This is a genomic window from Paenibacillus sp. MDV22-iso6 (assembly GCF_058408365.1).
In genome coordinates, this window is the sequence record NZ_JBZVDZ010000002.1 from 299,280 (window position 1) to 356,950 (window position 57,671).

Here is a 57,671-nt window from a genome sequence, read left to right on the forward strand (position 1 = left end):
CGGGCGATACTGGGGTTACCGGAGGAACAGGAGTCACGGGAGCTACCGGTGTTACCGGAGCAACAGGGGCAACAGGCAGCACTGGGGTTACCGGAGGAACAGGAGTCACGGGAGCTACCGGTGTTACCGGAGGAACAGGAGTCACGGGAGCTACCGGTGTTACAGGTGCAACAGGAGCAACGGGCGATACTGGGGTTACCGGAGGAACAGGAGTCACGGGAGCTACCGGTGTTACAGGTGCAACAGGAGCAACGGGCGATACTGGGGTTACCGGAGGAACAGGAGTCACGGGAGCTACCGGTGTTACAGGTGCAACAGGAGCAACGGGCGATACTGGGGTTACCGGAGGAACAGGAGTCACGGGAGCTACCGGTGTTACCGGAGCAACAGGGGCAACAGGCAGCACTGGGGTTACCGGAGGAACAGGAGTCACGGGAGCTACCGGTGTTACCGGAGGAACAGGAGTCACGGGAGCTACCGGTGTTACAGGTGCAACAGGAGCAACGGGCGATACTGGGGTTACCGGAGGAACAGGAGTCACGGGAGCTACCGGTGTTACAGGTGCAACAGGAGCAACGGGCGATACTGGGGTTACTGGAGCAACAGGAGTAACAGGAGACACTGGGGTTACTGGAGCAACAGGAGTAACAGGAGCTACCGGTGTTACAGGTGCAACAGGGGCAACGGGCAGCACTGGAGTTACCGGAGGAACAGGAGTCACGGGAGCTACCGGTGTTACAGGTGCAACAGGTGCAACAGGAGCAACGGGCGATACTGGGGTTACCGGAGCAACAGGGGTAACGGGCAGCACTGGTGTTACAGGTGCAACAGGAGTCACGGGAGCTACTGGAGTTACCGGAGGAACAGGAATCACGGGAGCTACTGGTGTTACAGGTGCAACAGGGGCAACGGGAGCTACTGGAGTTACTGGAGTCACAGGATCCACTGGTATACCTACTTCCGTGAATTTAATTTATGTAGCTAATTCTGGAAGTAATAATGTTAGTGTAATTAACGGGAATACCAATGCCGTTGTAACCACGATTCTCGTGGGCAGCGAACCCCAGTTTATAGCAGTAAATTCAAACACGAGCCTGATTTATGTAACTAATTTTGGGGATGATACGGTTTCTGTTATTAATGGAAATACCAACACCGTCGTCACAACCATTCCAGTGGGTGTTCAGCCAGAGGGAATAGCTGTGAATCTAAACACGAACCTCATTTATGTGAATAATTTCAGCGACAACACCGTTTCCGTTATTAATGGAAATAACAATACAGTTGTGACTACCATTCCAGTGGGTACTGAACCGTTTGGTGTAGGGGTAAATCCGATCACCAACCTCATCTATGTGGCTAATTTAGGTGACAACACAGTTTCTATCATTAATGGAGATACAAATACCGTCGTAAATACTATTAATGTAGGAGCACAGCCGTTGGGAGTAGCGGTGAATCCAACAAATAACCGGATATATGTGGAAAATAATGGGGACGATACGGTCTCTGTTATTAGCGGATTTTCCGATACCGTTCTAACTGCCGTTCCAGTAGGGACTGGGCCGTTTGAAGCAGGACTGAACGCAAACACGAACTTTGTCTATGTTGCAAATAACGGCAGCAATAATGTATCTGTCATTGATGGAGATACCAATACCGTCGTTGCCACCATTCCAGTGGGATCTGCACCATCCGGTGTAGGAGTGGATGCTTTAACTAATGGAGTTTATGTCGCGAACAATACGAGTGGTACGATCTCGGTTATTGATGGAAATACCAATACCGTTACAGCTACAATTACCGTAAATTCCGGACCATTGGGAATAGGGATAAATCCTTAATGAGAGTGCACCAGTGAATAGTAATTGGGTGTGTCTAAAAAAATAGACATTTTAAATTGGGGATGCTCATTTTTTAGACATTAAGAGATAAGCCGGAGAGAAGAAAAGTTGGATGCTCTGGAATGCTGTGTATACAGAAAAACCATGTGCCCTGAAAGAAAGTGGCAGCATGGTTTTTGTTTTTTTATGCTTGTGTTTTTATGTCTGAGTCCAGTCGAGAAATTATCTGAACATGTTTTTGACCACCATCCAGAGATTTGCTGGTTTCTCGGCCAGACGGCGGGTGTAATACGGGTACCACATGGTTCCATAGGGCACGTAACAACGAATGCGGTAGCCTTCCCTGGCCAGGCGTTCCTGTTCGCCCATGCGCAAGCCGTACAACATTTGAAATTCAAATGCATCTGGGGAAATTCCCCGATCCTTCGCATATTGCTTGGTCCAGGAGATAATGTGGTCATCATGTGATGCAACTGCTGTGTATACCCCCTGATCGAGATGATTGCGAATCATCGTTTTGAATTGATCAATCACTTCTGAAGTGTTCTGATAAGCTACGGATGCAGGCTCCTTGTAAGCACCTTTCACCAGACGCAGCCGGATTCCTTCCCGAATCATATCACGTGTATCTTCTACGGTACGATGCAAGTAGGCTTGCAGTACCGTACCTGTATTATCCAGTCCTTCCGAGTGTAAACGGCGCACAATATCCAAAGTCGCTTGGGTAAATGGGCTGTCCTCCATATCGATCCGGACGAACAGATTATGCAGCTTAGCTTGGGTGGCAACCGCACGTATATTTCGATAACCTTCCTCAGGGTCCAGCGCGAGTCCCATTTGGGTAGGTTTTAGCGAGACATTGGAGTCTGCACCCTGACGGGCAATGCCTTCCACCAGACGTATATACTCATCCCGATACAACGCGGCTTCTCTTAAATGGGTAATGCCCTCGCCCAGATGATCCAGTGTAGCCATAATGCCTTTGTTGTTGAGTACCCGAATCTCTTCGAGAGCTTCTTCCAGTGTGTTGCCTGCGATAAACTTTCCAGCCAGCTTTTTGCCGTATTTGATGGAGAGATTCTCCACAGCTTTATTACCTGCGACGGTCAGCAGTGTTTTACGGTACATTTCGGTTCCGATACTCATCGGGGTTCCTCCTTATGGATCATGTTTCTTTATAACAAAGATATCAAGCAATAATCATGCCAAGGTTGTTCTGCATAGAAGAAAATGGGCCGTAATTTTGAAGGATAATATTTATTTTTAAAAAATATTCCTTCATCAACCGGAGTTGGCACGGATCTTGCTACATATATTGGGTGATGAGTAAAATGCATGGCAACTCAGGCAAACAGCCAGCGAACCCCCACATCTGAAGGAGGAAATCATTCATGAATATCCCTTTTGTTAACGAACCATTCACATCCTTTGCAGTCCCGGCCAACCGGGAAGCTTTTGAGAACGCACTTCGCAAGGTGGAGACTGAACTTGGCCAGGAATACTCCATTATTATTGGTGGACAAAAAATAACAAGCGCCCGCACGGTATCCTCCGTGAATCCTGCGTACAAAAATCAGATCGTCGGAAAGATCTATCAGGCCGATCAAGAGCTTGCCGAGCAGGCCATCCAAACAGCTGCGGAAACATTCCGCACATGGAAACATACGGACCCGAATGAACGTGCCCGTTATTTGTACAAAGCGGCGGCGCTCATGCGGCGGCGTAAGCATGAATTTTCGGCATGGATGGTGTACGAAGCAGGCAAAACATGGCCAGAAGCGGATGCAGATACAGCGGAAGCTATTGATTTTATGGAGTTTTATGCCCGTGAGATGCAGCGTCTGAGTGAACCACAGCCGCTCACACGAATTGCAGGCGAAGATAATGAATTGAGTTATATTCCGCTTGGTGTGGGAGTTGTAATTCCACCATGGAACTTCCCACTGGCGATTATGGCAGGTATGACTTCTGCTGCATTGGTATCTGGCAACACGGTTGTATTGAAGCCAGCCAGTACAACACCGGTTATTGCTGCCAAATTCATGGAGCTGCTTGCAGAAGTGGGTGTGCCGGACGGCGTAGTGAACTATTTGCCAGGACCGGGCAGTGAGGTTGGCGATTATCTGGTGGACCATGCGCTCACCCGTTTTATTAGCTTCACAGGCTCCAGAGATGTCGGTCTGCGGATCAATGAGCGTGCAGCACGCACCGCGCCGGGACAGAAATGGATTAAACGGGTGATTGCTGAAATGGGTGGCAAGGATTCAATTGTTGTAGATAGCGACAGTGATCTGGAATTGGCTGCGGAATCCATCACGGCTTCAGCGTTTGGTTTCTCGGGACAGAAGTGCTCTGCGTGTTCCCGTGCCATTATTCATGAAGATGTATATGACGAGGTACTGCAAAAAGTGATTGAACGTACCAAGCAACTGAGCATGGGCAGTCCGCTTGAAGTCGGAAATCAGGTAGGTCCGGTTATCGATGACAAGGCGTATGCCAAGATCACAGAATATATTGAAATAGGCAAGGGTGAAGGACGCCTTGTACTCGGTGGTAGTACAGGGAACGAGGCAGGTTATTTCATTGAACCGACCATTATTGCCGATGTGGACCCACAAGCACGGATTTCACAGGAAGAGATTTTTGGACCGGTTCTGGCCTTTATCAAGGCAGAATCCTTCGGGGATGCACTGGATATTGCCAATAATACCGATTATGGACTGACAGGTGCGGTGATCTCGCGCAATCGCGAACATCTGGAACAAGCCAGACGGGAATTTTTTGCGGGGAATCTTTACTTTAACCGTAAATGCACAGGTGCACTCGTGGGTACACATCCATTTGGCGGATTTAACATGTCGGGAACAGATTCCAAGGCAGGGGGAAGAGACTACTTGCTGCTGTTCACCCAAGCGAAGTTGGTATCCGAGAAATATTAGTTGAAAATTGGGTCTGGGCCCGCTGTAATCGCTTGGTTTTTATGCTATCATTTCCTGAAATAGTCTTTGTTCGTCAGTATACTGGAGTAGCTTGAGCAGCGCTTAAGGGGGGAGACGGATGTTAGGATTTCAGTTGGTGCAGGAGGGGCGTATTCGATTATCCATTACGCCGGAGATGAAGCAATCCATTCATCTGCTGACCTTGTCGGGTCAGGAGCTGACTCGTTATTTGCAGGAGGCGGCGGATGAAAATCCGGTGCTTGAGCTAGAAGAGCCCTCTACCCTGCGCACCCGTCTTCCCCGACGGTTGAATCAGGAGAGGTTCTCCTCTTATGATCCGCTGTTACAGATGAAAGGCGCCGAACCTACACTTGAACATTTATTGATATCTCAGCTTCGGTTGCAGAATCTTACACCTGCAATGGAGACAACAGCTGTATATTTGGCTGGTTGTGTCAACGATGATGGCTATCTACCGATGGAATTGACTGAGGTTGCATCGGCAAGGGGAATATCGTTGACTGAGGCTGAAGCAGCCCTGGACATTCTCCAGTCGCTGGACCCGGCAGGTGTGGGAGCGCGCAACTTGCGTGAATGCTTGTTGCTTCAGATTAGGCGTGATCCATTAGCTAACCAGCATGCGGAGTACATGGTGGCGAAAGGTCTGGAGGAGTTGGTTCGTTTCCACCCAGGCAGAGCAGGAACAAGACTAGGGATTTCTTCACAGCAGGCTCAGGCAGCCTATGACTATATTGCTTGTCTAGACCCGAAACCTTGCAGATCCATCGGTTGTACGGAACGTCCACATTATATTATTCCGGATGCCGTTGTGCAGATAAGGAATGATGAACTTTCTCTACGTTTAAATTCAGCGGGTGTGCCGCGGGTATCCCTGAACGAAGCTTGTTGTCGCTGGATCAAGGAGATTGATGCAGATGAGGTATGGTCAGGCCGGGCAGCAGAGGCGAGAGCGATCATTCGCAGTGTACGCATGCGTCGCCGAACTCTGATGCGTGTCCTAGCTGCAATCATGAGCGAACAGGAATCTTTTCTGCGTGAAGGACCTGCCGGTTTGAAGCCGCTCAATCTGGCGATTATTGCAGAGGCCATCGGCATGCATGAGTCGACGGTGAGCCGTGCGGTCAATGGCAAATATGTTCAGACACCGCATGGTGTCTTTGAACTCAAGGCTTTTTTTGCATCAGGTCTTGAAACAACGAATGGAGAAATGGCCTCTGCGCCGGCGGTGAAGCTCAGACTGAAAGAGCTGATTCGTTCTGAACGGGCGGAACGCCCATACTCGGATAGCCAACTCACCGCATTACTCGCGAATGAAGGCATCGTTATCTCCCGCAGAACGGTTGCGAAATACAGGGAAGAGCTTCAGATTTTGCCTTCACTTGAACGGAAGCGCTGGGCATGAATGACGTTTGCCTTCATTATATATCCTAAACAAGTAACCCCCGCGAGCCGTGGTAACGGTCTGCGGGGGTTATTCGTTCCGATTTAACAGCAATCGGAAGGTTGTTCTATCATCGGAGTGTCAATGTAAATATTCATTAGTGGAACTTAAACAGCTTACTACCGTTCCATATTGTGCAGGAAGTGCTCACCTGCAATACCAGGAGTAGTCATCTGCTCCGGATGCAAAATTTCTTCCAGTTCTTCCGGTGTCAGTAGACCCCGTTCCAGAATGATCTCCTGCAAGGTGTTTCCGGTCTTCAACGCTTCCTTCACAATGGAGGCTGCCACATCATAGCCCAGATGTGGATTAAGCGCTGTAATTACACTAAAGCTCTGCTTCATAATCAATGCACAACGCTCACGGTTCGCTTCCATCTCTTCAACGGCATAACGAGTAAAGACGTCGATACCATTATTCATGATTTTCAGCGATTGCAGCAAGTTGAACGCAATAACAGGGCCCATGACGTTCAATTCGAATTGACCAGCTTCACAGGCCATGCAGATCGTATGGTCATTCCCCATAACCTGGAAGGATACCTGATTGATCACTTCCGCCATAACCGGATTCACTTTGCCCGGCATAATGGACGAACCTGGCTGACGCGGTGGAAGACGCAGCTCATTGAATCCTGCGCGTGGGCCAGAAGCCATCATACGAATATCGTTACAGATTTTGGACAGACTGACAGCACATACTTTCAGTGCAGCCGACAATTCCAGATAGGCATCCGTATTCTGTGTGGCATCCACAAGATCCTCGGCCGTTTGCAAATTCAATCCTGTCACATCGGACAGATGCTCCGTGACTTTAACGATGTATTCGGGTTTCGCGTTGAGACCTGTACCTACAGCCGTCGCACCCAAGTTAATGGTGAGCAGGCGGCGATTTGCGAACTCCAGACGCTCAATATCACGTCCGATAACACGCGCATAGGCACCGAACTCTTGTCCAAGTCGAATAGGCACAGCATCCTGAAGATGTGTCCGGCCTACTTTGACTACATCGTTAAATTCCTGTTCTTTTTTGCGGAACGCATCCTGCAAACGCTTCATCGTATCAAGCAATGTTTCCGACAACCGATACGCAGCAATGCGCAGTGCAGTTGGGATCACGTCATTGGTGGATTGGGACATGTTTACATGGTTATTCGGGTTACAGTGGAAATAGTCACCCTTGTTCTGCAATAACAGTTCCAGTCCACGATTGGCTAGAATTTCGTTCATATTCATATTCATGGAGGTGCCTGCACCGCCCTGAATGGAGTCAACAATAAAATGATCCAGATGATGGCCTTTCATCATTTCTTCAGCAGCCATGACGATGACATCGCCAATTTTGCGTGGCAGCATCTTCAGCTCCATATTCGTGATTGCCGCAGCCTTTTTCACCGCAGCCAGAGCTGTAATCAGTTCCCGGTGTACAGGAACGCCGGTAATCGGGAAGTTCTCTACAGCCCGAACCGTCTGTATTCCGTAATAAGCATAAGCAGGAATTTCTTTTTCTCCAATAAAATCTTTCTCCGTCCTTGTGGACATTGTAGACATTTCGTTCGCCTCCAGTGGCATCCAAAAATAGGTCAGCTCCGGCAATGCCGAAGCGCACTCAGTATATCATTTAAGCAAAATGGATGCCAAGCTAAATCATTTCACCCTACTTGCCGATAAATAATTTAAATTAAGGATATCACTTTGGCGGATTAAAGGTTCAGTTAGTCAAAACTCGTCTTATCAATTATGCTCCACTTAGAGGAGAAGTCATGCATGAAGAATAAGATGGGTGTTAATTTGTCGTTTTCAGTGATCTAAATCACATGTAATTTGGTTATCTATTGGTAAAATAGGAAAAAAGGACTATGAGGTGTGAATATGAAATGGACTTTAGGCGCAAAAACCGTCGCAGGTTTGGTACTGATTTCACTGATTACGTACGGAACTAGCGGCTTTTTTATATTTTTCCTTCAGGATTGGCTCTCGTTCTCCATGCCAAGCTGGTTGTATATCTCTATCGTACTCATCATGGGCGTATGCTGGAACGCGATTCTGGGCTGGTTTGCCTCTCGTTGGTTGACTCGTCCAATTGTGCATTTGTCCCGTGCGGCACAACAAGTCTCATCGGGGGATTTGACTGCCAAGATTCCAGAGCGGAGAACACAGGATGAAATTACTGTATTATATGATGCTTTTCGCGTAATGGTTTTTAATTTGAGAAGTATTGTAAACGATATTACAGATAGTACACGTACAACCTCACAGAACGCCCAGTCACTTAGTGAAGCAATCGCCCAGGCAGCGGAGCAGATCGAGATGATGTCTGATGCGGTGGATCATATTGCTGTGGGTGTGGAAGAGCAGAAGACGACATCACATCAGTCTTTGATTACAGCGGATGAGATGTTGAACGATTTTCAGCGTATGCACAGTCAGTCGATTGGGATGACAGAGATGTCCGGCCAGATGGAACGTTCTGTAGATCATACGAAGCAGACCTTCTCTTCTTTGATGAAAGGAATGGACGAGCTGACGGAGTCACACAACCGTTCCCGGGACATCATGGTGCTGCTTGAGAAGGAAGCCTCGGATATTGAAGCCATTACTCAGTCTGTCAAAAACATTGCAGAGGAAACAGGGCTGCTTGCCCTGAATGCTTCCATTGAGGCTGCACGTGCGGGGGAAGAGGGATCGGGCTTTGCTGTCGTTGCTCAGCAGATTCGTAAGCTGGCAGATGAGAGCAAACAATCGGTGCATCGGATTAATGAGCTGATCAGCCGTGTTCAGCAGCGTATCAAGGATACAGCCCAACTGATTCATGAACAGCATGGCCTCGTTGTGAATGAGTCCGAGCGCACGATCTCTGTTGATCAGACGTTGCAGGAGCTTACAGGTACGGTAGAAGTGTTTATGAAGGGCGCTCATGAAATCGGATCCAAAATTGGGGAACAGACCAGCCGCGTAGAACAAACGCACGGCCATGTGAAAAAGATTCAAGGGAAAGCCGGATCTTTCTCGGATGAGGCAAGACGGATTATGGATGCGGCACATGAAGAGACGGCAATTATGCAGGAGATTTCATCCTCGGCTGAAGAGCTGAGACAGTTAACAGATCGATTAATGGACAAAACGAAAGCATTTCGGATGCAGCCTTAAGCTGTTTCCGGGGTGTTTTTTTGCTTATTATGGTTAAAGCCGAACGTTCTTTCGTAGAAACTGAAATATGTAAAGATTTTTTTATGAAACATTAACAAAATCGCAACGCTTGGGCGATAAATGAAGATATAATGGTAGTATTCCACTACAGATTAAGGAGCCCAGCATATTGAAAACTTGGACAGGTATCCTGCTGATGATTATTTTGGCGGTAGCGACGATTAGTACAACTTCGTCTGCCAGAACCATGAATGAATCGCAAAAACAGCTTAACATAGATGATCAATCCAGCCAGACCTCAGCGGTCGTGGCTTCCAATATAGAAACAATGAATGAAGCAGCGTTTACAACGAAGGAATCGATTCCTGTAAAGGGAGAGTACGTTTCGGTTGCTCCAGAAAATGAGAATGTAAGACTATGCCCCATGAAAGTCGAAGGTTCAGGATATATATATAACGGAATGGTGTTGGAAGTGAACGGCAAGAAACGTGAATTCAGCAAATGGCAAGGAGAAGGCGGATCTTACAAACCCGAAGTACACGAACTGGATTTGAATGGAGATGGCAAGAAGGAGATTGTTGTGTTGTTTACAGCTGGTCATGGAACAGGCATTTATCTGGGAGAAGCACATATTATCGATCCAGAAACGCTGGAAGAGATGAAGATGCAATCACTGGATGAGATTGTGAAGCAGCATGTAAATTCGAAAGTCAGTGTTACACCAGGTCAGGTGACGATCAACGTTACCGTTGATGGTGTTCATTCAGAACCTTCCCTAATGGAGGAAGACACGAGCGAGGGCGTGTATAACGAGCAGCTCAAGTTCGGCGGTGTTGTTTATTACAGTGTGGAGAATGGCAAGTTGGTTGTGTCGGCATCCGGTGCATACGGTATGGGTTTATATGACGGTGACTTGAACTTTGCCTATGACTATAAAGATGGCGAGTGGCAGGCTGTGGACTTGGAATACAGCACGGAAGAGTATGAAGATGAGTACTATGAATCTTTTGATTGAACGGAAGTAATCAGAGAAGCGCAGAATAGCTGAGAACAATGATAAAAAAAATATGTCCCCACGGTCTGAAATGACAGAGGGAAACGGGTGAGGCTGAAAAAATGATGTACCTTTAGCCTCGCTTTGTGCTATCCAAAATCGAATTTTTTTTCAGAGATTTACCATGAAATGGTTGACACAAACACTTTAGTCGTTTAAATGTATAAAGGATGGAACTCATCTATTTCATACTTTAGGAGGGATCATTCATGAAGAAGAAGGTTGTATTGGGCTTAATGGTGGGTACACTAACTCTCGGCATCGGCACTGGCGCACTCGCAGCAACGGGTCTGGAACCGATCAAAGCATATTTGAACAGCAAGATATCTCTGAAATTAAATGGGACAACGGTAACAGCCAAAGATGCTAATGGGAAAACGGTATTGCCGATTACTTACAACGGAACGACCTATTTGCCAGTGCGTGCAGTCGGCACACTGCTCGGTACAGAAATTACGTATGACAGCGCAACATCATCCGTTAACATTGGCAGCAGTAATGGATCTGCACCACCATCCGAAACCGGCAAGCTGACATTAAGTTCGCTGGGAACTGCAGCCTTGGGCACCTCGGACTGGCATACCAAAGATCCGGCCGAAACGGCGTACAAAGGCAAAGATTACAAAGATGTTTACCTGCATACCGACACAGCCAAGCAAGGCAAGAGCTTCCAAGTTATGACCCAGAAAAAGTATGCCAAGCTTCATCTCGATTTGGCTGTTCTTGGCGGTTCACAGAAGCTTGAGATTATGGACGAAAACAATACAACGCTCAAGACGGTATCGCTTGCTCCTGAAGACGGATTGGTTGGGGTAGACGTGGATGTTGCAGACACGGATGCCATCTTTGTTGAAATAGTTGATGAGGACCCGGGTGCCTCCCTGTTTGTTCCGTTGACGACCTCATATTTATCCAAAAAATAAACGAGATATTAAAAACGATTATCGCCTATGCATCAGCCGGATGGTTGTTCCGGATTGGCATAGTGATAATCGTTTTTTTGTTTTTTTGGGACGTATGATCAGGTTAGCGAATTACGGTATCGAGCGGTTTGAGATTCGCTTCAATCTCTGCACGGCGACCTTCAAGGAATGGAGGCAATGCCAGGGACTCTCCAAGATGAGCCAATTCTTCATCCGTGTCGAAGCCGGGACCATCGGTTGCCAGCTCGAACAGAATGCCATTGGCTTCACGGAAGTACAGGGAGCGGAAGTAGAAACGGTCTACGAAACCGGAATTCGGGAATCGGAAATTATGAACCCGTTCTACCCATTGTTTCAGTTCTTCTTCATTATCGACGCGGAAGGCAACATGGTGCACGCTGCCTCGTCCAGGGCGTTCTTGGGCAAGGTCATTTCGTTCTTCGACATGCACCTCAGAGCCATTTCCACCTTCACCGGATTCGAAGACGAGTACATCGGGTTGGCCTGCGACAAAAGCAGGATAGGTTCCTTTTTGACGGAAGCCGAGCAGTTCAGTAAGAACTGGAGCCGTAAGGGACGCGTCTCTAACGGTAAGATGGACTGGGCCTAAGCCTACAATGCCATACTCGACAGGTACAGGGCTTTGTTCCCAAGGTTTGCCCCCTGCAACACCTGTATTGTGTTCATCAGAAACCAGAATCAGACGTTGTCCTTCAAAGTCCGTAAACGAGAGAGTGGCACGCCCACCGCGTTCAGTGATTTCTCCATGAGGAACATCGAATTCGTCAAAACGCTGTTGCCAGTACGTCAGGGCTGCATCGCTAGGAACACGAAGTGATGTTGCTGAGATACTGTTCACGCCTTCGCGTGTCTGTCCGGCCATCGGAATCTCAAAGAAGGTAAGTTCGGTACCCGGATTCCCTTTTTCATCTCCATAGAAGAGGTGGTAGACCGAAACATCATCCTGATTGACTGTTTTTTTGATCAATCTCAAACCCATGACGTTGGTGTAGAACCGATAATTCTCAGCGGCGTGTGCGGTCAGTGCAGATACATGGTGAAGTCCTTTGATTTGCATTATAAATTCCTCCTGGTTATATATGTTCAACTAATGAGTATTTACACTGGCACTCCGATGACAGAACAACCTTCCGATCGCTGTTATCCCCAGATTTTTTGATTCCTCTTTCCAAAGGGGAAAATCCGGGGATAGCGTATGCTTCCGATGTAGCTTTCTTTCAGAAAGCTTTTAGGCGAACGCTTCGCTTCTTCAGTTTATTTCTGTCCTCTCCGTTATCGTGTAAATGTTTAGAAGAACATATATATGATTTATAATATTTCCGTTAAGAAAGTTACTAACTTTTTGTGTGTTTTGTTGTTGGATTTATCTTAACATAAAGATATTTAAAATACAATCCTAATTTAGAATTCCATCTGGACAGTGCATTCATTCAATGACAAAATGAAAAAGTTAACATTAAAGAGATAAACTGTGTTTGTGTAATGAGAAGGAGAGAAGAGGAACATGGCTTATCCTCAGTGGCTAGACCCTTATGATGCAAAACCGTTTATGCTGTTTTCCAGTTCCCACCTATGGGCGATCGGTGTGATTGCTGCACTGGTTATATTGATATTCCTGTTTCGGAATTGGCTGCGGTCCTGGGCACCGCACACACGTCGTACCTTTCGGATCGCTCTGGCATGTGTCATGTTCGGCTGTGAGATTGTGCTTCAGCTCTGGTATGTATATGGGGATGTGTGGAGTTTACAGACTTCATTGCCGCTGGAGTTATGCAGTCTGTCACTATTGTTATCTGCGCTGCTATTATTGACACGCAGCCGACTGCTGCATTCTGCATTGTTATTCGCAGGAATAGCAGGGGCATTGATGGCAATTGTAACGCCTAATCTCGGTTATGGTTTTGCACATTTTCGTTTCATTCAATTTTTTACTGCTCACGCTTGTATTATTGTGGCGTTGCTCTATATGACTTGGGTGGAACAGCTTCGTCCAAGCTGGAGATCTGTGTTGGGTTCGATGATATACGTGAACGTGGCTGCGTTGGTCGTATATGGTGTGGATGTCCTGCTTGAAGCCAATTATATGTTCCTGAGACACAAACCGAATACGCCTTCAGTGCTCGACATGTTGGGCCCCTATCCCTTGTACATTCTTGGGGAAGAGGTATTGGCGTTAGTCATGTTCTCCCTAATGTACGTCCTACTCTTTGCCATTCCGGAGCGGCTGAATAATCGAGTGAAGAGAGGAAAGAGTTCAGCGCTCTAGTTAAAGGTCATCCGATACCAATGGTAGGCAGTGGGAGCTGTTCTTCGTTCTTCTATAAAGATATATTTCAAACTAAACATCCCGCAGCGGTCTGGATATCCAGATCGTTAGCGGGATGTTTGGCTGTTAACTCCACAGGGAACATGTTACTAAATATCATCCACGGAGCAAAGATTCCGCTCCATCCACGTAGATCCGGGTACCCGTCACATGGGAAGATTCATCGGAAGCGAGGAAGAGCACCAGATTGGCGACTTGCTTCGACGTTCCGGGTTCACCTTTGAGTGGATGTTCATGACCTTCGGGAAATTCAACCGGGATCTGTACTTCTTTCAGATCGTCCGAAGGATAAGTGTTGTCATCGATGTTCGTGTCTATGGCTCCTGGGCAGACGGCGTTGACACGAATCTTGTAACGGGCCAGTTCCAATGCTGCCATCTTTGTAAAAGCTGTCTGACCTGCTTTACTGGAAGCGTATGCAGAGAACCCTATGCCAGAGAATACACGGTTACCGTTGATGGAACTCGTAATAATAATGCTTCCTCCGCGGTCTTTCAAATGGGGTATGGCGTACTTCACAGTTGCGAACGTGCCGCGCATATTGATGCCCATCGTCTGATCCCAGTCCTCAGGTTCCATCGTTTCAATGGGAGCCATCGTGCCGTTGATGCCCGCATTGGCAAATACAATATCAAGCTGTCCAGCTTGCTCTGCCACCTGATTGATTGCTTTCTGCACGTTGTCCGGTTTGGATATATCACATTCAATGACGTGGCCTTCTCCGCCTGCATTCTCAATCGTCTGTTTGGTTTTCTCAGCATTCTCTGGGGTCCGGTCCAGCATGAACACTTTGGCCCCATGCTCAGCGAAACGAATGGCGGTTGCCTGGCCAATTCCTGAGCCACCTCCGGTTACAATCGCAACTTTCCCTTGCAAACGTTGTTCAGTCATCCTGATCCCTCCGTATCGTATGGATTGTCAGTATACTCTCTATCTCTACATACCCGACTAAAGAGTGATGAATCATATGCACGATACAAAAAAACAGGACCGTTCAACGGCCCTGTTTCTATCATTTAGATATCATGATGATCTGATTGCTGCAAAAGTTACTTATGTTTCTTCCAGTCCAACGAACTGTTGTTCAACAGGTACTCAAAATCATTATCTTTCCGCTTCTGTTCCGCTTTACGAACTTCTTCCGCCTGCAGGCGTTCCTGTTCTTTGCGGTCTGCCTCGGCAGCCTTGGCTTCATCCGCCTGAGCTTTCAGTTTCTCTAACACATCACTGCTCAGCAGATCCTTTAGTGTGGTCGGTTTATCCTGTGCTGCTTTGGGAGCAGGGGTGTGTTTTTTGGATTTTGCCATAGAATAATCTCCTCTCAAAAACATGAATCAGCTTCCAACATCGTTCAGTAAACATATTATATCAGGTTCACCAAACCCATTCCATGAAACTGAGGGACAAAAGCAGGAAATAGGGGGTTACGTGACGAATGAAAACGGGTATAAATTCATATATTATTACCGATACTGCGACTATTCCCTGGAGAAAGGAGTCGTTGTTCGTGGAAGTAAACCGTAGTTTACTGAAAGGGCTTGCATGGGGTGTTGCTTTCAGCTGTCCGCTATGGATTGCGATCATCGGTTGGTTGCGTTTGATGGGATGGATGTATTGAGATCAGCGGGTTGCAGAGCTGCTGCATATAGAGTTGTGCCGGAAGAGGGAATTTTTTATAAAGTCATATATGTAAACGCTAACATTGAATGAAGCTCTGCCTTGCGTGAATACGCAGGACAGAGCTTTTGTTTGTCTTACAGGTTGTGAATTAAGATGGATAACTAAAATCCGTTCCAAAGGTAAGGTTAAGGCATTTTTACCGGTTCAGGATATTCTACTCCTTGAGTGTCGACAGTGACTTTTTTCATCACCTGATCCGTAACCGGTTTGTCTTTTTCGCCTATTTGTTGAGCAGCTATTCCATCAACGACGTCCATACCTTCTGTCACTTTGCCAAAGGTAGCATAAGCGTTATCCAGATAATCAGCATCAGCTAACATGATGAAAAACTGGGAGCCTGCGGAGTCCAAATCATTTGTCCGCGCCATGGAGATAACCCCACGCGTGTGATTAAGGTGGTTTTTATGACCATTGGATGTAAATTCTCCTTTGATCGCATAACCTGGGCCGCCCGAACCATCGCCGTTTGGATCACCACCTTGAATCATAAAGCCTGGGATAACACGGTGAAAGTTCAAACCGTCATAGAAACCTTTATTCGCCAATGAGATAAAATTGTTCACCGTATTTGGTGCAATCTCCGGATAGAGCTCGATGACGATTTTCTGACCATCTGACATTTCAATTGTGGCTACAGGATTGGGACCAGTAGGCTCCACTGGAGCCGGTGTTTCCGTCGCGCTGCTTGCAGGGCGCCCACAACCACTAATGACGATAAGCAACATCGCTAGAACCAGCGACACAGCTGTTGTTTTTTTCCACCGAAAAGACATGAGAACGTTCCCCCTTGCATCTCTGCATAATATATTTAGTCAGAATTATTTTCGGATAATCCCTCAACTATCATACCGTTTTTGCGGACAAGATGGCAATGCAAGGTAGGATATTATGGGCGATAAGGGATGGTGTAAATGCTTACAGAGGTGTAAAATAAGGAAAATGCTTCCGCAGTCAGGGACGTACGGGTCTGTTCCGTCCGCTCCAATACACGGCAGTCCCGGCGTCAGTAACGGAAAGGGCGTGCTGGTATATGGACTTCTCGTGGAAGCGTAATCTGGTGATTTTGTGGATTGGTGTGTTTTTTTGCAGCACCGCTTATTCGATCTCCATCCCATTTCTGCCTTTGTTTCTGAGTGGCGATCTGGGCGTTCGTGATCACCTGGAGTTCTGGTCAGGGCTTGCCTTTGGCATCACGTTTCTGGCAAGTGCGCTGGTGTCTCCCTTCTGGGGATCACTGGCTGACAAATACGGGCGCAAGCCAATGCTGATCCGGTCGGGATACAGCCTTGCGGTTTTGTATTTGATCAATTATTTTGTGCAGGACCCCTATTCATTAATCGTGGTTCGTTTGTTTCAGGGATTGCTCGCGGGGTTTGTTCCGGCGGCGATTGCACTTGTCGGTACCAATACACCGGAAGAGAAGACAGGGTATGCACTTGGTATCATGTCAACAGCCGGGGCAACAGGAGGTATAATCGGCCCATTAATTGGTGGGGTGGTAAGCCACTATTATGGCAACCGGAATGCATTTTTATTTTCCAGCATCGTAGTATTGGTCTCGGCGTTGATCGCAACCTTCTGGGTCAAAGAAGAGAACTTCAACCGGAACAAGGCACGTTCTCATGTGATGGATGACATCCGTGAAGCCAGGGCCAATAAATTATTTATTACGGTGCTTGGCATGATGGGCATATGTACCTTCTCCGTGATGATTCTGGAGCCGTTATTGACGGTATACGTGATGGAAATGGGCATTCAGCCCGATCGTGCTTCTCTCAGCTCGGGCATTATTTTCTCTGCGGTTGGTGTGGCTACGGTTATTATGGCACCGCGCTGGGGTAAGATCGGTTCGCGAATCGGTTATGGCAAAGTTCTGATCATTGGCCTCGTTGGTGGGGCGATTGGTAACCTGCTGCAGTTTTTCACTACAGGTTATATTGGATTCGGCATCTTGCGTTTTGTGTATGGATTGTTCTTTGCTGCGGTGTTCCCGGCGATTAATGCAATGATTGTGCAAGTGACAGAACCTGGCTTCCGGGGAAGAGCATTCAGCCTGAATCAGTCGGCTTCCCAGATCGGTACGATGGCGGGGCCGATAATCGGTGGTGTTCTGGGTGGCTGGTTGCCGATTCGTTGGATTTTTATCATCAATGGAGTGGCGCTGCTGATTACCGCCATTGTGGCGAAATGGTCCCGACTGGAGGAGAAGTTGCCGGGAGCGGGCAAACCTTTGGCGAAGTAATCAAAAAATGTTAAAACGTGAAATGGCTAATTGGATAGCAGAGAGAGGGATGGCACCGTACGAAGACGGTAGCCATCTCTTTTTCAGGATAAAGTCATTGTTATTACGAAATTAAAGCAAAAAGAAACCTCTTGGGCAAGAGGCTTCCTATATTCTTAATGAATCTGTAATGCGTTCCTATTCATCCAAGGATGAATCTTTTCGTGGACCTTCAACGCCTTCAACGTTCTCCTTCGGAACGGCATGTTCAACAGCATCAAGCTGATCCTCATCTGCTAGGGCTTCGGGAAAGGAATCTTCCGTGAACAATCCAAAATTCGGATCAATATCCCGCTCGGTTACCAGATTATCGGGCTCATGTACTTGTCGCTTGTGATTATCCTTCATCGTGTCTGCACCTCCTAATTCAGGCTGTGACAAGAGGATTAGCGCCGTGGTGGAATATCGTTCTCCGGTTTCGCATCTGCCCCAGCGCCGTTTAGCAGGTCCGTCCCGTGAAGAGCGTTGGGGTCGGGTGCCGCAGGATCAACCGGACTATTCGGTTGAATAAGATCAGCATCAGGTACGGATTCGAGTGCAGGCTCCGCTGTCCGTGACTCCAATTCCGGTTCTTCCGTAGCCGCTACAAGGGGCGGATACACTGTATTATCAGTATCGATACGTTTTCCCGTAACTTCATCAAAAGTGTCTATGTCACCTTCAGGGACTTCGGTTTCCAGTGGAATATCACGGGATCTCTGATAACGGTCGTAGTAACGTTCACTCTCTTCATTGCTAATCGGTCTGTCTGACATAAGTAGCACTCCCTCTCAGTGGATTATATTTATTGGTTGTTTTTTTTGATTGTGCAGTTATCTTGAAAAGAAAGGTTCTTATTTCGTAGTTACCCAAAGGGCTAACGTTGTAATCTCGCACCCATTATGATTCCCTTGTGTTCCCAAAATATAAATATAAGCTGAAAGTGAATAATGTACGGATTACAGATTCAACGTATATGCTTTAAAATTTAGGAAATACATATTTGACCAGAAAGTACAGAAATCCAAAGAAAATAATGATATAAGCCGCATACTTGATAAACGTGGAAGCGACCATACTTGAATCCGATTTGTGTTGGACATCCTTATGTTCTACCTCTACCGTTCTGTGTGGCTCATTCATTTGAATCACTCCTCATTGGTAAGTGTTTGCTTTGAGGAACATTACACCCGGAAGGGACGATTGAATCGCAGAGATCAGTTTTACAGCTTTTCATCTTTGGCCTATGATATGATGAAACATGGATATATGAGGGAGGGATTCCAATTGGATTGGTTTACGCTGGGGAATATGATCACTCAAATCCGAATCGGGCAAAAAGCGTCTACGCCCGGGTTTTCCCGTACCGTTATTCGTCGTCCGGACGGGCTGTTCTGGGTAGGCGGGATATGGTCAGGACAGATTGTCCAGTTGCGGGACTATCTTTTCTCGGATATATGGACGATCTATGACGATGAGGAAACAGAGCAGTGGTTGGAATATCGTACGAAGATTGAACAGAAAGAGCGCGAAATGATTGAGAACCAGTTCGAAGATCTGCGCGGATAATGGAGAAAACACTCGGAATCTATCAAATAAATGGAAATAAAACTATAAATCTACTAAAATGTGAATTTTCATTTTCCTACAAGAAGGTGACACGTCAAACTGTGGCGAATGATAAATGAGAGAACTTGGGGATAGAGAAAATAAGAACTTTGAGGTGCTGTGAATGAAAAATGTGCCCAAAGCTATCATCATCTTATGGATAAGTATGTTGAATATTCTCTGCTTGCCGCATGATTTCGTCTCAGCGACTGCAGGAGAAGTTGACAAACCTGTATCCATTACGGGATGGGAAGTAAAATGGGGGAACGTACACGATCAGGGATTCATCAGTGAGGTTCAAGGTACGGAGGAGATCTGGGAGAAGCAAGGTGCTGAAAAGCTGGAATACAGCAGCGTAGAAGCTCCTTCGGGTTCCATGTGGACTCGTGTGACCATTCCTAAAATAAACGAAGATAGCTCAGCAATCCGTTTTGAGAATATTAAAGGGAACCACATTGTAATCTACTTGGACGATCGTAGGGTATATGAGAATTATCATTACAATTATGATAACAACGCTGTGTTGTTACCCTTATCAAGTGAGAATTCAGGTGGAAAACTTTACGTATGGTCAGAGAATGAAAAAGGCAGACTTGGCATCTACGGAACGGTTCAGGTTGGGCCTTATGCTACATTACAGGAAAAGTACATTCACAATGGACTGCTTGATGTGATATTGGGAGCGACCTTTGTGTTCACGGCTCTAACGATGCTGAGTTGCACTTTTTTCCTGGGCAAATTCCATAAAGGGTTGTGGATTTCGCTATGTATCGTGATGGGTTCAATCGGAACGATGATTATCACCTATTCACAGTTTTTATATACGTTCTACCAGGTTTACGGTAATCTGTATTCCGTATTGTTTGACCTGGCTATGCTGATGGGCATGCCTGCACTCTGTTATTTTTTTGAACAAATTATCGGACCAGGTCGTTATGGCATCTTTACCAAACTAAGAAAATTCCAATTCATCTATTCTGTAGTTGCTGTGGCTGCTCTGATGATTGATTTTATTTCAGGCGGTCAATGGGACATGCTCTATAGTTTGTTGGTTCAGAACGTGATTGGATTCGTTCTCGTAATCCTGTTGAGCATCTTAATGATCGGCACCATCTCCAAAGCGCTTCAACGGAGCCGGGAAGCTCTTTTGCTTGCTACGGGATTCGGTACATTTGCCTTAATCAGTGTTGCTGAACTACTGTGGTATTACCAGCGTAATGGAACATATCATCTGATATGGTGGAAATGGTCCATGGTTGCTTTTATTATCTCACTTATTGCCATACTGGGAAGCCGATTTGCTGAAAAACATACCAAAGTGCTTGAATACTCGAAAGAGTTGGAATTGTTCAATAATGAATTGCAGCGATCCGAGAAAATGGAAATCATTAGTGAACTGGCGGCGTCAGTTGCTCATGAGGTTCGTAATCCGTTGCAGGTGACACGAGGTTTCCTTCAGCTCATGACAGAGCAGGAAGACAACAAAAACAAGGGATATGTGCGGATTGCTTTGGAGGAGCTTGATCGGGCTTCCGGCATTATTACCGATTTCCTAACGTTTGCCAAACCGGAGTTCGATCATATTGTCTCTCTCAATATCGCGGATGAATTTAATCATATTGAAGGCATTCTTGTACCGATGGCTAATCTGGAAGGCGGCAAAATAACAACTGACATTCCGCCAGATCTATGGATTAGAGGGAACTCTTCCAAGTTCAAACAGGCTTTTATTAATATTATTAAGAATAGTATTGAAGCGCTGCAAGGACAGGGTCAGATTGATATTTGGGCCTATGCTCAGGATGGGGTTATCAAGGTACATGTTAGGGATAACGGTGAGGGCATGGATGAGGAAGCGCTGGTCCGGCTTGGGGAGCCTTATTTCTCGAACAAAATTAAGGGGACAGGCCTTGGCATGATGGTGACCTTCCGAATCGTTGAAGCCATGCATGGGCAGATCAGTTTTACAAGCACAAAAGGGGTAGGAACAGAAGCCGTTGTATCTTTTGCCGCTTTCGTCGAATGACGAGCGGTAGAAGTGTACGATGGCTTTTTTGTTCGCTACCCCTTGTGCCGTTCAATTACATATTCAATCTAATCCGTTTAGCTTCTCCACGGTCCGCAATTTACGTCATAATCCACTTTGGCTGGATTGGGAGGAATTACGAGAACGTAGTCGTTCTGTTGTTCTTCAATGGTACGGACTTGAATGTGTTCAGGAATATCAATGCCAAATGCTTCGCGAAGCGCTTGCTTTGGGTTGGAGTGCAGTTGTTGTCTGAAGTGCTCATCGGTCCAGGCCTTTTCAATAATATCCTCGTGCAACGTTTTCTCTGATACCATCATCGTCAACATTCCCTTCATATTTAAAATTCAACTGTACCAGCTCTTCTTTTGTGATTAGGACAAATGTTGTTTCTCGCTGATCCAGTAATGAAACCCGCCTTGAAAAAGCACTTTTTTGTGTTGTTCAATGTCCTGAACAGTTTGTCCCAGAATGCCGCATAAGTAAGAATTAAACGCTTCGAGATGCGAAATTCCCGAGTTAGAAGATGTTAGTCTGATGTTATATTGCTGAGCAATGTCTACATAGGAGTTCATCAATTGAGTATTGTATACATTATCATGTACACATTCGCTTACAGGATGAGCCGGGTAATTATGTTCCAGTGCTGCGGATATGTGGGAGAGGAAGCTGTTGTAATTTCCATGCACAGCATCTTGTTTGGTGTCTGTGAAGTCATCTGTCATCTGGAGAGTCATCAGTGCAATGTTGACGGCAGAACATACCGGAGTGATACGATGCTCCTGTTCCAAAAGAAGCAGTGAGCCAGCAGCTCCAAGCAGAAGTGGGGCAGCTTTTTGGGCGATTAATAGCGGGCTTCTCTTGAAATAATCGATGGAGTTCTCACCGGTGACGCTCATGGCCCAATCCTCCACATACTGTCTGAAATACGTCCAGAACGGGGAAGAAAGGCTGAATAGCTCTGAATAGGCACAGATCGCATCCACGTAGTAAAGATTACCCAGTGATAATTTCAGTGTCACATCTTCTGGCTGTTCGTCCATAACTTCATCCTGATTCAGAAAATATAGCATATGCAGGAGACAAGCAGTACTCAGTTTGTGTGCCTTCTCTGGAGGTAGACCATCCGAGAGTTGCATCCACAATGGAATAATGTAGCCAATGTAACTGTGACCCGAATCTCGTAACAAAGGATTGACCAAATGAAGTTGTTCTAGTGCATGTTCTGACATTGGTTCAGGATATTTCTGTACCAGCTGCTCTGCTGCAGCGAACACCACCTCCACATCGGATCTAAACGGATCAAACCATTCTCTCCGCATCGTTTGGTTACGCCCTTCCCAAAATAAAGTAATAAGGACTATTCGACTAGATCATGAAGTTACTTTCAGTATACCGGAAATGAATTGAAAAAAATAGGAGGTTTTGTGATGAATTGTGAAAAAAACAATGACATTTTGTATTTTTATGGCATAAAAAAGCGGAAGTTAGGCTCAAACTAAGAGAGCACAGGATTTTGACATATGAAAGGAAGAAGAGAAATGAAATACAGATGGAAAAAATGGATGGCAGCCGGACTGGCAGCCGTATTTATAACAGCATCAACCGGCTATACGGCATCCGCTGATCCAAATGGATCTGTTGAGGATCATGTGGCGACACCATCTTCCTCCTCAAACCAGACCAAGCCATGCATGCAAGCAGGTCATGGCCTGTTTATGATTGGAGAAACCGCGGACCTCCTCGGTATTGGGCTCCGTGATTTAAAGGAACAGATGGAGCTTGGCAAAACGTTGACTCAGATTGCCAAGGAACGCAAGGGACTTAGTGAAAATCAATTGTTGGAGAAGCTGAAGCCTTCGCTCTCTCAGCGATTGGATAAAGCAGCCGAAGAAGGCTGTCTCACGAAAGAGCAGGCAGCAGCAGCCAAAGCAGGAATGGATACCAAGCTGAAGAAGGTAATTAACACACCACTGCGGGAATTAAGACGAGAGTTCGCTCACCATGGCAACAGACGTCCGATGATGGACAAGGGGGCTATTGCACGCTTTATCGGCATCACCCCGGAGCAACTCCATCAGCAGCTTCAAAGCGGGAAATCACTGGCTGAGATTGCTCAGGCAAAAGGCATCAGTGAAACGCAACTGGTAGACAAGCTGAAGGAGCAGTTGACGGGTGACCTGAAAAGGTTCGTTAATCAGAAGGGCATTGCACATCAAGCTCCTGGTCCTCACGAACCTGTACCCGGTCGATCCGCTTCCACAGAAGTGAAGTGACAAAGAGCGTCTTCCACGAAGGGAGACGCTTTTTCAATATTCAACTAGAATTAGCTGGTTTCCGGACTGCGGTTTGCGCTAGCTGACGGATTGCGCTCCGGTGAACTTGTTCTGCTCGCAGAAATAGTATCATGCAAACGGGGACTTAGGCGTTTCTTCCGTTGTAATCCTATGGTGAAGCGTGAACCAGGAAGTTGGGAAAGTCCCCAACTGATTGCAAGGGACGTTGCTACGGTAACAAGAAACGAAAGCAATGTTATCGGTAGATGCCATCCGGTTAGTGTAAGTGGCCGGGTAATATACGCAATGCAATAGATAACCAGTGCATGAACCAGATAGCCACCAAAGGAATATCGGCCAATCCACGTCAGGAGACGCTGAAATGGTGTATCTTTGCCTCGCAGCAGTACAAGGAACCCATAGAACGTGAACATCTGAGCCATGATGATGATGAATGTCGTGGGCTTCAGATAGGTTGAGATATTCAGATTAACGACATCGTCTGATCCCCGCAGCACATCATATCCAAGCCAGATGTACATGCCGATAAACAGACAGACCATCCAGGGCAATACCTTTGCAGTCCAACTTCTCCAACTATCCACTGACCAGGCACAGACTGCCCCCAGCAAAAAGTAAAACCAGTACATAACCCATGAATAAGAGCGATATTGCAGCAAACCCGACCAGGGTTGGGGTAAGGAAGCTGTCCACCCGCCCATATCGTAGTAGGACCATTTCATAAGTAAAGTGTATAATGCCATCCCAATGAGAATCAGCGTGATGACGGATTGCATCGGGGTGAAGCGTGTAACTTTTTCAATACGTCTCTGAACGAACTTGGCTCCCGCAAGAAACAGGGGAAACAGAATATAGAACTGAAACACCATAATCACAAACCACAGATGATATCCCGTCTGGGGGAGGAACAGTTCACGAACAAAACTCCGGAAGTCCGGCATACCCGAAAGCCAGAACTCAGGGGTGAATATCCGGACAAACAACCAATAGATGAATGTCCATACCACAAAGGGCACATAGATATCTCCAAACCGCTTACGGATAAAACGGGGGTAATCCGGTTTGGTGTGACTATGATGATAGAACAGCATTACACCAGACAGAAAGACAAATGTCGGCGTACCGAAACGAGTCAGATGATAAATCATGGTCAGCATGATGGAATCGGGTTGTTCAATATCGGCGCGATATATATATTCCGCGATGTTATGCTGCATTACAATAGCGAGAAATGCAAGGCCGCGCAGCTGAGTCCATTCCACGATTCGCGGTTTATTCACGTGTATTCCTCCTTCGTGTAACCGGAATTCATCATTTAAGGGTACCTGTTGAACATTAAGGCTGCATTAAATGGGGAAAATAGGTACAAAAAAAAGATGGCGGCAGCCATCTTTTTAATCGGAGCATCATTGCGATACCTGCCTCATTTTGTTTCCATTCCATTTAGTTTAAGTCTGGTACTTTTGTTGATTCATCCTCTGAGGATTTCGCATCTTCTTCAAACAAATTCTGAATGTATGCTTGAAGTTTCGGTTTATTCACACCGAGTACTTGGGCAGAACCTGCAAGTTCATTGGTTAGCAACTTGTTAGGAGGGATCTGCTGTTTATCGATTTCATTTACGTTAATATCGAATCCGAGCGAAGCCAATTTTAACATCTGTGTTGGACTGAGGTCTGTCTCGATATATGGAGCGACAGCTTCCAATATTTCAGGAATCTTGAAGAGTGAAGTCGTACTTTGCATCTTCTTGGCCAGCTCAGTCATGAAAATCCGCTGCCGTTCGGTACGCGTAAAGTCTGATGTGGCATCATGCCGGAATCGCACATATTGGAGGGCGGTCTTACCGTCCATATGCTGAAGTCCTTTTTTTAGATCAATATCGTACATATGTTTATCTGCTTTGCTGGTATAATACATGTCTTTCTCCACATCAATATCGATCCCGTCGACAGCATCAACCAGCGCCATGAATCCGATAAAATCGGTATACACGTAGTGCTGGATAGGGATGCCGAGCAAGTCACCGACCGTTTGTTTGGTTAATTCCGCTCCGCCGTAGGAGAAGGCCGCGTTGAGTCTGCTCTTTCCGTGTCCCGGAATATCAACATATGTATCACGCAGAACAGAGAAGAGATGGGCTTTCTTGGATACCGGATCAATGGAAGCGACCATGACCGAATCTGAACGGCCAGCATCATCCCCCCTGGTGTCACCTCCAAGCAGCAAAATGTTAACTCGTTCCTTCCCTTCCCATTTAGGAACAGGGGTGGTTGGATTGTCCGTATTTTGGTTTGTTTCAGAAGTGGAAGTCTCGGAAGCGGTTGAGATGCTATTGGCAAAATGAACGATCGAGTATCCGTAATATACAATGACACCGGTTATGGCAAGTGCCAGGGTTAGGGATGTCCCCCATAACCATTTCTTAAGCATAATCTTCACCTTTCTATGAATGAACTATTATGTAACCCAAACTAGTTTAACAAAAAGTAAGAGAAATGTCCTCTTTGATTTCGAAAGTTCGGTTACCAGGCGACATATTTGACAAATAGTTAGTGTATATTTATTATGTAAAAAATAATCGTGATTTGTGTAATGGAGGTATTAAACGACTGTTATGAATCAATCTGTATTTAATTGGATCAACCAGTTTGCAGACCGAATTCCGTTTCTGGACTGGTTTATGATTACATCAGCTGAATATGCGGTTTGGGTTATGATAGGGCTTCTTGTGATTGTGTGGTTTCTTGGCAATCCGTCGAAGCAACGAATTGTGTTTTATGCGTGTGTAGCTTCGATCGTAGCACTTGTTTTGGCAAAATGGGGAATTTCACCTGTGGTAGGTCATCCAAGGCCGTTCGTGGAAGGCACGGTGCATCAACTGGTTCCGCATGTACCAGATCCATCATTTCCAAGTAAACATGCTTCCTTTGTATTCGCGCTCGCAGCAGCTTCGTTTTTTATCGGGCGTCGCTTCGGTATGTGGATGCTGTTGCTTGCTGTGCTGACAGGAGTGTCGCGTGTCTATGTAGGTGTACATTATCCTGGAGATATTCTGGGCGGATTCATTCTAGGTAGCCTGGTCAGTGTGATCTTGATCGCTACGCGTAATTATACCAAGTCGATTCCCGATTTCTTCATTAACATTCATCGGCGGATTTTCCGTTAGAAACAGTTGAATATAATAGGGATCAGAAGAGAAGTATCGGATACGAGAGCCTTAAGTTTTTGGTGAGCCAAAGACTTAAGGCTTTTTTGTGTTTATTTCGAAGTTAACTGAAATTTACAAAAATCGAATTCCGATATCTACAATTCATGACGATACGTGTCGATATACTATAAATATGTACTAGTTGAGGAGTGGGGAACATGAAAGATACGCGGGGAAACGTGAAGGGGAAATTGAGATTAACAATTCGAATGAAATTACTGACTGGATTTCTAATGGTAGTGGCTTTACTGGCTTTTGTAAGCATTTATGCGTTAACCCAAATTCATGATATGTCCAAAAAGGCCGATGAAATCGATAAGATGTGGATGCCCAGTGTGAGCCTGCTTGGGATGATGAATGGTGATATTTCGGACGTCGAGCGGCTTGCTCTTGCCGTAATTGTCGAAACAAATCCAACTGAAATCACCAAGATGAATGAAGTGTTGGAACAGCTCCAAGCCAAGATTGCGATTGAGCGCAAGGAACTGGTTTCACTCATCTCAGACAATACCGAAGCAGTGGCAATGTACAATACATTTAGCACGAACTATGAGGCGTATTTGGCGAAAATGCCGGAATTTATGAAATTGGGCATGGCTAACAATTACGAAGAAGCCAGCAGATTGCATTCAGAGGCCTATCCGTTATGGTATACAGCGAATGATACCATTGCCCAATTAATCACGATGGGGAACTCACTGTCGGATGCAGCAACGAATACATCGGTTGAGTCTGCTGAACAAGCATTTAATATTATATTGGGAGTCACTATTGTTGCTTTCCTGGTGGCCATGTTTATTGCCTTCTTCATTGCAAGCATCATCTCGCGTCCAATTCAGAAGATGAATGCAGCAGCGATGTTGATTGCAGGTGGGGATCTGACGAGTGAGAAGATCGTGCTCAAGAACAAGGATGAGCTGGGAACGCTGGCCGATTCCTTCAATGTGATGACAGGCAACCTGCGGGAGATGATTCAATCCGTGTCGATGACATCCGAACAGGTAGCCGCTTCCTCCGAAGAACTTCTCGCGAGTGCTGAGCAGAATACCAAGGCGTCGGAACAGATTTCCGAGACGGTTGAGGAATTGGCTGTAGGTACATCGGATCAAGTAGATATGGTGAAACGTTCTTCACAGGCGATGAGTGAGATGGCTCTTGGTTCGGAACAAATTGCTGAGCTTGCTCAAAGTGTATCCGTATCTGCCGTTGATGCAGCGAATCAGTCTGCCGAAGGAAATATGATTATTCAGCAGGCTGTTGAACAGATGGGATCTGTTCGCAATTCCATTGCATCACTGACAGAACTGGTTACAGGGCTGGGAGAACGTTCCGCAGAGATAGGTACGATTACCGAGGTTATCAACAATATTGCCCGTCAAACCAACCTTCTTGCATTAAATGCAGCGATTGAAGCGGCACGTGCAGGTGAGCACGGACGTGGCTTCGCAGTCGTAGCCGGAGAAGTACGGAAGCTCGCAGAGGAGTCTTCTACATCCGCACAACGGATTACGGATCTTGTCCAATTGATTCAGAAGGATACAGATCATGCCGTGCAGGCTGTGAAAGTGAACAGCAATGAAACGGAAGCCGGAATTGAGATTGTAACAGCGGCTGGACAAGCCTTTGAACAAATTTCGAATGTAGTGAACAAGGTTGCTGGTGAAATCCAGGAAGTATCGGCAGGTTCGGAGGAAATGTCAGCAAGTACGAATGAAGTTGTAGGGTATGTGGATCAGATCTCTAACATTGCGGGAGAAGCAGCAGGCGGGGTACATAATGTATCTGCCGCAACCCAGCAGCAGCTGGCTTCGATGGAAGAGATCGCTTCCTCCGCAGGTTCTTTGTCCAAAATGGCTGAAGAGTTGCAGGAGCAAATCAACAAATTCAGAGTGTAAACGATCCAAAAGTAGGGTGTTCAGACTGGATAGTACCATGGATCATCATGCAACCTGTAGCACGGGTTATTCAAAATATCAGGACTGTTTCTCATATTGCGTTCAAGCGATATGAGGGGCAGTCTTTTTTGTCATATCACTACCCAAACATGTCACAACAATGTTATTTCAGAAGTCACCAGCGCTGATATTGCAACTGGAGCAAAAGGATATAATGGTAATTAATGGTGGAAATACATGGAGTCACACCATAGAAAGGAGCGGGTCATTACATCAGTGTAATTGGAAAATTACGAGACGACTATTGCAAAAGGAGATGAATGGTTGAAGATGAAGGGAAGCTGGTGGAGACGAATCGCTATCCTCGCGTTATCGGTAGGGCTACTGGCAGGAAGTACATCCATACAGGCATGGAGTGGTAAGGCAGATGCGGCTGCCGGAAATCATAACTATGCGGAGGCATTACAAAAGGCGGTTTATTTCTATGAAACACAGCGTTCAGGGAATTTGCCCGAAGACAATCGGGTGGAATGGCGTGGTGATTCCGGATTAAATGACGGAGCGGATGTTGGGGTTGATTTGACCGGAGGGTGGTACGATGCTGGAGATCATGTGAAATTTGGTCTGCCGATGGCCTATTCGGCTACGATGTTAGCTTGGTCTGTTGTGGAATACCGTGAGGGATACGAGCAGGCAGGGCAACTGGAGCAGATTAAGGATAACTTGAGATGGGCTACAGACTATTTTGTGAAAGCGCATACGAAACCAAATGAATTATGGGGACAGGTTGGAGCGGGCAATACAGACCATGCCTGGTGGGGGCCTGCTGAAGTGATGCAGATGAACCGTCCTGCTTATAAGATCGATGCATCCTGTCCGGGAAGTGAACTTGCGGGAGAAACTGCAGCGGCACTCGCTTCTTCATCCATTGTGTTCCGGGACAGTGACCCGGCTTATGCCAACAAACTACTTCAACATGCCAAGGAACTGTACAGCTTCGCGGATACGTATCGAGGCAAATATTCGGATTGCATTACAGATGCCCAATCGTTCTACAATTCATGGACAGGTTACTATGATGAACTCGCCTGGGCTGCAACATGGTTATATATGGCGACAAATGATAGCGCTTACTTGTCCAAGGCGATTGCTACAGCGAATCTGTGGCAGGCAGATGGACAGAACGGGAACTGGGCCTATACTTGGACCCAAGGCTGGGATGACAAACACTACGGAGCCCAGATTCTGCTGGCTCGCATTACGTCGAGTCTGAACATGCCAGAAGCGACGCGGTTCATTCAATCCACAGAGCGCAATCTGGATTATTGGTCTGTAGGCACGAATGGACAAAGAATCAAGTATACACCGGGCGGGCTTGCCTGGCTTGATACATGGGGATCGCTCCGATATGCAGCAAATGCATCTTTTATTGCTTTTGTATACTCCGACTGGGTCAGTGATCCGGTGAAGAAAGCAAGATATCAGGACTTTGCCGTCTCTCAAATGAACTACATTCTGGGGGATAATCCTCGCCAGAGCAGTTATGTGGTCGGTTATGGTCAGAATCCGCCTAAGCATCCTCATCACCGGACCTCTCACAGTTCATGGACGAACAATGAAAATACACCTTCAGAGCACCGTCACACGTTGTACGGAGCGATGGTTGGTGGACCGGATGCAACGGATGCCTATACCGATTCCATTGGCGACTATGTCAGCAATGAGGTGGCAACCGATTACAATGCAGGCTTTACAGGCGCGTTAGCCAAGATGAATCTGTTATTCGGCCAGAATGATCAGCCCATCGCGAATTTTCCGGCTCCGGAAGTGAAGACAGATGAGTTCTTTGTCGAAGCTGCCGTGAAGGCATCCGGTCCCAATTACACGGAAATCAAGGCTCAACTAAATAATCGTTCCGGCTGGCCTGCGCGGATGGGGGATAAGTTATCTTTTCGCTATTTTCTGGATCTAAGTGAAGTTTACGCTGCAGGATATACCGTATCTGATGTCAAGGTTACAACCGCATACGCCGAGGGTGCTACCGTATCCCAACCGGTTGTGGTTGATGCAGCGAAACGAATCTATGCTGTTACGGCGGACTTTACTGGAACCAAGATATATCCTGGCGGGGAAGGACATTATCGCAAAGAGGTCCAGTTCCGCATTACCGGCCCGCAAGGCGCCTGGAATGCGAATAATGATCATTCATTCCAGGGCTTGGGCACAGGTAATGTGGCGAAGAGCGTATATCTCCCAGTCTACGATGCGGGAATACGGATATACGGTCAGGAACCTGGTGTTACACCGGTTGTCACTCCTGTTGCACCTTCTGGCGTGCAGGCTATATCAGGGAATGCTCAAGTCATCCTGAGCTGGGTAGCATCACCTGGGGCAGAATCGTACACCGTGAAGCGTGCCGAGGTGAATGGGGGTCCATATACTTCTGTAGCGACAGATGTACATGGATTGACATACACGAATACGGGGCTTACGAACGGAAAGACCTATTATTATGTGGTGACGGCTGTTAATTCAGCCGGAGAATCGCCCGGGTCTGCACAAGCCTCTGCCACGCCGCAAGCTGGAACATCGTTGCCTGGCGAACTGACGTTAAGCGGTACGGCTGGCAACGCCCAGTCGATTCTGACCTGGACGGCAGCAACGGGAGCAGTGACTTATAAGGTACAGCGCTCCGTTGTGGGCGGCGCATATGCCGATGTGGCAACTGGATTGGCAGTTTTGAATTACATCGATGCAACAGCGGTAAATGGAACGGCGTACAGTTATCGAATCGCCGCCGTGAATGCGAGCGGACAGACGTTGTCCAATATCGTGACGGTGACACCGAGTGCGCCTCCGGTAACGACGGGCACGCTTGAGGTGCAGTATCGTAATGGAGGGTCAGGTGCTTCCGGCAATGCGGTGACTCCGCAGTTTAATCTAAAAAACACTGGCACTCAGGCGATTGATCTGAGTACCGTGAAGCTCCGATATTATTTTACCAAGGACGGTGCAGGGGATCTGACCTTCTGGTGTGATTATGCTCAGATCGGCACGGCTAATATTGAAGGCAAATTTGTCACGCTGACTCCGACAACGGGCACAGCGGATACGTATCTGGAGATCAGCTTCAAATCCGGGACTGGCAGCCTGGCTGCTGGAGCGGAGACGGGTGTGATTCAGGGGCGCTTTTCCAAGAACAATTGGAGCAATTTCGATCAGAGCAACGACTATTCCTATGATGCAACCAAGACTGCTTTTACCGCATGGAATCAAGTAACTGGGTTTCAGGGAGGTACGAAAGTCTGGGGCATTGAGCCGTAACCTAACAGGGAGTTCAACAGCATGGGCAGACCCACGGTAATTCTAATTGAATTTCACCATTCCAGGGAGGTATATACATGTTGAAATCAGCTGCGAAAAAAAGTTTGTCTGCCATGCTAGCAGGGACCGTTATGCTGACCGGGTACACCGGTTTGTGGGCAGGCCCCCAAACGGTTTATGCCGAAGAGCAGAACATTGATGCTCAGGCGGACGGAATAAATGAAGCTCGATTTTTGCAATTGTATGATCAGCTGAAAGATCCGGCGAACGGTTATTTTTCTCCAGAGGGCATTCCCTATCATTCCATTGAAACGCTGATGAGCGAGGCACCGGATTATGGGCACATGACGACATCCGAGGCATACAGTTACTGGCTCTGGCTGGAAACGATGTATGGTCACTATACGGGAGATTGGTCCAAACTGGAAGCGGCTTGGGACAGCATGGAGAAATACATCATCCCTGTCAATGAAGGTGACGGCAAGGAAGAGCAGCCTACGATGAGTTATTACAATCCGAACAGCCCGGCCACCTATGCAGCGGAAAAACCTTTTCCGGATCAATATCCTTCTGCCATTAACGGTCAATATGCGGCCGGAAAAGACCCACTTGATGCCGAGCTGAAATCTTCCTACGGCAACAATCAGACGTACCTGATGCACTGGCTGCTGGATGTGGATAACTGGTACGGGTATGGTAACCTGCTGAATCCGAATCATACAGCGGCTTACGTGAATACATTCCAGCGTGGAGAGCAGGAGTCTGTATGGGAAGCCATTCCACACCCATCCCAGGACAATAAAACGTTTGGCAAAACGGGCGAAGGTTTCATGAGCCTGTTTACCAAGGAGACTCAGACACCGGCTGCCCAGTGGCGTTATACCAACGCAACGGATGCTGACGCACGTGCGGTGCAGGTACTGTATTGGGCGAAGGAGATGGGCTACACCAATACAACGTATCTGGACAAAGCGAAGAAGATGGGCGACTATCTGCGCTATGGGATGCACGACAAGTACTTCCAGAAGATCGGAAGTGCCAAGAACGGCACACCAACTGCCGGTACAGGCAAAGACTCTAATATGTATCTGATGGCATGGTATACCTCATGGGGCGGCGGCCTTGGCGAGGGTGGGAACTGGGCTTGGCGGATTGGAGCCAGTCATACGCACCAGGCTTACCAGAATCCGGTGGCAGCGTATGCCTTGTCTGATCCGGCAGGTGGCCTGATTCCAAAATCGACAACTGCCAAGGCAGATTGGAATGCATCGCTGAAACGCCAATTGGAGTTCTACACCTGGTTACAGTCTCACGAAGGGGCAATTGGCGGTGGAGCGACGAACAGTTTTGATGGCTCTTACAAAGCTTATCCTGCTGGAACCAGTACGTTCTATGACATGGCTTATCAGGAAGCTCCTGTATATCGGGACCCCGACTCCAACACGTGGTTTGGTTTCCAGGCTTGGTCGCTGGAGCGTGTAGCTGAGATGTATTACATTCTTGCTGAGAGCGGGGACCTCAGTTCTGAGAACTTCCAGATGGCCAAAAAAGTCATTACCAAGTGGGTCGACTGGGCCAAGGATTATGTATTCGTCGATGAGCGTCCGGTGACGGATGCACAAGGATATTATCTGAATGCGGCAGGTCAACGGATACTTGGAGGTACCAATGCACAGGTTGCTACTACACCTGCACCGGGCGAATTCTGGATTCCAGGCAGCCAGGAATGGCAGGGGCAACCGGATAAATGGAATGGGTTCAGTGCCTTTACGCAAAATCCGAATTTCCATGTGGTAACCAAAGATCCTGCTCAGGATACAGGCGTACTGGGGAGCTATATCAAAGCCCTGACGTTCTTTGCTGCGGGGACTCAAGCCGAAGGCGGCGTACTCAGTGCCAAAGGCCAGGAAGCCAAAGATATGGCCGAGAAACTATTGAATACGGCGTGGGATTACAATGATGGTGTGGGGATCGTGACTGAAGAAGTCCGTAAAGACTACTTCCGTTTCTTTGCCAAAGAGATCTATATTCCGGCAAACTGGACGGGAACCTTCGGGCAGGGGAACACGATACCGGGTACAGCCGGCGTACCTTCTGACCCGGCCAAAGGTGGTAATGGCGTATACATTGGTTACTCTGACCTGCGTCCAGCCATCAAGCAAGATCCGGCATGGGCTTATCTGGATAATCTGTACAAAACGTCTTATAATCCAACAACGAAAAAATGGGAAAATGGCGCACCAACCTTTACGTATCACCGTTTCTGGTCACAGGTGGATATGGCTACCGCGTATGGCGAATATGATCGTCTCCTTGGTAACACAGGAGGCCCAGTGGTCCAAGTGCCAGCAGCTCCGGCGGGTCTGACAGCTGCAGCAGGCAGTGAGCAGGTTGCTCTGAACTGGACCGCATCCACTGGTGCCGCTTCTTACACGGTAAAACGTGCAGAGGTGAGCGGTGGCCCGTATACTTCCGTAGCAACGGGTGTTACCGGTTCGACCTTCACAGATACAGCACTGACCAATGGAAAAACGTACTATTATGTGGTGACCGCAGTGAGTACGGCGGGTGAATCTGCACCTTCTGCTCAGGCCTCTGCAACACCGCAAGCGGGAACCTCTATACCGGGAGTGTTAACCCTTACGGGAACGGCAGGCAATAATCAGGCTGTGCTGACATGGACCGCATCGACCGGAGCTGCAAGTTACAAGGTACAACGCTCGGTTGCAGGTGGAACCTACGCCGATCTGGCTACAGGTCTGACGGCGCTGACTTACACGGATGCCACGGCAGTGAACGGTACCGCATACAATTACCGAGTGGTGGCAGTAAATGCAAGCGGGCAGACCTTGTCCAACGTAGTGACGGTGACACCAACAGCGCCTCCTGTAACAACAGGTGCACTTGAAGTACAATACCGCAATGGTGGTTCAGGGACGTCAGGCAATGCGGTGACCCCGCAGTTCAATATCAAGAACACAGGCACGACAGCAGTGGATCTGAGCCAGGTGAAGGTGCGGTATTACTTTACGAAGGATAGTGCATCCGATCTGAGTTTCTGGTGTGATTACGCTCAGATTGGCAGCGCCAACGTTGAAGCTCACTTTGTGACGGTAGATCCGGCTAAAGGGACAGCGGATACGTATCTGGAGATTGGATTTAAATCCGGGGCAGGCAGTCTGGCTGCCGGAGCAGAGACGGGAATTATCCAGGGGCGCTTCTCGAAGAACAACTGGACGAATTTTGATCAGACCAACGACTATTCTTTTGATGCTTCCAAAACGGCCTTTAGCGCCTGGAACAAAGTGACCGCTTATATTAGTGGAGTCAACGCTTGGGGTATTGAGCCATAGTCGATTCATATTGAGACAGAGTACAGCCGGGGAGAGATCTCCGGCTTTTTGTATGATGATTTTAGGATTACAGGTGCTCATAATCGGGAAATGAACCATAGTAATGTTTACCAAATATAGAATTTAAATATTAAAATATAGGTCATATGACGCATGTCCTAAGTGATGCGCGGTTTAGGCCTCTTTTCTGCGTAAAACGAAGCGTAGCAAATAGTTACAATAATTTAACCTTTGAAAAAGAAGAGATTTGCGGCAGTTTTAGCCAACTGGTGTGAGAGGTTTCCCTGATTCTTAGTGCTCAAGCCTGCCTGATCGAATACAGGACTTTGGACTGATGATCGTTATGGACAGCCCGTTTTACAATGGGGCAAGCCCGGCGAATGAGGCCAGGTTAAAATTCTGTAACATCAGGGGGAACACGACATCATGAACTGGAAAAGCAAGATCATTACTGCAAGTGTAACAGCAACGATGCTGATGGGAAGTCTGACAACAGGAGCATTAACGACACCTGCATCAGCAGCGGCAGTTGATAATTCAAAAGTTAAAGTCATCTGGGGAGTTAATTTGCGTACATCGCCATCTTCTTCCGCAAGCATTGTTCGTTTGGTGCCAAAAGGAGAGACTGTCACGGTAGTGCAAAAATCCGGATCAGGCTGGTATAAAGTTACGGACTCCGGTAACCGGACAGGATACATATCTTCTTCTTCAAAATATACACAAGCTGTGAAAGGCAACACGACAACAGGAAGTGGCAGTACTAGTGGGTCTGGTTCAGTTACAGGCAGTGCTTCGGTGGAGAAAGTGATTGCTGCCGGTATGAAATATTGGGGGACGCCTTATGAGTTTGGCGCAAGTCGTAACAGTACGGCTACGTTCGATTGTTCAAGCTTTGTCCGCCAGGCATTTATTGATGCGCTCGGAATCAAGCTTCCATCCGATTCGCGTAAACAAGGTGCTTATGTGAAAGCCAATGGTACCGTTCAGACGAATTGGAAAAATCTGAAGCGTGGTGACCTGATGTACTTTATGTCCTACAAAGGCAGCTCGGCTTCATCGTATTCTAGTGTGAACAAATCTACTGCTACGATTACCCACACGGGAATTTATCTGGGTGACGGCAAAATACTGCACACCTATTCCAACGCTGGCGGCGGTGTAACGATTAGTGATATCTCCGGAAAACATTGGGAGTACCGTTTCTTGTTTGGTGGAAGTGCACTTTAAGTTCCAGCATACTTATTAAATAATGACCATATATAGAACCTTCCATCTCTGCTCTATACGGGGGATGGAAGGTTCTTTTTGTTGTTTATTAGTCCTGGTAGTACAGACGGAACAGAATATCCTGATCGTAGTTGCCGAATCCTTGACCATACAACGTTAGCCCACCCACATGCTGCGCATCTTCCTCCACGGAGAGGCGCAATGTCCACTGATTGCGTTCCACGGGGATATCCGCAAGCGTAATTTCGGACATATGCTGTCCATCAATAAATGTGCCCTCATGGGTGATCCGCAGCACCTTGAGCATGCCGTATTGATTGACACTGTCGCTCCACCATTCCGGGGTGAACATGCCTCGTCCATTTCCGGAATCTCCAGGACTTGTCCATTCACCGAGTCGAATTCCGTTGAGCATGAAGGTAATATCCGAAGGCCAGTTTGGGTTGACCGAAGGAGCTTCTGAACCTATCTCAAGTGACAATTCAATGGCACTGATCTGTTGACCTGACAAGATATAGTTTGGAATTTTGTATTCCACGAATCCGCGTCCAAACCAGAGAATATGGGCATGCATGCGTTCGGGATCTAGAAAATAGCGTGGATCATCATACTGTCCAATGACCTGATTGGATGTAGCCAGACCACAAGTTGGATACACATCAAAATGGGTGTAATGCCCGACAGGGATTGCCACTTCATGAAGCTTGCGGATGGTGCCCGTTTCCTGTGGCATAGAGATGCCAATCCAGTCGACTGCCAGGCTGTTCATTTTGTGCGTGCCGCCATCCTTGCGAATCATTTTGGACTGAATAATGCCCACATCCTGTAGCTTGCGAACATGCATGGTTACAATTGCGCTGCTCAGGCCGAGGGATGCGGCAATGTCCTTCACGTTCATTGGGGTCTCCGCGACAAGCCTGATAATCTGCAGACGGACTTCACTCGCGAGTGCCTCGTATAGGGGCAGCCATTCTGCATCGGTATTTGCTCTGATCACATCTGTTCCTCCATTTTTGATTTATAGAATTAAGTTAAACATAAATCCAGTCAAAAGAATAACATTTTGCAAAATTCAGGTTGAAATTGGTGCCATAATCGATTTTAATATAAATATGAACGTTGATCCATAGATTATCAATTAATTTTTATATTAATCTTAGGGAGCTGAACTTCACGATGGAAAAAGCAAAAATGACGGTAGACAAGGATTTCACAATTGGCGTAGTTGATAAACGTTTATACGGTTCGTTTATTGAACATCTGGGACGTGCCGTATACGGTGGAATATATGAGCCGGGTCATCCTACAGCGAATGAAGCGGGATTCCGTGGAGATGTGCTCGAGATGGTTAAGGAGCTACAGGTTCCGATTGTGCGGTATCCTGGAGGGAATTTTGTATCCGGTTACAATTGGGAGGATTCGGTTGGGCCTGTGTCTGAACGCAAACGCAGACTTGAACTAGCCTGGAGAACTATCGAGACCAATGAATTCGGGTTCAACGAATTTGTGGATTGGTCCAAACAGGCGAATTCGGAAGTGATGATGGCCGTCAACTTGGGAACACGGGGTGTAGACGCAGCCCGCAACATCGTGGAGTACAGCAATCATCCTGAAGGTTCCTACTATAGTGATTTGCGTATTAAACATGGATACAAAGAGCCTCATGCCATCAAAACCTGGTGTCTTGGCAATGAAATGGACGGTCCGTGGCAGATTGGTCACAAAACAGCAGAAGAGTATGGACGGATTGCACTTGAAGCGGCAAAAGTGATGAAGTGGACAGATCCAACGATTGAGCTGGTCGCTTGCGGAAGTTCATCCCTGGGTATGCCATCCTTTCCGGAATGGGAAGCAACGGTGCTGGATCATACGTATGATCATGTTGAATATCTGTCGCTCCACCAGTATTACGGTAATGCTGAACAGGATACGCCAACATTCCTTGCGCGTTCCCTTGAGATGGATCGTTTTATTGAGACGGTAAAAGCGACCTGTGATTATATCAAAGCGAAGAAGCGCAGTAAGAAGACGATGTTCCTGTCCTTTGATGAATGGAATGTCTGGTACCACTCCAATGAAAGTGACAAGAAGCTGGACCCGTGGCAGATTGCTCCGCCACAGTTGGAGGACGTATACAACCATGAAGATGCACTGCTTGTGGGATGTATGCTGATCAGCATGCTGAAACATGCGGACCGAGTTAAGATGGCATGTCTGGCGCAGCTCGTCAACGTTATCGCTCCAATCATGACGGATAATGGTGGTGCTGCATGGAGACAGACGATCTTCTATCCGTTCATGCATGCTTCCGTGTTTGGACGTGGAACTGCACTTGTACCGTTAATCCAGTCTCCGAAGTATGACACCAAACAAATTACGGATGTTCCTTATCTGGAGGGCATTGCGGTGCATAACGAAGAGCAGGGTGAAGTGACTGTGTTCGCCGTGAACCGTCATCTGGAAGAATCACTGCCGCTTGAAGTGGATCTGCGCAGCTTTGGGAAGTGCCGCTTGATTGAGCATATTGTGCTGGAAAGTGATGATCTAAAAGCAGCCAATACCGCTGCACAGCCGAATCGCGTTGCTCCGCATAATCGTGGTGATGCAGAAGTATCAGATACACTGATCACGGCAAGCCTGGCCAAAGCATCGTGGAATGTAATCCGATTGAAAGTTCAATAATAGGTGAAATGAGACGAGGGAATCATTCTGGCTTTCACAGAGATACAGAGCACTCCGATGGCACAACTATCTTCGGATCGCTGTTTTCCTCAACTATAAACGCAAAAAAAAGCTGGATGCGAACGAATCGCATCCAGCTTTTTTCGTGTTCCATGGAGAGAATTACTAGAGTATACTCCGTTTGTTAAAAGTCACTCACCGTATCAATGAACTTTATTTCAACTCAGTATCCGGTCCGAATACAAAGCTCTCGCCGTCGCGTGGAATGAGCACCTGTCCATCCAATTGTTCGGATGCCAGATAACTTGCGAGGTCCACGCGGGACATCATGCAATGGTTAATGGCATCCATATGCACAGCGATGACATGAGCATCCGGCGCATGGTGTTTCACGGCAGCTACGTCAGGCCCGTCCATCGTTATCGGATCTCCTTGCAGGAAGCGGGCACCGCCAGCATTCACCACAATTACCTCAGGTCGATATTGACGAATGGCTTCGGCGGGTTCTTCACACCAGATGGTATCCCCGGCGATATAGGAGACAGGTTCTTCGTCAGCTTCCAATACAAAACCAGACACTTTGCCCATACGTTCGCCGATTTCTCCAGTTCCGTGTTGTCCTGAGGTGCGGACAAAACGTACAGAATGATACTCATGTTTCTCATCCACGGCGGTAACGTTGGTAAATCCGGCTCCAGTGAACACGGCCTCATCTCCTGGTTGGCATAGCAGAGGTACATCCTTGCGTAGCTGCTTCGCTGCTGCTTCATCCCAGTGATCGGGGTGGGTATGCGTAACGATCACCAGATCGGGATTCACATAATCCGTTTCCGTCTCGGGTAAAGAGACTCTAGGATTGCGTAATTCATTGGGCGTGTTCGGGAAAGCGGGCATCACTTCTTTATCCATAAACATGGGATCAACCAGTATATTCAGATCCCCATATTCCAACCATAATGTAGCATTACGAATCAATTGAATTTTCATTGAACCTGCACTCCTTCGGGAATTAATGTTATTATCCTATATGTTATACAACCCGTTTATGGGCGTAAATAACACACTGAAAGAAAACAGGCCACTTTAATTTCAAGTTGAAAGGATTGCAAAATAGATGAATGAGACGATTGATGATACAGATATACGCATACTGAAAAGCCTGATCCGGGACTCCAAACGCTCTCACAAAGAGATCGGCGAAGAGGTGCATTTGACCGGACAGGCTGTAGGTGCGAGAGTACGCAAGCTGCATGATCTGGGTGTTATTGAAGGGTATACGGTAAAATGGAACCCGGAACGCCTCGGCTTGGGCCTGCAGGCATTTGTAATGATTTTTCTGAATTCCGGCGACCTACATGCCGCCTTCCGTGAATTTATGGCTGCACGTGAAGACATCGTGGAGGTTCACCGTGTCAGCGGAGAGGGCTGCTATCTGATGATCGTACGCACAGGAACAATGGAGCAGCTTGGCAGTTTGCTGGAAGCCATTTTGCCGTATGGAAATTATAGAATGAACCTGTCTGTTGGTATAGAAAAGTCGGAATGATGTGAGCTGAATTTCAGATGTCCTGTTGCTGTTTCTCACGCAGCGTCTCCTGCAGAAGACCAACTGCTCGACTGAGCTCTTTTTTGGTTAGCAAATGATCGGTCTGGATATGACGCCGGGTGCCGTCTTTCAAATACAGGGCAATCATGGGGGAAGCAGACAATATCCATTTGTTGAAGGCGGGAGAGCCAATCTCAATTTTACGAATCTCATTCCAGGGAATGGTCCGTTTAAGGATACGAAGCCCTTCATCATTCCAGGATAATAACACAGGGGAACTTGCGATTGCCCGGGACAGAAACATAAAAAATACGGGCCCGATAAACCACATGCCAAGAATGGCTGCGATGGAATAATATAATGTCTCCAGTTGTTCAGCGTGATCTTCATAGATGATCCATAACAGGGTGACACATAATAGCAAGAACAGAAGACATATTGCTCCTTTCCATACAGCCGTGAAACGGCGATAGCCAATCTGTCGATGCTCCAGCTTCGACTCTGATAGTTTATATAATTCAGGTTTCATAAATACGCCTCCTTAACATCATTTCCCAGAAAATATATCAAACATGCCGCCTGCATCGCAGAGCGGCACGTTCAACGTTTATTTAACCCCATTTGGTTCGATGAGCTATCCAGAAATAGCTGAATCATTACCGGCTTCACGAGCATGGGTGTAAAGATAAGCATATACCCCTTCAGCATCAATCAACTTCTGATGTGAGCCTTCTTCGACAATTTCACCATTCTCCATAACGAGAATCCGATCTGCATGCATGACCGTAGAGAGACGATGCGCAATAACAATTGTTGTTCTTCCCTGAGAGACGGATTCCAGCGCCTGTTGTACCAATTGTTCGGTATGCGAATCCAGATTCGCGGTTGCTTCATCCAGGATAAGCACACGGGGCTGAAAGACCACGATTCGGGCAAACGATATCAGTTGACGTTCTCCGGCGGACAGACCGCTTCCGCGTTCGGAAAGACGTGTATCATACCCTTGTGGCAAACGTGAAATCATGGCATGTGCTCCGACGAATCGGCAGGCCTGAATAGCCTGCTCTCTAGTAATATCCTCGCGGAACATTCGTACATTGTCAATGATGGAGCCCGAGAAAAGGAATGGTTCCTGCTGGATCAGACCAACGATCCGATGAAGATTGGCCTGCGGGAAATGGCGAATGTCTATGCCATCGATTTCAATGCTGCCCTGATTCACATCGTAAAAGCGATTGAGCAGGGAGATCAACGTACTTTTGCCAGCTCCTGTAGTGCCTACAATGCCCACCATTTCACCTGGATAGAGATGCAGATTCATATGCTGAATCAGGGGGTGATCTGCCCGATAACCGAACGAAACATCATTAAAATCAATCTGTCCCATCACGTCCCGTGGTTCAAGTGTGGAGGCAGTCCCGGGTTTGGGGTCAGCGACTTCCGGACGGGTACTCAGAATGTTCCAGATCCGATCCATGGATACGGTGGTCGACTGGAATGTGTTCCACTGCATGGTGATCTGGTTAATTGGCTGGAAGAACTGACGGATGTAACTGATAAACGCATAGAGCACACCCACCTGCAATGATTCACCCAGCACGGCACGTCCTCCAAGCCAGACCATCATAACGAGCGCCGCATTGCCAAGGATATCAAACGTCCGGTTGAATATGACATTCGAACGGGCTTGTGTGATATTGGCCTTCAGGTGAAGTTGGTTCTGTTCCGTGAATCTTTTCTTCTGCTCTTCTTCCTGATGGAACGCCTGGATCAAAAACATGCCGGACAGGTTCTCTGCCGTGAATGCAATCAAACGGGAGAGACGAGTTCGGGCATTCTGATAAGCCCTGCGCAGTTGGCTCCGAAATAATACAGCAACGATGGCGATCACAGGCAGCACGATGAGAGAGTACCCTGCGAGTACCGGATCGAGCTGGAACATAAAGACGATAATCAGCACCAGCATCATGCCATCCCGGATGAGACTTAGCAGTACTTGAGTGAAGAAACTGCTGATCGTTTCCGTATCACTGGATACATTCGTCACCAGACTGCCGATATGGAAGCGATCGAAGAAAGACATCGACATTTTGGAGATATGCTTGAACAGGTCCTTACGAATGCGAGAGACGATGTTCTGACCGACATGTTGCAGCAGGTTGTTTTGTACATAGGTAAAAATAAAGCTGATTACAGCCAGCCCCAAAAAGATGGCTGCCAACTGGACAAGAAAGCCTACACTAGTCTGACCAATTGCCAGATGATCATCGATCGCGATCTTCACCAGATAAGGCTGAAGCAGATCGGCGGAAATACCCAGCAGCGAACAGAAAAAGATACCTGCAAAGGCCCATTTATGAGGTTGGGCGTAGGACATCATCGCTTTGAAGGAAGTCCGCTTACTCTGGTCTGCGCCTGCATCGGAACCGGACCCATGGCCTGACGGTGCTTGTGCTCCCGCATCTGAACGAACTTCAGCGTTACGGTCAGTCATGATGTAATCCCTCCTCCTGCAAACGATAGGTTGCAGCATATAACCCTTTTGCGGCCATCAGCCCTGCATGTGTTCCCTGTTCAGCGATTCGGCCTTCATCCAGAACGATAATTTCGTCGGCATGCCGGACTGCACTGATCCGGTGGGAGATAATCAGCGTTGTTTTGCCTTTACCAATCTCACGCAGGCTGTGCAGAATGCCACTTTCGGTGACGGCATCCACAGCACTCATACTGTCATCCAAAATGAGTACCTGCGCTTTTTTGATCAAACCCCTCGCCAGACTGGTGCGCTGACGCTGACCGCCAGACAACGTGAGTCCACGTTCGCCCAGCAGGGTATCGAACCGATCCGGGAACCGGATAATGTTCTCGTATATCATCGCTTGTCGTGCGCTGTGCTCTACGGTGTCCAGCGGAACCTCGCGGTCACTAAAAGCGATGTTGTCCCGAATGGTTGTACTGAACAGGAATCCATCCTGCGGTACGTAGGCAATACGGGATCGCAGACTTTCCAGCGACAGCTGCCGAATGTCGGTGCCGTTAATGCGGATTGTGCCTTCAGGCGGCTCATATGTACGCAGCAATAGCTTCACAAAGGTACTTTTACCAGAACCTGTTTTACCCACAATACCCACGGTTCGTCCTGCCTGGATATTCAGACTGATATTTTTGAGCGCAGCGGATGAACTGCCGGGATAAGAGAAAGACAGATTCTCAATCGTAATGTCGTTCACGGCTTGGAGACTTGTCGCATTGGGAAGCTCGCGCACGTCAGGCACTTCCGTCAACAGATCATTTACCCGCTCAAGTGATGCTCCAGAACGCTGCATAGTATTGATCACATTACCGATTTGTTGAAGCGGTCCCATGATGATCCGCAAATATAACGTCAATGCGACAAAACTTCCGAGTGTAATGGAATTTTGCATCGTCAAAATTCCGCCGACAAGCAGGGAGACAACCAATGAAATGGCACCCAGTAGCGGTAGCAAGGCCTGAAATAGAGAGGACAGACGAACAAGCCGCAGCTGTTTACTTTTGATTGCATCTACTGTGAACCCAAATCGTTCACGGGCGCTGTCTTCAATGGCAAATGTTTTGGTTACACGAATACCACCGAGCTGTTCCTCTGCGGATTCCGTCATCGTTGCAAGAGCATCCTGCACATCACGAGAGCGCTTGCGAATTCGCGGACCGAAAAAAACGACCAGAAAGGGAATGGCCAGCAAAGGCACAATACTGATCAGAATAAGTTTCATCGGGATTCCGCTGAGCAGCATCATCACGATGCAAGATAATAATAGAAATGTTGCATTGGTCATCATGGTGACGCCGTTGGAGATGGCTTCACGTACAGAGGTAACATCATTCATGACGTAACTGAGCAGTTTCCCATTTCCCTGTTTGGAAAAATAGTACTCGCTAAGTTCGGAAAACTTGCCGAAAATGCGCTCGCGTGTCATGAATTCGAAGCGGCGTCCAAGCTTCATGATCATGAATTGTCCGGTACCGAATAACAGATTATAAGCGATGGCAATAGCCAAAAGCGAAAGACTGTACCGGATGACCGTATTCATCTGAAGTGTGTTCTGCATGAGTTGATCCGTGAAACTGCCCAGAATTCGGGGTAAGGACGCCTGACCCACATTGGAGGCAATAATCAGTAGTACAGCGAACAGATATACGGGCCAGTTGGCAATGACATAGCCTCGTAGTAATCCTTTCTTGGACATAAGATTTGTTCTCCTTTGTTCAGGGTGAGAGTCGGTTTGGAATCGGAGTCAAGAAAAGGGCCGACACCTGATAATAGCGCGTCGTGCCCTCTTACTTTATGCGATCCGGTTTGCAGTTTATCCGTTATTCGCTAGAATTCTCTATTCTTATTTTTGCGCTAAACGGTAAGGATGTCAACGAAGCAAGCAAGCATAATGGAAAGAAAGCAGATCGGCGCCCGTAGGGTAAGGGATATATGCAGTATTTCCATCATTTATTCACCAGATGTCGATTTTACTGAAACATTTCAGGGGGGGCTGCCGTCTGTAGGATTGAAGAGGTCAAAAATTGGGTTTACTAAATATGGAGGTGCCAAGAAATGAAACATAAAAAAGGATTGGCTGCAACGCTTGCGCTCTGCGTGTCTTTGACGGCAGGAGGTGCATCGGTACTTGCATTTTCGGATGTAAAAGATGAAGGACAAAAAACGATTGTGGACTCGTTACATTCCAAGGGTGTTGTTAATGGAGTAACGGCGGATCTATTTCGTCCGGATCTCGCATTGTCCGAGCCACAGGGTGTTCAACTGATTGTGAACGCTTTTGGTCTCAAAAATGAATACGCTGCCGCTTCGGCACAAAATAAAATTAGTCCAACGACTTGGTACGCCGATGCGGTTCAGGCTGCAACACAGAATGGTTTGTCCATTCCGGTGGAGTTGAATCCACAGGCCAAAATGACGCGTGAGCAGTTTGCCATTTTGCTCCTTGAAGGGATTAACACAACCGGAGAATATCCGGTGATCATGCTGTATAATGATATTAAGGACGAAAATAAAATCGGTAAGGACGCCAAATCTGCGGTCCAGAACCTGCTGAACATGGACATCATTGAACTGGATAAGGACGGAAACTTCCGTCCAGATCAGTCGCTTACCCGTATGGAGGCTGCAAGCATGATCTTCAATGCACTTGAATTTGTAGATAAGCACGGCAATGGCGGATCGACAGAACCGACTCCAACGAATCCAGGCGAAGGCCAACAAGGGATTGTGCCTACCGTGACATCAACCAAAGTGGATGACAAGACGGTAAAAGTCAAACTGACCGCGCAAATGCCTCATCCTGGTTATGGATTGAAGATTGAAGATGTGAAACTGGAGAAGGATGGACGTGCCATCGTGCTGTATACGATTATCCAACCTGACCCGGACATGATGTATCCAATGGTTATTACCGATGTAACCGCAGAGACAGACATTCCAACAGGATACACTGCAGAAGCACAGCCTTCTGGAAAGTAATCAAGCCTTGCCAGCGTGCTTCGATCCTTGATCGGAGCACGTTTTTTTGTTTTTTCTCTGAAACCGACGATCGATATGAAAAAGCTTGCGTAGGGAGAGCGGCCGTCTTTCAGTTCGAATCTTGATTAGTCCGACTGAAAAGTATTGATTCTATTTATTATATGTTATATTTTGTGACTCGTAAGTAATTTAAAAAGTGAAATTAAGGTAATTAATGTTATGTTAAATAACATTAAGATTGTCGTTTATAAGATGTGAATCAATATCTATATAAGCGATAAAGCCGCTTCGTGTTAACGGAGCGGCTATTTTTCTGGCCTGATCCGGAAATTATCATTCATTCAAGATCTCCATGTCATGTGCAAATTCAACATATATGACTGGATATACCCAGTGTTTATCTACGTTTATGTGCCTTGTAGCCAAGGGTGAAAACGACATATTTACGGAGACGGGAAGAAACTCATAGAATAAAGCCAAGCCATAAGGGAGCTTGATGCAGGTGGTGAATATATGATAGATAATATTACATTTATGTGGTTGAATTAAATCTATCCTTTACTTTTCCTAAGCATCAAGAGAGAAAAGGTGCGCCTCACCCATTACAAGAGCAGACCGAAAGACATTAGAAGGTCAAATGCATGAGGAGGAGGTCGAAACACAGTAGCAATGAAGAGGAACTTCTATTACATTCAAGATGGTAATGCGCTATGCATGCTAAGACCTTGCGACCTGTATGACCGATGTGAATCCAGAATGCGACCTACACACATGGAATAGCTCTTTCCTAAACATATGTGGGTTTTGACTTTAAGGTCTGTTTCTCAACTTTCATTCAGATCGGACATCTCTCAAGTTCATGCGAAGCTACTCCAAACGACAACTTCAAGAGGGAAATGGGTCAAATTCCACATGTTTTATGTCTCCAAAATGACAATGACAAGCTGGAACCAAAAGCTTAAACCCCTGTTTTAACAGTACTTTCCGTGTTTTTAAGAGTGAAGATCGAAATAGCATATTTACGAATTCGGAAATGATCCATAAACTCAGTGTGTAAGCGTTACCAATTTGAGGGGGAAACAAGGGCCTCGCATGATAGAAATGTGGTCCGGGACTCATTCCTTACATTTGAACAGGAGTGTTTCGCTCTTCTTACAAAACGGACGGATTTTCATTTAGAAAAGGAGGAAACAACTGATGCAGCCAGAAGGGAAGTCCGCCTTGTCGCAAAACCTATCGGTGTACACGATTCCGAACCGCAAGAAAAATAAATTATGGAGAAGGATGATTCGAAACTGGGAGTTGTATCTGTTTATCGCGCCAGCATTTCTATACTTTCTGATTTTTCATTACGGGCCGATGTACGGCATACAAATCGCATTCAAAAACTTTATCCCGACGCTTGGTGTTACGGGAAGCCCGTGGGTTGGTTTCGATCATTTTATCCGCTTCTTTAATTCGTATTATTTCTGGGATTTGTTATGGAATACCCTCAGTATCAGCTTGTATGAGCTTGCTATAGGTTTTCCGCTGCCGATCATTCTGGCGTTAGCCTTCAATGAAGTAAAGGACTCCTTCTTCAAACGTACCGTACAGACGGTCACGTATGCACCACATTTTATTTCGGTCGTAGTCATGTCGGGTATGATCATTACCTTCTTGTCACCTTCGTCAGGCATGATTGTCAATTTGGTGGAGGCTCTTGGATTTCAGGCCCCTCAATTTCTGACAGACCCTGCGTGGTTCAAGACGGTGTACGTACTCTCAGGTGTCTGGCAGAGTGCAGGCTGGGGTACCATTATATACCTCGCAGCTCTCTCGGGTGTGGACCCTCAACTGCATGAAGCTGCCGTGGTGGATGGTGCGAGTCGGTTCAAACGGATTCTGCATATTAACATTCCAGCGATCATCCCTACGATCACCATTTTGTTAATTCTGAATATGGGCAGTATTTTGGGCGTCGGATTCGAGAAAATCTTGCTGCTGCAAAATCCGTTGAACATGGGTTCATCCGATGTCATCTCGACATTTGTCTATCGGTCCGGTCTGGTCGATGCACAGTACAGTTTCTCCACAGCTGTAGGATTGTTCAACTCGGTAGTTAATGCGATTCTGCTGATTACGGTGAACCAAATTGCACGTCGCACCAGTGAAAACAGTTTGTGGTAAAAGGAGGGGAAAACACATGTCAACCGCGGTTAAGGAAAGCAGAAGCGATAAAGTGTTCTTATGGTGCAACTACATCTATCTGACGATAGCGCTCGTCATTGTGCTTTACCCGCTGTTATACATCATTAGCGCCTCAATCAGCGATCCCAAATTTGTAAGCTCCGGTGAGATGTGGCTGCTACCCAAAGGAATTACGTTTGAAGGGTATGCTCGCGTATTTGAGAACACCAACATCTGGATTGGGTACAAAAATACGATCATCTATACCGTCGTAGGTACACTCGTCAACCTGATGGTCACTCTTCCGGCAGCCTACGCGCTCAGTCGCTCTGATTTTGTGGGACGTGGATTCTTCATGGCGATGTTTATGGTAACGATGTTTTTCAGTGGAGGGCTTGTCCCGAGCTACCTGCTGATTAAGGATCTTGGTATGGTGAACAGCATGTGGGCGCTTATTCTGCCAGGAGCTGCATCTATCTGGAATATTATCGTATGCCGTACGTTTTTCCAATCGACCATTCCCAAGGAGCTGCAGGAGGCGGCCCATATCGACGGGTGTACCAACACCCGGTTGTTCATCCGGATTGTGCTTCCGCTCTCCATGCCGATCATTGCCGTGATGGCGCTCTTCTACGGAGTCGGACACTGGAACAGCTATTTCAGTGCCATGATCTATTTAAATGATTCCTCGAAGTATCCGCTGCAGCTCTTTCTTCGCCAAATCCTGGTACTTCAGGAGATGGCAGCACAGGGCGGTGGAGCTATCGATACCTCTTCAGCAACGGCGATGAATTCCAAAGCGGAAATTGCTGCGTTGGTCAAATATGCCGTCATTATTGTTTCAACCTTACCTGTGATTGCGATTTATCCATTCCTTCAGCGTTACTTTGTACAGGGTGTTATGATCGGTTCCGTCAAGGGATGATCTTAAACCATAATCCACACTAAAAAAGGGGAGTTGTCGTCATGAAAAAGCTTCGCAAGGCTTCATCCATTGTACTCTGCCTTACCCTATCCGCAGCATTGCTTGCAGCTTGTGGTTCCAATGAAGATGGAGGTTCTGCGACTTCAAATGTCGAAGGGGTCAAAAAAGAAGGATTCCCGATTGTGGACAAACCACTTACGTTAAAGGTCATGTCCCAGGATGCGGGCGTTGCCGACTGGAACACGATGCCAGTCCTGCAAGAGATGGAGAAATTGTCAGGCATCAAGCTGGAGTACCAGCTTTCGCCGATCGACAGCTTTGAAACAAAGAAGAACCTGGTATTCGCAAGCGGCGATTTACCGGATATGTTCTATGCTGCGGATCTCAAGCCAGCTGAGCAGGTTACTTATGGAACTCAAGGCATTCTGATCCCACTGGAAAAATACATTGATGAGGGCTACGCCCCCAATATTAAGAAGATTCTCGACGAAAACCCGGATGTTCGCAAATCATTTACAACGCCTGACGGACATATGTATGCACTGCCATTTATTGATACGGCTGCCGTATGGTACAGAGGCCCGATGTGGTATAACGGGGAATTCCTAAAAGCACTTAATGTAGAGGAACCTAAGACTACGGAAGAATTATATACGTACCTGAAGCGTGTTAAGGAAGAAGACCCTAACGGCAACGGACAACAAGATGAAATTCCGCTTACTTCTGTAAAACTGGATGATCTCCGTATGTACTTCTTCGGATTCTGGGGAATGTACAACGAAGGAATTTATGCGGATAAGGACGGAAAAGTTCACTATCCTTACCAAGAAGAAGGCTACAAAGGTTATCTGACGTTCATGAACCGCTTGTGGAAAGAAGATTTGCTGGATCATGAGACCTTCTCCCAAACCGGCGATCAGAAAAAAGCAAAAGGCGAAAGCAACAAGCTTGCATTGTTCAATGACTACCATCCTTACTTCACACTCGGCGGCGAGCCTAGCACAAAACATCCGCTGATGACACCCGTGAAGAGTGAGATCGCAGACTCACCTGTATACGGTAAACACCCAGGCATATCGGCACGTGGTACCTTTGCTATTACTAGCAGCAACCCGTCCCCTGAGGCAACTATGCGTTGGATCGATTATATGTACAGCTATGATGGGGCGACCCTGTTCAATCAAGGTCCTGAAGGTCTGCTGTGGAAATTCAAAGACAAGGAAAATCTCGTAAAAGAGTGGCTGCCTGTTCCTGGCGGCGGGGATCGTGAGGAATATCGCGGTAAAATCACGCCGAACTATGGCATTTTGACACCGGGTATTAATGATCCGGATATAGCGAAAGGTCTTCGCACCGAATTTGATGAATGGCTTGACCAGCAGAATCAAGAGAAGTTGGTGCCTATCGGAAAATCACCATTCCCTAACGTTTATTTAACAAATGAAGAGCAAAGCGAAGCGACCGCTTTATTATCTGATCTGGATACGTACGTCAAGCAGATGGAAGCGAAGTTCGTAACAGGCCAAGAGCCGCTTGAGAACTGGGATAAGTATATTGCGCAGATCAAAAAAATGGGCAGCGACCGTATCGTTGAACTGTATCAAGGGGCCTACGATCGCTGGAACACAGGCCAATAAGAACAAGGACTCCAGAAAGAGGTGTGAACAAGGATGCAGAAATGGTTTGAAGAGGCCAAGCTGGGAATATTCATCCACTATGGCATCTATGCTGTGGACGGGGTTTCGGAATCGTGGTCCTTCTATAATGGAAGGATCTCTTACGAAGAGTACATGAAGCAGCTGGACGGCTTTACGGCATCGAAGTTTAATGCGGAGAAGTGGGCAGACTTGATTGAGAAATCCGGAGCCCGATACGCCGTGCTGACAACGAAGCATCATGATGGTGTTGCTCTGTGGGATACGCAGTATAGTGACCTCAATGTCGTTAAGCAGACACCAGCGAATCGGGATCTCGTGAGGGAATATGCGGAAGCAATTCGGGAGAAAGGCATACATCTAGGGATGTACTTTTCGCTGATTGATTGGTCGCACCCGGATTATCCTAGCGTGTTTGAAGGTGGAAAGGTACCAGAGGATCTCAGCAATGTCAATCGGCATTCAAGTCCTGTAGATGGTGTTCAGGATCAGGAGAAATGGGAGAAATTCCTTGAGTTCAATAACCAACAGCTGCAAGAGATCATGACGAATTACGGAAAGGTGGATCTGCTGTGGTTCGATGGGGACTGGGAGCGAAGCGCCGAGCAGTGGAATCTGCCGGAGTTCAAGCATTACCTGCAATCTTTTAACCCGGATGTCATCATCAACTCCCGCCTTCAAGGATATGGGGATTATAAAACGCCAGAGCAAGGTATTCCGATTACAAGACCAGAGGGACCATGGGAGTTCTGCACCACGATCAACACATCATGGGGCTATGTGCCAACAGACCATAAATACAAATCGTTAAATCAGATCATTCGGATGTTCTGTGATTGTATTTCAATGGGGGGCAATATGCTGCTGGATATCGGTCCGCGCGAGGATGGCACCATTGATAAGAGGCAGGAGGATATTCTGCTTGGGCTGGGAGAATGGATCCGAACCCATGAAGAGGCCGTCTTTGGAACGGGTGAAGGTATTATGCCTCGCTATTATCTGGGGGGAAGCACCGTATCCGAGGATAGAAAGGCATTGTATCTGTTTGTTTATGACGATCCAAAAGAGAATGTATGCATCAAGGGACTATGCAATAAGATCAAGAAGATTACTGTGCTGCATTCGGGCAAAGAACTTAACCATGAGATTCATGGGGGCGTGCCTTGGTTCAATATCCCGGGCACAACGTGGATCAAAATGACCCCGGAGGACACACATGAGCAGGTGACGGTTCTTAAGCTCGAATTCGACGAGGAACTGGAAATGTACGGCGGTTCAGGAGCCGTTGTTACTCATAACTAACATTACGGGAGGGCATGCACCTATAGATGCATGCCCTCCCTCATGAAGCGGAGAGAGAGCGATATGAACCAAAGTGGAGTACCTGAGCCGAAGATTGAGTATGCTCCCAAACATTATATATGCAAGCGTGCGCAGGAACCGCTGATACTGGACGGACGCGTAGATAAGGCATTCTGGGGTGCGGCCGATTGGACGGAGGATTTCGTTGATATCGAAGGGGATCTTCGTCCGAAACCCGGAAAACAGACTCGGGTAAAAATGCTGTGGGATGACGACTATTTCTACTTTGCTGCCGAACTTATTGAAGATCAGATATGGGCTACGTTGACCGAGCGGGATTCTGTTATTTTCTATGACAATGATTTTGAGATTTTTATCGATCCCGACGGGGATACCCATCAATATTATGAGTTCGAGATCAATGCGCTGAATACAGTATGGGACCTGTTATTGGTGAAGCCATATCGGGATGGTGGACCTCCGGTCAACGGTTGGGATATCAGCGGTCTTAAGACAGCCGTACATATCGATGGGGAGCTGAACACACCTGGCGCCGCTAACCGAAAATGGAGCGTCGAGGTCGCAATTCCCTGGACCAGCCTAAAGGAATGTGCCGAAGGTAACCGTCCGCCAGCACCGGGTGAGTTCTGGCGTGTCAACTTCTCACGGGTGGAATGGCAGACTGAGGTGCAGGATGGTGAGTACCGCAAGGTGCTGAATCCGGATACAGGCAAACCTTATCCGGAGGACAACTGGGTCTGGTCGCCCATGGGTATTATCAACATGCATTATCCGGAGCTATGGGGATATGTCGTATTTTCGGATGACGGAACGGATCAGCCCTTTGAGCTGCCAGAAGATGAACGAATTAAATGGGAGCTTCGCAGACTCTATTACCGTGAACGCAATTATTTTGAAGCCCATGGTGAATTTACACAAGATGTGAAGTTACTTATGGGTGAGGAATCATTGATTTGCCAGCCTGTAATTGAAACGACCCGTAGCCTATTCCAGATTAGTACGCCTTCCTCGGATGGCACTACCTTAATCTGTATTCGGGAAGACGGAAAGCTGTGGAGGGAGTGAGATAGCGATGACCAGCCAAACCTTGGTGTTCTCGATGGATGCACAGTCCTTGGAGCTGATCGAGCAGAAGTTCCAGGAGAAGTTAAACTTTGCGGATACCCGTAAAGATAAGCTGTTTCATGTGTTTCAGCAGCCATTAACTGAAGAAGAGGCATGGGCTTTGAAATATGTGTATGCCTACATGCCAGTGAACGACCTGGCTGATTATGATGGGGAACTGTTCCTCAGTCATGTGCGTCGGGCACTGGACATTCGCAAGCGTGTGCCTTGGGGGGAGCGCGTACCAGATCATCTGTTTCTGCATTTTGTGCTTCCCTATCGAATCAATACAGAGAATATTGAAGATTTCCGTGGCATTATCTTTGACGAGTTGGCCGACCGGACAGCGAAGTTATCCATGGCGGATGCCATTTTGGAGACCAATTACTGGTGTCATGAAAAAGCGACTTATATTGGCAGTGATCTGCGAACGATATCGCCACTGACGATGATTCGAAATGCCCGCGGCCGCTGTGGAGAAGAATCCACGCTGGCGGTAGCCGCTCTTCGTAGCATCGGCATACCTGCCCGTCAGGTCTACACACCACGCTGGGCTCACTGTGACAGCAATCATGCTTGGGTAGAAGCCTGGGCGGACGGCCAATGGTATTACATTGGGGCATGCGAACCGGAAGCCGGATTGAATCAAGGATGGTTCAGTCCACCAGCCCGCAGGGCCATGCTGATTAATACGAGAATATTTGCCGACTATCCGGGACCGGAGGATATAACACTCTCCGAGAAGGGATATACGGAGATCAATTTACTGGAGAACTATGCGCCAGCGCATACCATCTGCGTGAAGGTGATAAATGAGCAGGGTGCGCCCGTGTCTGAAGCGAGTGTCCGCTTTGAGGTATACAATAGTGCTGAATTTTATCCGATCGCCGAAATCAAGACGGACGCACAAGGAGAAGCTTCCTTTAAGACAGGTCATGGCGACCTAGTGATTCGTGCGGTTAGTGGTGGCAAGTGGGGTGAAATTCTATTCAAAGCTCAGGACAGCGCTCATGTTGAGCTCGTGTTGAATTCGTTAGAGCAGCCATCAGGGATCTTGGATTTTGATATGGTTCCTCCTCCGGAAGGGGAGGGAGAAGTAGTGGCTTCGTTACCAGAAGAGAAGATCCTGAATCACAACCGCCGCCTGGAAGAAGGTACGAAGATTCGGAGTGGATATGAGGATACATTCCTGAGTGAGGAAGATGCATTTGCATTGGCTCATACAACTGGACTGCCTCCGGAGCGCGTACGGGATATTCTACAGAAGGCACGGGGCAACAGCCGCGAAATCGCTGCTTTCCTAGAGGGGCGTTCCTGTGAATTTGGCGAGTGGCCACTACAGTTGCTGGAGTCGATGAACGAAAAAGATTTGATCGACACTTTTCGGCCGACACTGGACGATCATCTTATAGGTTCACTCTCGCAGCGTGGACAATGGGCAGAAGAGACGTTTGTGAAGTACATCCTGTGCCCAAGAGTCTCCTATGAAATGATGGTGCCTTATCGATCCGTATTCCAGAATGCTTATTCCGAGGAAGAAGCAGCGGCGTTCAGGGAAGATCCTTCGAAGCTTGTATGCAAGCTGGAACAGAGCTATTCGTATTATGAGGATCTTCCTAACCTGAAAGGTAAGGGAAACCCTGTAGGTACTTACAGCCTGATGAAGGGAGATCCACAGTCGCTCGATATTCTGTTTGTCGCGGTGTGCCGCAGTTTGGGCATTCCGGCCCGATTGCATCCGAGCGAGCAGAAACCGCAGTATCTTAGTGACAAAGGCTGGGAGGATGCGGTGTTCAGTCTAACTTCTTCTCGAAATCAGGAGAGCTCAAGCTGGGGAATGCTGCAACTTCTCAAGGATTCAGAGGCTCGGGAGGATGCGCCGTCAGCATCCTATGCGGAGAATTTCTCGTTGGCCCGTCTGGAGGATGGTGTGTACAAAACGCTGATTTATCCATATGGCCATACCGATGTTTATAGCGGTCCATTCGAGGTCGAACCGGGAGCTTATCGCTTAACGACCGGTATCCGTCTGAAAGATGGAACGGTAAGAGTCCGCTTCACCTACTGCACCGTTCGCGCCGGAGACACCACAGAGGTAGCACTGACTTATCGCGAGACGGTGGTAGACATCCCTGTGCTGGGCAAACTGGCAACCGGCAATGAGTTGACTCGTCTGGATGGTTCAGAGGTGGTACTGAAGGATCTTTTGGGAGCTGAGGGGGCCATTGCTGCTTGGATTGAACCAGAACGGGAACCGACCAAACATCTGATTCGTGAGCTGTGTGAGCTGGCTGAGCCGTTGGATAAACTGGGCGTGCCGATCGTGCTGGTGATCGGAGATACAGAATGGAGCGCCTCCTTTGACTCTGGGGCTTATCCGAAGCTGCCGATACGTACGATTTTTGTACGGGATTCCAGCTATGCGTCCTTGTCCGGTTTCATCTCGAAACCTGCCGCTCACGAAGCGGGCTATCCGCATCTGTTCGTGCTGGATAATCAGGATCAAATCCGATACTCGGCCTCTGGGTACAAGATCGGTACAGGCAAGGAAGCTCTGCAGATTGCTGCTGCGATATTTCAATCATTGAATGGATCGGAGTGAAGAGGATGACGAAATATATTGCTGCTGGTTATGTCGTCGATTCTGTTCTTCCCGACATGACGGATGAGGATCTGTTGAAGTTGACCCATCTGAATGTAGCCTTTGGACATGTCAAGAATGATGAAATCACCACCGAGCATTTAAAAAACGGAGAGGTTATCCGTAATATTAAGCGGAAGCATCCGAATCTAACGGTGCTGCTGTCCGTTGGCGGATGGAGCGCTGGTGGTTTCTCTGAAGCCGCCTCAACCCAAGCGGGGAGGGACAGCATGGCCGCATCAGCGGTTAGGGTGCTGGAGGAGTACCCTTTTGACGGGATCGATTTGGACTGGGAGTATCCTTCTTACGGTGAAGCCGGTATCGCATCCAGTCGTGATGACAAAAGGAATTTCACCTTACTTCTCAAGACGATCCGGGAAACACTGGATGCCAAGGGCTCCGAGGATGGCCGTCATTATCTGCTCACCATTGCGGCAGGGGCTGATCAATACTACGTCGACGGTACAGAGATGGCTGAGGTGCAGCAGTACCTGGACTTTGTGCAGTTGATGACCTATGATATGCGCGGCGGTTTTCAGGTTCTGACCGGACATCATACGAATCTGTATACGCCAACCGGAGATCTGTTCCGAATTAGTACTGATGCTTCCGTGAACCTGTTCATCCGTGCCGGCGTTCCGAAGGAGAAGATCGTTATCGGCGCTGCGTTCTACTCACGGATCTGGACTGAGGTTCCTAACCGAAACCACGGTCTTCACCAAATGGCTGGTAGCACAGGCGGCTATGGTCCGGCATTTGCCGAACTGGAAGCGAAGTACATCAACAAGAATGGTTACGTCCGTTATTGGGATGAGGAAGCCTGTGCACCGTTTCTCTTTAATGGGTCGAGCCTAATATCTTATGATGATGAAGAATCGATTCAGTGCAAATGCGATTACGTGAAGGATCAGGGCCTGGCCGGCATTATGTTCTGGGAATACGGCTGTGATCCGACCCATCGTCTGCTGGGTGCAATACATCAAGGGCTTCAAGATGTTCCGGTAGGGAAATAGAAGAAGAGAGTCGGTTGCAAGGATCGGCTTGCCTATATGAGCCAAAAACATACAAAACCTCCCCGGACCAAAAGGTTCGGGGAGGTTTTTATCTATTTTACGAATCCATCCATTATCCAAGACATTCTTCGTCGTCATCTTCCGGGGAATCGGCGGAGTCGTTGGGACGGTGCATTTTCCGGTACTGTCCAGGTGTGTAACCTGTCTCTTTCTTGAATTTACGGATGAAGTTCGGTGTGTCCAGATAGCCGACGCGAGTGATGATATCTTTTAACGGGTCGGTCGTATGCAGCAGCAGTCGGATAACTTCATCCATTCGTTTCTGCCAAATATATTGGGTAAAGTTCATGCCGATCTTCTCTTTGAAGGAACGGCTGAAATACGATGAAGAGATCGTGAATTTCGATGAAATCGTACCCAGGCTAAGGTCGTAATCGGAGAAATTGGCATCAATATAAGCGACAATTTCATCCATAAGGGAGCTTTCTTCCGTCTCGCTCTT

Annotated in this window: 46 protein-coding genes (1 of these 46 only partly in view); 27 read left to right on the forward strand and 19 right to left on the reverse strand. The window is 47.4% G+C overall.

All coding sequences use genetic code 11. The annotated features are described in order from the left end of the window. Positions 1-1,844, forward strand: a 1,844-nt coding sequence (locus AC4PM4_RS07585) for a YVTN family beta-propeller repeat protein (RefSeq protein ID WP_491613253.1), incomplete at its 5' end; no start/stop codon positions are given. Between the two features lie 222 nt (positions 1,845-2,066). Here the strand turns inward: AC4PM4_RS07585 and AC4PM4_RS07590 are convergent. Then, positions 2,067-2,990, reverse strand: coding sequence for a proline dehydrogenase family protein (locus AC4PM4_RS07590; protein WP_063564617.1), 924 nt, complete (start codon positions 2,988-2,990; stop codon positions 2,067-2,069). A 245-nt stretch (positions 2,991-3,235) separates the two neighbouring features. Between AC4PM4_RS07590 and pruA the strand changes: the two genes are divergently transcribed. Next, positions 3,236-4,783, forward strand: coding sequence for an L-glutamate gamma-semialdehyde dehydrogenase (gene pruA, locus AC4PM4_RS07595; RefSeq protein ID WP_491613254.1), 1,548 nt, complete (start codon positions 3,236-3,238; stop codon positions 4,781-4,783). Positions 4,784-4,901: 118 nt separating this feature from the next. Continuing rightward, on the forward strand, positions 4,902-6,206 hold the full coding sequence (gene rpoN, locus AC4PM4_RS07600) for an RNA polymerase factor sigma-54 (protein ID WP_491613256.1): 1,305 nt from the start codon (positions 4,902-4,904) through the stop codon (positions 6,204-6,206). 158 nt (positions 6,207-6,364) lie between these two features. On the opposite strand, the gene AC4PM4_RS07605 is transcribed toward rpoN, so the two are convergent. Further along, positions 6,365-7,795, reverse strand: a complete 1,431-nt coding sequence (locus AC4PM4_RS07605; protein ID WP_063564614.1) for an aspartate ammonia-lyase — start codon at positions 7,793-7,795, stop codon at positions 6,365-6,367. A 321-nt stretch (positions 7,796-8,116) separates the two neighbouring features. On the opposite strand from AC4PM4_RS07605, the gene AC4PM4_RS07610 reads away from it, so the two are divergent. From AC4PM4_RS07610 to AC4PM4_RS07620, 3 genes are all read left to right on the forward strand, one after another. Beyond that, a complete protein-coding gene (locus AC4PM4_RS07610; protein ID WP_063564613.1) occupies positions 8,117-9,394 on the forward strand; it encodes a methyl-accepting chemotaxis protein in 1,278 nt (425 codons plus the stop codon). Between the two features lie 169 nt (positions 9,395-9,563). Then, complete coding sequence (locus tag AC4PM4_RS07615; RefSeq protein WP_491613257.1) at positions 9,564-10,409, forward strand: hypothetical protein; 846 nt, start codon at positions 9,564-9,566, stop codon at positions 10,407-10,409. A gap of 248 nt (positions 10,410-10,657) precedes the next feature. Next, the gene (locus AC4PM4_RS07620; protein WP_491613259.1) at positions 10,658-11,371 is read left to right on the forward strand and encodes a stalk domain-containing protein; all 714 of its coding nucleotides are present in this window, start codon (positions 10,658-10,660) and stop codon (positions 11,369-11,371) included. 103 nt (positions 11,372-11,474) lie between these two features. On the opposite strand, the gene AC4PM4_RS07625 is transcribed toward AC4PM4_RS07620, so the two are convergent. Further along, on the reverse strand, positions 11,475-12,449 hold the full coding sequence (locus AC4PM4_RS07625; protein ID WP_064640266.1) for a ring-cleaving dioxygenase: 975 nt from the start codon (positions 12,447-12,449) through the stop codon (positions 11,475-11,477). Positions 12,450-12,896: 447 nt separating this feature from the next. On the opposite strand from AC4PM4_RS07625, the gene AC4PM4_RS07630 reads away from it, so the two are divergent. Beyond that, positions 12,897-13,658, forward strand: a complete 762-nt coding sequence (locus tag AC4PM4_RS07630; protein ID WP_491613260.1) for a YwaF family protein — start codon at positions 12,897-12,899, stop codon at positions 13,656-13,658. 156 nt (positions 13,659-13,814) lie between these two features. On the opposite strand, the gene AC4PM4_RS07635 is transcribed toward AC4PM4_RS07630, so the two are convergent. Both AC4PM4_RS07635 and AC4PM4_RS07640 read right to left on the reverse strand, forming a co-directional pair. After that, complete coding sequence (locus tag AC4PM4_RS07635) at positions 13,815-14,609, reverse strand: SDR family oxidoreductase (RefSeq protein ID WP_063564608.1); 795 nt, start codon at positions 14,607-14,609, stop codon at positions 13,815-13,817. 158 nt (positions 14,610-14,767) lie between these two features. Further along, complete coding sequence (locus AC4PM4_RS07640; RefSeq protein ID WP_413375869.1) at positions 14,768-15,025, reverse strand: YqkE family protein; 258 nt, start codon at positions 15,023-15,025, stop codon at positions 14,768-14,770. Between the two features lie 128 nt (positions 15,026-15,153). Here AC4PM4_RS07640 and AC4PM4_RS07645 point away from each other — a divergent pair, with 128 nt between their 5' ends. After that, entirely contained in the window at positions 15,154-15,336 is a 183-nt protein-coding gene (locus AC4PM4_RS07645; RefSeq protein WP_024632483.1) for a hypothetical protein, read from the forward strand. A 187-nt stretch (positions 15,337-15,523) separates the two neighbouring features. Here AC4PM4_RS07645 and AC4PM4_RS07650 read toward each other — a convergent pair whose 3' ends face one another. Further along, positions 15,524-16,171 (reverse strand): peptidylprolyl isomerase, encoded by a 648-nt coding sequence (locus tag AC4PM4_RS07650; RefSeq protein ID WP_491613262.1) that lies wholly within the window; start codon positions 16,169-16,171, stop codon positions 15,524-15,526. Positions 16,172-16,428: 257 nt separating this feature from the next. Here AC4PM4_RS07650 and AC4PM4_RS07655 point away from each other — a divergent pair, with 257 nt between their 5' ends. Next, positions 16,429-17,640, forward strand: a complete 1,212-nt coding sequence (locus tag AC4PM4_RS07655) for an MFS transporter (RefSeq protein ID WP_063564605.1) — start codon at positions 16,429-16,431, stop codon at positions 17,638-17,640. Between the two features lie 177 nt (positions 17,641-17,817). On the opposite strand, the gene AC4PM4_RS07660 is transcribed toward AC4PM4_RS07655, so the two are convergent. The 3 genes from AC4PM4_RS07660 to AC4PM4_RS07670 form a co-directional block, all read right to left on the reverse strand. Continuing rightward, complete coding sequence (locus tag AC4PM4_RS07660) at positions 17,818-18,027, reverse strand: hypothetical protein (protein ID WP_063564604.1); 210 nt, start codon at positions 18,025-18,027, stop codon at positions 17,818-17,820. A 38-nt stretch (positions 18,028-18,065) separates the two neighbouring features. Further along, positions 18,066-18,434 carry a hypothetical protein gene (locus AC4PM4_RS07665; protein ID WP_063564603.1) on the reverse strand — a complete coding sequence of 123 codons (369 nt, stop codon included), beginning with the start codon at positions 18,432-18,434 and terminating at the stop codon, positions 18,066-18,068. A 205-nt stretch (positions 18,435-18,639) separates the two neighbouring features. Then, positions 18,640-18,801 (reverse strand): hypothetical protein, encoded by a 162-nt coding sequence (locus tag AC4PM4_RS07670; protein ID WP_017690239.1) that lies wholly within the window; start codon positions 18,799-18,801, stop codon positions 18,640-18,642. Positions 18,802-18,945: 144 nt separating this feature from the next. On the opposite strand from AC4PM4_RS07670, the gene AC4PM4_RS07675 reads away from it, so the two are divergent. Further along, entirely contained in the window at positions 18,946-19,227 is a 282-nt protein-coding gene (locus AC4PM4_RS07675) for a hypothetical protein (RefSeq protein ID WP_063564602.1), read from the forward strand. 205 nt (positions 19,228-19,432) lie between these two features. Continuing rightward, on the forward strand, positions 19,433-21,292 hold the full coding sequence (locus tag AC4PM4_RS07680) for a sensor histidine kinase (RefSeq protein WP_256336516.1): 1,860 nt from the start codon (positions 19,433-19,435) through the stop codon (positions 21,290-21,292). Between the two features lie 77 nt (positions 21,293-21,369). Here AC4PM4_RS07680 and AC4PM4_RS07685 read toward each other — a convergent pair whose 3' ends face one another. Continuing rightward, positions 21,370-21,630: an NHLP leader peptide family RiPP precursor gene (locus tag AC4PM4_RS07685; protein ID WP_491613266.1), complete on the reverse strand. Its 261-nt coding sequence runs from the start codon at positions 21,628-21,630 to the stop codon at positions 21,370-21,372. Positions 21,631-21,666: 36 nt separating this feature from the next. Next, positions 21,667-22,614 (reverse strand): hypothetical protein, encoded by a 948-nt coding sequence (locus AC4PM4_RS07690; protein WP_491613268.1) that lies wholly within the window; start codon positions 22,612-22,614, stop codon positions 21,667-21,669. Positions 22,615-22,833: 219 nt separating this feature from the next. On the opposite strand from AC4PM4_RS07690, the gene AC4PM4_RS07695 reads away from it, so the two are divergent. Next, a complete protein-coding gene (locus AC4PM4_RS07695; protein WP_063564599.1) occupies positions 22,834-23,568 on the forward strand; it encodes a hypothetical protein in 735 nt (244 codons plus the stop codon). A gap of 50 nt (positions 23,569-23,618) precedes the next feature. Here AC4PM4_RS07695 and AC4PM4_RS07700 read toward each other — a convergent pair whose 3' ends face one another. Continuing rightward, positions 23,619-24,869 carry an acyltransferase gene (locus tag AC4PM4_RS07700; protein WP_491613270.1) on the reverse strand — a complete coding sequence of 417 codons (1,251 nt, stop codon included), beginning with the start codon at positions 24,867-24,869 and terminating at the stop codon, positions 23,619-23,621. Positions 24,870-25,032: 163 nt separating this feature from the next. Next, positions 25,033-26,022, reverse strand: coding sequence for an LCP family protein (locus AC4PM4_RS07705; protein WP_063564597.1), 990 nt, complete (start codon positions 26,020-26,022; stop codon positions 25,033-25,035). Between the two features lie 184 nt (positions 26,023-26,206). On the opposite strand from AC4PM4_RS07705, the gene AC4PM4_RS07710 reads away from it, so the two are divergent. The 5 genes from AC4PM4_RS07710 to AC4PM4_RS07730 all read left to right on the forward strand — a co-directional run bounded on the left by AC4PM4_RS07710 (position 26,207) and on the right by AC4PM4_RS07730 (position 36,599). Next, positions 26,207-26,758, forward strand: coding sequence for an undecaprenyl-diphosphatase (locus AC4PM4_RS07710; protein ID WP_079695154.1), 552 nt, complete (start codon positions 26,207-26,209; stop codon positions 26,756-26,758). 200 nt (positions 26,759-26,958) lie between these two features. Next, positions 26,959-28,695, forward strand: a complete 1,737-nt coding sequence (locus tag AC4PM4_RS07715) for a methyl-accepting chemotaxis protein (RefSeq protein WP_256863629.1) — start codon at positions 26,959-26,961, stop codon at positions 28,693-28,695. A 330-nt stretch (positions 28,696-29,025) separates the two neighbouring features. Beyond that, positions 29,026-32,019 (forward strand): glycoside hydrolase family 9 protein, encoded by a 2,994-nt coding sequence (locus AC4PM4_RS07720; RefSeq protein ID WP_090953368.1) that lies wholly within the window; start codon positions 29,026-29,028, stop codon positions 32,017-32,019. 77 nt (positions 32,020-32,096) lie between these two features. After that, positions 32,097-35,372 carry a glycoside hydrolase family 48 protein gene (locus AC4PM4_RS07725; RefSeq protein WP_491613274.1) on the forward strand — a complete coding sequence of 1,092 codons (3,276 nt, stop codon included), beginning with the start codon at positions 32,097-32,099 and terminating at the stop codon, positions 35,370-35,372. 426 nt (positions 35,373-35,798) lie between these two features. Beyond that, on the forward strand, positions 35,799-36,599 hold the full coding sequence (locus AC4PM4_RS07730; RefSeq protein ID WP_063564594.1) for a C40 family peptidase: 801 nt from the start codon (positions 35,799-35,801) through the stop codon (positions 36,597-36,599). Positions 36,600-36,687: 88 nt separating this feature from the next. Here AC4PM4_RS07730 and AC4PM4_RS07735 read toward each other — a convergent pair whose 3' ends face one another. After that, complete coding sequence (locus AC4PM4_RS07735; protein ID WP_082935196.1) at positions 36,688-37,596, reverse strand: ArsR/SmtB family transcription factor; 909 nt, start codon at positions 37,594-37,596, stop codon at positions 36,688-36,690. Positions 37,597-37,775: 179 nt separating this feature from the next. On the opposite strand from AC4PM4_RS07735, the gene arfA reads away from it, so the two are divergent. Beyond that, complete coding sequence (arfA, locus tag AC4PM4_RS07740) at positions 37,776-39,281, forward strand: arabinosylfuranosidase ArfA (protein ID WP_090953023.1); 1,506 nt, start codon at positions 37,776-37,778, stop codon at positions 39,279-39,281. A gap of 213 nt (positions 39,282-39,494) precedes the next feature. Here arfA and AC4PM4_RS07745 read toward each other — a convergent pair whose 3' ends face one another. Then, positions 39,495-40,268 carry an MBL fold metallo-hydrolase gene (locus tag AC4PM4_RS07745; RefSeq protein WP_090953024.1) on the reverse strand — a complete coding sequence of 258 codons (774 nt, stop codon included), beginning with the start codon at positions 40,266-40,268 and terminating at the stop codon, positions 39,495-39,497. Positions 40,269-40,395: 127 nt separating this feature from the next. Between AC4PM4_RS07745 and AC4PM4_RS07750 the strand changes: the two genes are divergently transcribed. Next, a complete protein-coding gene (locus AC4PM4_RS07750) occupies positions 40,396-40,827 on the forward strand; it encodes an Lrp/AsnC family transcriptional regulator (protein ID WP_090953025.1) in 432 nt (143 codons plus the stop codon). Positions 40,828-40,840: 13 nt separating this feature from the next. Here AC4PM4_RS07750 and AC4PM4_RS07755 read toward each other — a convergent pair whose 3' ends face one another. The 3 genes from AC4PM4_RS07755 to AC4PM4_RS07765 form a co-directional block, all read right to left on the reverse strand. Continuing rightward, positions 40,841-41,356: a DUF5381 family protein gene (locus AC4PM4_RS07755; protein ID WP_063564591.1), complete on the reverse strand. Its 516-nt coding sequence runs from the start codon at positions 41,354-41,356 to the stop codon at positions 40,841-40,843. Positions 41,357-41,461: 105 nt separating this feature from the next. Further along, complete coding sequence (locus tag AC4PM4_RS07760) at positions 41,462-43,207, reverse strand: ABC transporter ATP-binding protein (protein WP_491613409.1); 1,746 nt, start codon at positions 43,205-43,207, stop codon at positions 41,462-41,464. Between the two features lie 106 nt (positions 43,208-43,313). Beyond that, the gene (locus AC4PM4_RS07765; RefSeq protein WP_090894077.1) at positions 43,314-45,056 is read right to left on the reverse strand and encodes an ABC transporter ATP-binding protein; all 1,743 of its coding nucleotides are present in this window, start codon (positions 45,054-45,056) and stop codon (positions 43,314-43,316) included. 359 nt (positions 45,057-45,415) lie between these two features. Here AC4PM4_RS07765 and AC4PM4_RS07770 point away from each other — a divergent pair, with 359 nt between their 5' ends. The 8 genes from AC4PM4_RS07770 to AC4PM4_RS07805 all read left to right on the forward strand — a co-directional run bounded on the left by AC4PM4_RS07770 (position 45,416) and on the right by AC4PM4_RS07805 (position 57,169). Further along, positions 45,416-46,339 carry an S-layer homology domain-containing protein gene (locus AC4PM4_RS07770; RefSeq protein ID WP_063564589.1) on the forward strand — a complete coding sequence of 308 codons (924 nt, stop codon included), beginning with the start codon at positions 45,416-45,418 and terminating at the stop codon, positions 46,337-46,339. Between the two features lie 1,197 nt (positions 46,340-47,536). Further along, positions 47,537-48,508, forward strand: a complete 972-nt coding sequence (locus tag AC4PM4_RS07775) for an ABC transporter permease (RefSeq protein WP_063564588.1) — start codon at positions 47,537-47,539, stop codon at positions 48,506-48,508. A 16-nt stretch (positions 48,509-48,524) separates the two neighbouring features. Further along, the gene (locus AC4PM4_RS07780; RefSeq protein ID WP_063564587.1) at positions 48,525-49,433 is read left to right on the forward strand and encodes a carbohydrate ABC transporter permease; all 909 of its coding nucleotides are present in this window, start codon (positions 48,525-48,527) and stop codon (positions 49,431-49,433) included. A 41-nt stretch (positions 49,434-49,474) separates the two neighbouring features. Then, positions 49,475-51,070, forward strand: coding sequence for an extracellular solute-binding protein (locus AC4PM4_RS07785; RefSeq protein WP_064640230.1), 1,596 nt, complete (start codon positions 49,475-49,477; stop codon positions 51,068-51,070). A gap of 33 nt (positions 51,071-51,103) precedes the next feature. Next, a complete protein-coding gene (locus tag AC4PM4_RS07790) occupies positions 51,104-52,390 on the forward strand; it encodes an alpha-L-fucosidase (protein WP_063564585.1) in 1,287 nt (428 codons plus the stop codon). A 63-nt stretch (positions 52,391-52,453) separates the two neighbouring features. Beyond that, positions 52,454-53,476: a carbohydrate-binding family 9-like protein gene (locus AC4PM4_RS07795; RefSeq protein ID WP_090807964.1), complete on the forward strand. Its 1,023-nt coding sequence runs from the start codon at positions 52,454-52,456 to the stop codon at positions 53,474-53,476. 7 nt (positions 53,477-53,483) lie between these two features. Further along, the gene (locus AC4PM4_RS07800; protein ID WP_491613280.1) at positions 53,484-56,117 is read left to right on the forward strand and encodes a transglutaminase domain-containing protein; all 2,634 of its coding nucleotides are present in this window, start codon (positions 53,484-53,486) and stop codon (positions 56,115-56,117) included. Between the two features lie 5 nt (positions 56,118-56,122). Further along, positions 56,123-57,169: a glycoside hydrolase family 18 protein gene (locus AC4PM4_RS07805; protein WP_063564582.1), complete on the forward strand. Its 1,047-nt coding sequence runs from the start codon at positions 56,123-56,125 to the stop codon at positions 57,167-57,169. Between the two features lie 112 nt (positions 57,170-57,281). Here AC4PM4_RS07805 and AC4PM4_RS07810 read toward each other — a convergent pair whose 3' ends face one another. Beyond that, positions 57,282-57,671, reverse strand: the end of a protein-coding gene (locus tag AC4PM4_RS07810; RefSeq protein WP_072735210.1) for a helix-turn-helix domain-containing protein. The gene runs 1,911 nt beyond the window's last position; the window shows 390 of its 2,301 coding nt (coding positions 1,912-2,301); the start codon falls outside the window, past its right edge; the stop codon is at positions 57,282-57,284.

Bases quoted from the DNA above. Each gene is read 5' to 3' on its own strand.
- AC4PM4_RS07765 (WP_090894077.1), bottom strand. From the start codon at position 45,056: ATGTCCAAGAAAGGATTACTACGAGGCTATGTCATTGCCAACTGGCCC.
- AC4PM4_RS07650 (WP_491613262.1), bottom strand. From the start codon at position 16,171: ATGTCTTTTCGGTGGAAAAAAACAACAGCTGTGTCGCTGGTTCTAGCG.
- AC4PM4_RS07720 (WP_090953368.1), top strand. From the start codon at position 29,026: ATGAAGGGAAGCTGGTGGAGACGAATCGCTATCCTCGCGTTATCGGTA.
- AC4PM4_RS07760 (WP_491613409.1), bottom strand. From the start codon at position 43,207: ATGATGTCCTACGCCCAACCTCATAAATGGGCCTTTGCAGGTATCTTT.
- AC4PM4_RS07670 (WP_017690239.1), bottom strand. From the start codon at position 18,801: ATGAATGAGCCACACAGAACGGTAGAGGTAGAACATAAGGATGTCCAA.
- AC4PM4_RS07590 (WP_063564617.1), bottom strand. From the start codon at position 2,990: ATGAGTATCGGAACCGAAATGTACCGTAAAACACTGCTGACCGTCGCA.
- AC4PM4_RS07795 (WP_090807964.1), top strand. From the start codon at position 52,454: ATGAACCAAAGTGGAGTACCTGAGCCGAAGATTGAGTATGCTCCCAAA.
- AC4PM4_RS07620 (WP_491613259.1), top strand. From the start codon at position 10,658: ATGAAGAAGAAGGTTGTATTGGGCTTAATGGTGGGTACACTAACTCTC.
- AC4PM4_RS07655 (WP_063564605.1), top strand. From the start codon at position 16,429: ATGGACTTCTCGTGGAAGCGTAATCTGGTGATTTTGTGGATTGGTGTG.
- AC4PM4_RS07730 (WP_063564594.1), top strand. From the start codon at position 35,799: ATGAACTGGAAAAGCAAGATCATTACTGCAAGTGTAACAGCAACGATG.
- AC4PM4_RS07635 (WP_063564608.1), bottom strand. From the start codon at position 14,609: ATGACTGAACAACGTTTGCAAGGGAAAGTTGCGATTGTAACCGGAGGT.
- AC4PM4_RS07715 (WP_256863629.1), top strand. From the start codon at position 26,959: ATGAAAGATACGCGGGGAAACGTGAAGGGGAAATTGAGATTAACAATT.
- AC4PM4_RS07755 (WP_063564591.1), bottom strand. From the start codon at position 41,356: ATGAAACCTGAATTATATAAACTATCAGAGTCGAAGCTGGAGCATCGA.
- AC4PM4_RS07630 (WP_491613260.1), top strand. From the start codon at position 12,897: ATGGCTTATCCTCAGTGGCTAGACCCTTATGATGCAAAACCGTTTATG.
- arfA (WP_090953023.1), top strand. From the start codon at position 37,776: ATGGAAAAAGCAAAAATGACGGTAGACAAGGATTTCACAATTGGCGTA.
- AC4PM4_RS07610 (WP_063564613.1), top strand. From the start codon at position 8,117: ATGAAATGGACTTTAGGCGCAAAAACCGTCGCAGGTTTGGTACTGATT.
- AC4PM4_RS07790 (WP_063564585.1), top strand. From the start codon at position 51,104: ATGCAGAAATGGTTTGAAGAGGCCAAGCTGGGAATATTCATCCACTAT.
- rpoN (WP_491613256.1), top strand. From the start codon at position 4,902: ATGTTAGGATTTCAGTTGGTGCAGGAGGGGCGTATTCGATTATCCATT.
- AC4PM4_RS07660 (WP_063564604.1), bottom strand. From the start codon at position 18,027: ATGAAGGATAATCACAAGCGACAAGTACATGAGCCCGATAATCTGGTA.
- AC4PM4_RS07780 (WP_063564587.1), top strand. From the start codon at position 48,525: ATGTCAACCGCGGTTAAGGAAAGCAGAAGCGATAAAGTGTTCTTATGG.
- AC4PM4_RS07625 (WP_064640266.1), bottom strand. From the start codon at position 12,449: ATGCAAATCAAAGGACTTCACCATGTATCTGCACTGACCGCACACGCC.
- AC4PM4_RS07750 (WP_090953025.1), top strand. From the start codon at position 40,396: ATGAATGAGACGATTGATGATACAGATATACGCATACTGAAAAGCCTG.
- AC4PM4_RS07605 (WP_063564614.1), bottom strand. From the start codon at position 7,795: ATGTCTACAATGTCCACAAGGACGGAGAAAGATTTTATTGGAGAAAAA.
- AC4PM4_RS07725 (WP_491613274.1), top strand. From the start codon at position 32,097: ATGTTGAAATCAGCTGCGAAAAAAAGTTTGTCTGCCATGCTAGCAGGG.
- AC4PM4_RS07800 (WP_491613280.1), top strand. From the start codon at position 53,484: ATGACCAGCCAAACCTTGGTGTTCTCGATGGATGCACAGTCCTTGGAG.
- AC4PM4_RS07685 (WP_491613266.1), bottom strand. From the start codon at position 21,630: ATGAAGGGAATGTTGACGATGATGGTATCAGAGAAAACGTTGCACGAG.
- AC4PM4_RS07705 (WP_063564597.1), bottom strand. From the start codon at position 26,022: ATGCTTAAGAAATGGTTATGGGGGACATCCCTAACCCTGGCACTTGCC.
- AC4PM4_RS07785 (WP_064640230.1), top strand. From the start codon at position 49,475: ATGAAAAAGCTTCGCAAGGCTTCATCCATTGTACTCTGCCTTACCCTA.
- AC4PM4_RS07645 (WP_024632483.1), top strand. From the start codon at position 15,154: ATGAAAACGGGTATAAATTCATATATTATTACCGATACTGCGACTATT.
- AC4PM4_RS07690 (WP_491613268.1), bottom strand. From the start codon at position 22,614: ATGCGGAGAGAATGGTTTGATCCGTTTAGATCCGATGTGGAGGTGGTG.
- AC4PM4_RS07775 (WP_063564588.1), top strand. From the start codon at position 47,537: ATGCAGCCAGAAGGGAAGTCCGCCTTGTCGCAAAACCTATCGGTGTAC.
- AC4PM4_RS07695 (WP_063564599.1), top strand. From the start codon at position 22,834: ATGAAATACAGATGGAAAAAATGGATGGCAGCCGGACTGGCAGCCGTA.
- AC4PM4_RS07665 (WP_063564603.1), bottom strand. From the start codon at position 18,434: ATGTCAGACAGACCGATTAGCAATGAAGAGAGTGAACGTTACTACGAC.
- AC4PM4_RS07770 (WP_063564589.1), top strand. From the start codon at position 45,416: ATGAAACATAAAAAAGGATTGGCTGCAACGCTTGCGCTCTGCGTGTCT.
- AC4PM4_RS07745 (WP_090953024.1), bottom strand. From the start codon at position 40,268: ATGAAAATTCAATTGATTCGTAATGCTACATTATGGTTGGAATATGGG.
- AC4PM4_RS07710 (WP_079695154.1), top strand. From the start codon at position 26,207: ATGAATCAATCTGTATTTAATTGGATCAACCAGTTTGCAGACCGAATT.
- AC4PM4_RS07805 (WP_063564582.1), top strand. From the start codon at position 56,123: ATGACGAAATATATTGCTGCTGGTTATGTCGTCGATTCTGTTCTTCCC.
- AC4PM4_RS07680 (WP_256336516.1), top strand. From the start codon at position 19,433: ATGTTGAATATTCTCTGCTTGCCGCATGATTTCGTCTCAGCGACTGCA.
- AC4PM4_RS07640 (WP_413375869.1), bottom strand. From the start codon at position 15,025: ATGGCAAAATCCAAAAAACACACCCCTGCTCCCAAAGCAGCACAGGAT.
- pruA (WP_491613254.1), top strand. From the start codon at position 3,236: ATGAATATCCCTTTTGTTAACGAACCATTCACATCCTTTGCAGTCCCG.